Annotated in this window: 37 protein-coding genes and 3 pseudogenes; 14 read left to right on the forward strand and 26 right to left on the reverse strand. The window is 43.8% G+C overall.

Annotated elements, in window-relative coordinates; all coding sequences use genetic code 11:
• From QZ371_RS10850 to QZ371_RS10880, 7 genes and pseudogenes are all read right to left on the reverse strand, one after another.
• A partial coding sequence (locus tag QZ371_RS10850) for a CD1107 family mobile element protein (protein ID WP_295212991.1) occupies positions 1–404 on the reverse strand: 404 nt, incomplete at its 3' end.
• A gap of 1 nt (position 405) precedes the next feature.
• Positions 406–726, reverse strand: coding sequence for a hypothetical protein (locus QZ371_RS10855; RefSeq protein ID WP_295213001.1), 321 nt, complete (start codon positions 724–726; stop codon positions 406–408).
• Between the two features lie 18 nt (positions 727–744).
• Complete coding sequence (locus QZ371_RS10860) at positions 745–3,645, reverse strand: M23 family metallopeptidase (protein ID WP_295213005.1); 2,901 nt, start codon at positions 3,643–3,645, stop codon at positions 745–747.
• Positions 3,646–3,655: 10 nt separating this feature from the next.
• Positions 3,656–6,016, reverse strand: coding sequence for a VirB4-like conjugal transfer ATPase, CD1110 family (locus QZ371_RS10865; RefSeq protein WP_295213150.1), 2,361 nt, complete (start codon positions 6,014–6,016; stop codon positions 3,656–3,658).
• Positions 6,017–6,080: 64 nt separating this feature from the next.
• Entirely contained in the window at positions 6,081–6,494 is a 414-nt protein-coding gene (locus QZ371_RS10870) for a PrgI family protein (RefSeq protein ID WP_295213011.1), read from the reverse strand.
• Between the two features lie 49 nt (positions 6,495–6,543).
• The gene (locus tag QZ371_RS10875) at positions 6,544–7,509 is read right to left on the reverse strand and encodes a VirB6/TrbL-like conjugal transfer protein, CD1112 family (RefSeq protein ID WP_295213020.1); all 966 of its coding nucleotides are present in this window, start codon (positions 7,507–7,509) and stop codon (positions 6,544–6,546) included.
• Between the two features lie 87 nt (positions 7,510–7,596).
• Positions 7,597–7,689, reverse strand: a pseudogene (locus QZ371_RS10880) (hypothetical protein); the annotation flags it as partial.
• 91 nt (positions 7,690–7,780) lie between these two features.
• Here QZ371_RS10880 and QZ371_RS10885 point away from each other — a divergent pair.
• From QZ371_RS10885 to QZ371_RS10895, 3 genes are all read left to right on the forward strand, one after another.
• Positions 7,781–8,011, forward strand: a complete 231-nt coding sequence (locus QZ371_RS10885) for a DUF6809 family protein (protein ID WP_295213031.1) — start codon at positions 7,781–7,783, stop codon at positions 8,009–8,011.
• 184 nt (positions 8,012–8,195) lie between these two features.
• Complete coding sequence (locus QZ371_RS10890) at positions 8,196–8,381, forward strand: hypothetical protein (protein WP_295213036.1); 186 nt, start codon at positions 8,196–8,198, stop codon at positions 8,379–8,381.
• 59 nt (positions 8,382–8,440) lie between these two features.
• Positions 8,441–9,307: a hypothetical protein gene (locus tag QZ371_RS10895; protein ID WP_295213039.1), complete on the forward strand. Its 867-nt coding sequence runs from the start codon at positions 8,441–8,443 to the stop codon at positions 9,305–9,307.
• 222 nt (positions 9,308–9,529) lie between these two features.
• Here QZ371_RS10895 and QZ371_RS10900 read toward each other — a convergent pair whose 3' ends face one another.
• Positions 9,530–10,270, reverse strand: coding sequence for an AraC family transcriptional regulator (locus QZ371_RS10900; RefSeq protein ID WP_295213043.1), 741 nt, complete (start codon positions 10,268–10,270; stop codon positions 9,530–9,532).
• A gap of 113 nt (positions 10,271–10,383) precedes the next feature.
• Here QZ371_RS10900 and QZ371_RS10905 point away from each other — a divergent pair, with 113 nt between their 5' ends.
• Entirely contained in the window at positions 10,384–11,652 is a 1,269-nt protein-coding gene (locus QZ371_RS10905; protein WP_295213046.1) for an MATE family efflux transporter, read from the forward strand.
• Positions 11,653–11,839: 187 nt separating this feature from the next.
• Here the strand turns inward: QZ371_RS10905 and QZ371_RS10910 are convergent, their stop codons facing one another.
• The 3 genes and pseudogenes from QZ371_RS10910 to QZ371_RS11615 form a co-directional block, all read right to left on the reverse strand.
• On the reverse strand, positions 11,840–12,433 hold the full coding sequence (locus QZ371_RS10910; RefSeq protein WP_295213053.1) for a recombinase family protein: 594 nt from the start codon (positions 12,431–12,433) through the stop codon (positions 11,840–11,842).
• Between the two features lie 15 nt (positions 12,434–12,448).
• A pseudogene (locus QZ371_RS10915) lies at positions 12,449–14,053 on the reverse strand (relaxase/mobilization nuclease domain-containing protein); the annotation flags it as partial.
• Entirely contained in the window at positions 13,948–14,619 is a 672-nt protein-coding gene (locus QZ371_RS11615; RefSeq protein ID WP_366558737.1) for a hypothetical protein, read from the reverse strand. The pseudogene QZ371_RS10915 and the gene QZ371_RS11615, both read right to left, overlap by 106 nt.
• A gap of 17 nt (positions 14,620–14,636) precedes the next feature.
• Here QZ371_RS11615 and QZ371_RS10920 point away from each other — a divergent pair, with 17 nt between their 5' ends.
• From QZ371_RS10920 to QZ371_RS10940, 5 genes are all read left to right on the forward strand, one after another.
• On the forward strand, positions 14,637–14,996 hold the full coding sequence (locus tag QZ371_RS10920) for a hypothetical protein (protein WP_295213077.1): 360 nt from the start codon (positions 14,637–14,639) through the stop codon (positions 14,994–14,996).
• A 68-nt stretch (positions 14,997–15,064) separates the two neighbouring features.
• The gene (locus QZ371_RS10925) at positions 15,065–15,418 is read left to right on the forward strand and encodes a hypothetical protein (protein ID WP_173564290.1); all 354 of its coding nucleotides are present in this window, start codon (positions 15,065–15,067) and stop codon (positions 15,416–15,418) included.
• Between the two features lie 199 nt (positions 15,419–15,617).
• Complete coding sequence (locus tag QZ371_RS10930; RefSeq protein ID WP_295213079.1) at positions 15,618–15,971, forward strand: hypothetical protein; 354 nt, start codon at positions 15,618–15,620, stop codon at positions 15,969–15,971.
• A 160-nt stretch (positions 15,972–16,131) separates the two neighbouring features.
• Positions 16,132–16,335, forward strand: coding sequence for a hypothetical protein (locus QZ371_RS10935; RefSeq protein ID WP_295213081.1), 204 nt, complete (start codon positions 16,132–16,134; stop codon positions 16,333–16,335).
• Positions 16,336–16,421: 86 nt separating this feature from the next.
• Positions 16,422–18,047 (forward strand): recombinase family protein, encoded by a 1,626-nt coding sequence (locus tag QZ371_RS10940; RefSeq protein ID WP_295213085.1) that lies wholly within the window; start codon positions 16,422–16,424, stop codon positions 18,045–18,047.
• Positions 18,048–18,098: 51 nt separating this feature from the next.
• On the opposite strand, the pseudogene QZ371_RS11620 reads toward QZ371_RS10940, so the two are convergent.
• From QZ371_RS11620 to QZ371_RS10985, 9 genes and pseudogenes are all read right to left on the reverse strand, one after another.
• Positions 18,099–18,221 (reverse strand): annotated as a pseudogene (locus QZ371_RS11620) (Maff2 family mobile element protein); the annotation flags it as partial.
• A 202-nt stretch (positions 18,222–18,423) separates the two neighbouring features.
• Positions 18,424–20,337, reverse strand: coding sequence for a VirD4-like conjugal transfer protein, CD1115 family (locus tag QZ371_RS10950; protein WP_295213089.1), 1,914 nt, complete (start codon positions 20,335–20,337; stop codon positions 18,424–18,426).
• Positions 20,334–20,819 (reverse strand): PcfB family protein, encoded by a 486-nt coding sequence (locus QZ371_RS10955; protein ID WP_295213097.1) that lies wholly within the window; start codon positions 20,817–20,819, stop codon positions 20,334–20,336. The genes QZ371_RS10950 and QZ371_RS10955 overlap by 4 nt, the downstream gene beginning before the upstream one ends.
• A gap of 4 nt (positions 20,820–20,823) precedes the next feature.
• On the reverse strand, positions 20,824–21,102 hold the full coding sequence (locus QZ371_RS10960) for a hypothetical protein (RefSeq protein WP_295213104.1): 279 nt from the start codon (positions 21,100–21,102) through the stop codon (positions 20,824–20,826).
• A gap of 66 nt (positions 21,103–21,168) precedes the next feature.
• On the reverse strand, positions 21,169–22,188 hold the full coding sequence (locus QZ371_RS10965) for a replication initiator protein A (protein ID WP_295213111.1): 1,020 nt from the start codon (positions 22,186–22,188) through the stop codon (positions 21,169–21,171).
• Positions 22,188–22,427 (reverse strand): hypothetical protein, encoded by a 240-nt coding sequence (locus QZ371_RS10970; RefSeq protein ID WP_295213116.1) that lies wholly within the window; start codon positions 22,425–22,427, stop codon positions 22,188–22,190. Before QZ371_RS10970 ends, QZ371_RS10965 begins: the two co-directional genes overlap by 1 nt.
• A 759-nt stretch (positions 22,428–23,186) precedes the next feature.
• On the reverse strand, positions 23,187–24,242 hold the full coding sequence (locus QZ371_RS10975) for a cadherin-like beta sandwich domain-containing protein (protein WP_295213121.1): 1,056 nt from the start codon (positions 24,240–24,242) through the stop codon (positions 23,187–23,189).
• A 22-nt stretch (positions 24,243–24,264) separates the two neighbouring features.
• Positions 24,265–28,425, reverse strand: a complete 4,161-nt coding sequence (locus tag QZ371_RS10980) for a C1 family peptidase (protein WP_295213133.1) — start codon at positions 28,423–28,425, stop codon at positions 24,265–24,267.
• Between the two features lie 59 nt (positions 28,426–28,484).
• Entirely contained in the window at positions 28,485–29,645 is a 1,161-nt protein-coding gene (locus QZ371_RS10985) for a nucleotidyltransferase family protein (protein WP_295213134.1), read from the reverse strand.
• A 339-nt stretch (positions 29,646–29,984) separates the two neighbouring features.
• Here QZ371_RS10985 and QZ371_RS10990 point away from each other — a divergent pair, with 339 nt between their 5' ends.
• On the forward strand, positions 29,985–31,181 hold the full coding sequence (locus QZ371_RS10990) for an acetate kinase (protein WP_295213135.1): 1,197 nt from the start codon (positions 29,985–29,987) through the stop codon (positions 31,179–31,181).
• Positions 31,182–31,399: 218 nt separating this feature from the next.
• On the opposite strand, the gene QZ371_RS10995 is transcribed toward QZ371_RS10990, so the two are convergent.
• The 5 genes from QZ371_RS10995 to QZ371_RS11015 all read right to left on the reverse strand — a co-directional run bounded on the left by QZ371_RS10995 (position 31,400) and on the right by QZ371_RS11015 (position 37,624).
• Positions 31,400–32,803, reverse strand: coding sequence for a sugar transferase (locus QZ371_RS10995; protein ID WP_295213137.1), 1,404 nt, complete (start codon positions 32,801–32,803; stop codon positions 31,400–31,402).
• A gap of 231 nt (positions 32,804–33,034) precedes the next feature.
• Positions 33,035–33,778, reverse strand: a complete 744-nt coding sequence (locus QZ371_RS11000) for a CpsB/CapC family capsule biosynthesis tyrosine phosphatase (RefSeq protein ID WP_295213138.1) — start codon at positions 33,776–33,778, stop codon at positions 33,035–33,037.
• 57 nt (positions 33,779–33,835) lie between these two features.
• Positions 33,836–35,275, reverse strand: a complete 1,440-nt coding sequence (locus tag QZ371_RS11005; RefSeq protein ID WP_295213139.1) for a polysaccharide biosynthesis tyrosine autokinase — start codon at positions 35,273–35,275, stop codon at positions 33,836–33,838.
• Positions 35,276–35,292: 17 nt separating this feature from the next.
• Positions 35,293–36,756, reverse strand: a complete 1,464-nt coding sequence (locus tag QZ371_RS11010) for a polysaccharide biosynthesis tyrosine autokinase (RefSeq protein WP_295213140.1) — start codon at positions 36,754–36,756, stop codon at positions 35,293–35,295.
• A 16-nt stretch (positions 36,757–36,772) separates the two neighbouring features.
• A complete protein-coding gene (locus tag QZ371_RS11015; RefSeq protein ID WP_295213142.1) occupies positions 36,773–37,624 on the reverse strand; it encodes a hypothetical protein in 852 nt (283 codons plus the stop codon).
• A 383-nt stretch (positions 37,625–38,007) separates the two neighbouring features.
• Here QZ371_RS11015 and QZ371_RS11020 point away from each other — a divergent pair, with 383 nt between their 5' ends.
• On the forward strand, positions 38,008–39,366 hold the full coding sequence (locus QZ371_RS11020; RefSeq protein WP_295213144.1) for an MATE family efflux transporter: 1,359 nt from the start codon (positions 38,008–38,010) through the stop codon (positions 39,364–39,366).
• 59 nt (positions 39,367–39,425) lie between these two features.
• Positions 39,426–40,133 carry a histidine phosphatase family protein gene (locus QZ371_RS11025; RefSeq protein ID WP_295213145.1) on the forward strand — a complete coding sequence of 236 codons (708 nt, stop codon included), beginning with the start codon at positions 39,426–39,428 and terminating at the stop codon, positions 40,131–40,133.
• A 162-nt stretch (positions 40,134–40,295) separates the two neighbouring features.
• Here QZ371_RS11025 and QZ371_RS11030 read toward each other — a convergent pair whose 3' ends face one another.
• Positions 40,296–40,784 carry a hypothetical protein gene (locus QZ371_RS11030; protein WP_295213146.1) on the reverse strand — a complete coding sequence of 163 codons (489 nt, stop codon included), beginning with the start codon at positions 40,782–40,784 and terminating at the stop codon, positions 40,296–40,298.
• A gap of 438 nt (positions 40,785–41,222) precedes the next feature.
• Here QZ371_RS11030 and QZ371_RS11035 point away from each other — a divergent pair, with 438 nt between their 5' ends.
• Together QZ371_RS11035 and QZ371_RS11040 are read left to right on the forward strand one after the other, a co-directional pair.
• Complete coding sequence (locus QZ371_RS11035; protein ID WP_295213147.1) at positions 41,223–41,567, forward strand: helix-turn-helix transcriptional regulator; 345 nt, start codon at positions 41,223–41,225, stop codon at positions 41,565–41,567.
• Positions 41,567–41,977, forward strand: a complete 411-nt coding sequence (locus tag QZ371_RS11040; RefSeq protein WP_295213148.1) for an ImmA/IrrE family metallo-endopeptidase — start codon at positions 41,567–41,569, stop codon at positions 41,975–41,977. The genes QZ371_RS11035 and QZ371_RS11040 overlap by 1 nt, the downstream gene beginning before the upstream one ends.
• Positions 41,978–42,205 lie beyond the last annotated feature (228 nt).

The following is a 42,205-nucleotide window of genomic DNA, read 5'->3' on the forward strand; positions in this document are numbered from 1 at the left end:
TTGTTAAGGAAGTACACATTATCAATGTTGTCACTATCCGAATAGTTGATCAATACATAGAAAACATTGCCGTCCTTAGTGGTCACGCTTATAAACTGCATTTCGTCAGAATTGTAGATGATTTTCTGATTGTTAATAAGCGTAGCGTTGCCGTCTGTGTCATAATAGTCATCATTGTAATAATCAGTCATAGAATCATTAGAGCTATCATTGGTATCTTTATCAAAAAAAGACAGTATATCTTTTCTTGTGTTATTGTCTGCACCTGAATCGCTCTGTGATGAAGCACTTGTCATTGCACCCTCAGTAGAAGCTTGACTGCTTTCCTCCGCAGAAGCTGTGATAGCTCCAGCGAATGCAACTATTGTTGCTGTGGTAATTGTGATAAGAATATTCTTAAACATTTTAATCCTCCTTGTTTTCGCTTGCATTCAACTTTGTATCCACCGGAGATGAAGTTGTGGTGTTTGAAGAAAGAAGCTCGTTTAAATCGTCTTTTGACAAACCGCTGCTTTTAAGTTTGCTATATAGTTCAAAGCTCTCCACCGCTTCGCTGAGTGATATATCGCTGCTTTTACAAGCAATCAAAATACTTTCAGCTTCAAGACTTTCGATTTCCTTTACATAGCGTTGCTTCAACTGCATATCATTCTTGATACGCTCATCAATTTCGGCAACCTTTGCCCTGAGCTTTTCGATTTTCTTAATGGTTGTATTTTTTGCCATAACTAAAACTCCTTTTATTTATTCCAGAACTAATCGTGGATCAATGTAGTCCCACCCAAATCCGTCCGTGTCGATTTCAATTCTTAGGTGGATATAATAGCAGCCGACAGAATCATTACTGATTTTCTCGCATTTATGTTCCGGCAACGATAATCCAATATAATCCCCTTTTTTGATCGTGTCGCCTTCTTTAAGCGAATTCTTTGCACTAATGTTATAGTAATAGATCTTTGTATCACGTTTTTTCCCTTTACCATCGCCGTCATACCAATAGTTATAACTATTTTTCCGTATAACAACTAGGTCGTTATCACGATCAATTTCATCAATTGTGCCAGACATTCCTGCATAAACAGATGTATTCTGATTACAAATAATATCAATTCCTTGATGAGATTCATTCTCATCGTACAAGCTGCAATGCTTTGTGTTCCATTCTTGTATGTCATATCCATAACCATTCAGAATATTGCCATTATCAATACTGTCTTGAATGCTGCCGCTGATCGGATTAGCAAACGTCTGATGATTACCTCGTGTTGTTTTACTGTCTTCCGCAGTACCAAGGAACATTTCATACATTTGGTAACGTTCTGAACCATAGTCCATTCTCGTCAAAGTGTTTTTGATCGCTTTATCGAATGTATTTTTACGTTTCACGTTATAATAAAGTCGACAATCTGTTTTCCAATAGTATCTTTCGTAATAACCATACATACAAACATCATTCAAGGTGTAGTTCCAAACGTGCGTATCTGTTGGTGAGATCATAAACCAAGCGTCTTCAGAGCCCCAGCCCCAGAAAGAACGATCATATCGTTCTGAACCTTGCATAAAATAGAATTTGTTTGCTGGACGGTCATATAAATAGAAAGGTTTGCGTGTGCCTGAATAGTATCGGTTATCCATTATGTAGAACCCGGTTACTTTGTATTTGTTTTTTGGGTCTAAAACTCGGTAATCGCTATCTATACATATGTATCCCTCATCATCACGATATTTGCCGAGCTCGCTCGTATATGCAATAGGTTTGAAACGATACCTATAAGGTTGATCGGTGTACATATATGCGTCCTTTTCACATCTATAATATGTACCGCTATCGGCACTTCCGCCGCCCCAGTAATTGTATGGTGATAATTCTTCCCAACGAGAAGTATTGTCATACCAGTACTCGAATTTGTATTCGGCGTCAAATAATGCCTTTATTACTTTCTCAACGTCGCTGTCATATTCCCAATATTCAGCTCTCGTTTCCTTGTCTTTATTGCTTTGAAAATCAAAGTAATAAGCACATAGGAAGCTCCAGAGCTTGAATGTATCAAAATCATAGACAGGATCATAGTCGAATTTCGTACTGTTGCCCCATATCCATTGATCAGGTTCGTCATCCATATCTTTTGTTACTACGTTAAAACTGTTTAATCCCTTTTTCCACTTATCCTTATCACTTACCATAAGCAGCTTTTGGTTAAATTCATAGGCGATCTTGGTATAATACTCCTCAGCTTGCGATAAGTACTTATCTTGGGCTGTATATGTTCCCATTACCCAGCCGCTGTTGCCGAATATTGCTTCCAACGTGCCATTGAATACTGTCATTAGAAAAAGCATAGCAATACTTATGGTGAGAACAGAAGAACCCAACGTTGAGAATGCCACAAGAGAAGCTTTGCTCTTTTTCAGCTTTTTAAGCTTCTCCTTTGATTTTTTCTCTTTCTTACTTAGTTTGTTGGACTTTTTCTGATATTTCTTTTTGGCGTTTTGAGAACTTGCAGAACTTATTTTCTTCTCCAGTCTATCCGATTTTTGCTGAAGCTTATGATCTTTCCGCTCAAATTTGCGTATCTGCTGATTTTTCTTTTCCAGCCGATTTTTAACTGAATAGTGTTCCTTTATCTTGTCCGTACCAGTTTTAGCAAGCTCATAGCCCTTATCAGCTCCCCTAAGCATATCGTTATGCTCATCGGCAATTAAAAGTTTCTGCTGTGCAGAAGCCTTCAATCTGTGAACGCCATAACCTGACATCTTAAAGAGAACCGGTTTTGGCTTTGCTATCTTAAATTCTCTTTGAGCAGATTTTTTATCAAGATTAAAAGTATTTGACTTATCTTTCAGATCAGTCTTATCAAGTGTAAATGACTTCTTTTCTTGTTTGAACTTAGCCTTTCTTGCCTTATACAAAGCTTTGCGAATGTTACTCTTGCTAGAATTTTTATAGCTTGTCTTTACGTCCTTGAACTTGTTTTTCTTAAATTTCAGTTTACTCTGAATAGCCTTACGTTCTTCTTTGTATGCGAATTTTTGAAAGTACTTGCTTTCGGCTTTTTTCAGCTTAAACTTTGTTTTGAGCAACTTGGCATTTTTACGCTGCTTGAAGTGATTTTTTAACTCTTTCGAGCCGTCAAAGATAAGCTTGCTAGAAAATATAGCAGCTTTATTCATATCGTCCTGAGCCTGTTGCTCATACATACCGCCAAGCTTTGAAGTAGCTCTATGTAAAGCCGTCTTTGACGAAGCAATCGTTGCTGTTTCTGCCGCAAGTCCAACATCAAGGGCTGTCCTGCCAGCGTCGTGCACAATGAAATTCGTTGCTTTGACAGTCGTATGAAAAACTTTCCCCTTTTTTGTTTTTGGTATAAAACTGTCTATTTGCTTTGTAATCGACGGAATATCACCGTGAACACGATTTCTCGCAGAATAGTCCAAGGAATGTAGAAGTCCTGCTTTTTTCACTTCATTACTTCTGCTTCCTCTTATGATATTTGCCTTTGTGGTAAACTTGCCTGAGTTACTTTTTGTTCTGACGAAATCAATTTGAAACTCACGCTTATTTTTTATACGCAGCTTGTCGATCTTTTTTTCAAATCGAGTTTTGGATTGCTCCATATGATTTTGATTATTACGAAGCCCTGCCATAAATCATCACCTAATCTGTAAGTGTTTCTTGCGGTTTAGTTGTCATTAGCCTATACATTTCCGTGTCTTTCGGAAAGCTGTCTGTGAAAGGCAATATCACGCTGCCAAAACGGAGAAGTCCTTCGCCCTGCCCAGAGTTTTCTACATACTTCAACTGCTCCGAAGAAATGTGCAGTTTTTCTCCGAGAATTTCTCTATCTCCTGCTGCCTGATTTAACATATAGATGAATTCAGAGTTTTCAAAAATGTTCTCGATTTTCGAGGACATCAGCAAATCCTTGACGTTCTGAGTAATACCGGTCGGAATACCGCCCCATTTACGGAATCGCTTCCAGATCTCAGCCGAATATGTTGCCGTTTGTTCGTCTTTCAAGAGTAGATGAAATTCGTCTATGTAGTATCGTGTGATTTTCTTCCTTTCACGGTTGGCAGATACTCTGTTCCAGACCGTTTCCTGCAAAATAAGCATTCCAAGCTTTTTAAGTTGATTGCCTAAGTCCTTAATGTCAAAGCAGATAATTCTATTGTTCATATCAATATTGGTTCTGTGATTGAAAAGGCTTTGAGAACCATTTACGAACATTTCAAGCGAATTAACTAGGCGCAGAGCAATCTCACCTTTGGTTTTTAATGCGTTGTATAGATCGCTCATAGTCGGCATAGTTTCTTCCGTCGGGTTATTGTTAAGGAAAGGCTTGTAGACCTCATTTACACATATATCAATAATGGAACGTTCCTCCGCCGTAATTCCATATCTGCCGCCAACAATGATTTCGCAAAGTGACGTAAGGAATTCCGACTTCATAGCGATCGGATTTTCCTCGTAGTCGATATTCAGCGGTATATCCATAGGATTGATATAGCTTGTGGAATTGACTGAGATCTTGATGAGCTGTCCGTCCAATGCGCTTACCAGCGGATAATACTCGCCCTCTGGGTCACAGATGATTATATCGTCTGTTGTGGTTAGAAAACAGTCGAGTATCTCACGTTTGGTAGAAAAGCTCTTACCAGAACCCGGTGTGCCTAAAATCAGTCCGTTTGGATTAGTGAGGTCTGATCTATTAGCTCTTATCATACCGCCGGATAGGGTATTAACTCCATAGTATGTGGCAGCTCCCATTTTAAATAGCTCTTTTGTTGTAAAAGGAACAAAAATGCCGATACCGGACGTGTGCATTTCACGCTCCACAGGAATTTTGTTATAACAAAGCGGCAAGGTAGACACAAGAGTCTGTTCTTGTCTGTGGTCATAAGTGAAAATCGTACAGTTATTCTTACTGACAATTCTCTTTAATGCTTCCTGCTGCAACTTAAGTTCTTTCTTGGTTTTCGCATAATTTCTAATAGAAATTGAAATATGGAAAAGCTTTTCGTCCTTACTATTCAAATCATCAAGAAGCTTATCTATATCCTCAATGTACATCTTGATCGCCGGCGGCAATATGTCGGGATCATATCCTGCCTGCGATGCTTTTTTCTGCTCGTCAATCTTCATCTGATTGACATTCGTCAGCTTTCTCTTGACGAACTTTAACGCTTCGGCTTGCTCAAGCGGCTGAATGTGAATGTTAACGCAAAACAGATACTGCAATTCGAGAAAATCCCTTAAAATCTCGTCTGACAGTTCTCCGGCGAGAATGTTCATTCCCCACACCTGTCCATAGGCTTTGCCAATTTCAAACTGAGATTTTGAAAAATAGAAGGACGGCGGAGCAATAAAGTCCTTTGTATCCATTCCTGCCTTGAGCATAGCGTTCCAGTCGAAAACAAATGGTTCATCACGGAATGGGTTCAGGCTGTAATAGAGCGTTTCCAGTCTTGCCTTGCCTTTAAGCACGTCCGCTTCCACGGAGAAACTTTTGAAAAACTTGATCACATCGTTCTTGATAGATTCAAGTTTTGACTTTGCAATTTTGTATGACTTTGCTTCCACTCCAAAGGTAATAAACTTTCTTGCGGATTGACCAATACTACCTCCGAGAAGTTTTGATGTAAGCATTTCGGAGTATTCACGTCGTATTTCATTGAAATCATCATCTTGTTCCGGTATTTGTACAGCTTCAATAATCTTATCTTTTGATCTGTTTTGGTTCTCAAAGGTGAGCTGAAATTTAATAGAGTTATCAAAAGAGTTAAGCAGCGTGCAGTATTTGCCGAAGATATTATCCTGTTCTTCAAAGTCCGCAAGAGCGTAGTTGGTGTCAAAAAACTGCACCGTCATAGAATAAAAATTCTCACTCACTTGACAAACGCCGTCCCGATACATACGCATATACGGTATCGTGTTTTGAACAGTATTTCCGTCACCGCTGTACTTCCTTATTTCAGCCATACGGCGTGAGATGATCTTTTTATCTTCCTTAGTCATCGTCTGTGCCGGCTTTTTCAAAATGACATTTGCCTGCGTTTTCAGATCTGTTGTGTTCTGATTTTCATTTGCTTGAGTTTGCTCTTTGAACAGCCCCACTTGCATTACCTCCCTCTGCTTGAATTAGCTTTTTCCTTAGTCTTGTATATTCAATCTGATTTTCAATACACCGGTATATGTTAGTTGTTCGGTAGTATCGCTTCCGTGGCTTTTTCAGGAACTCAACCATAAATTTAATTTTTTCCTCGAAGAAAACGCCGTTCTTTTTATACACGCCGCAGATAATCGCAGGGGCAGCACACGCACCCATTGCGAATATTCCACCTGTCATACCAAGCGAATTTTTTGTGAGAAAGAACAGGGGAAAGCCCACCAATAAGCCGATACCAAAACAAACCACTTGCCGTTTCGTAAGGTTAAACATAAATTTTTCTTTTATATCGTTAAGATCTTTTGGAATTTTCACATAATGTGCCATAAAGCATAAAGCTCCTTTCTTCCTAACTTTGTATCCATTGGATACAAAGTTAGGAAGCATTGAAAATTGATTTTGATATGTTACCGCTGCCGATTACTGTATAGATCAATGCAGCCGTATATCCGGCAAGCATTAGCATTGACATTATGACACCATCTTCCGCCTTAGATACGCTGGCAATTACGACATTGAATATGGATTTAAAAATTCCAAGTGCAATGATAATAAAAATGCCCTGAAATGATAGTGCTATCATATTCTTGATCCAGTTCTTGCCAATTGAGTTCCAGCTCTCGTTCATCATCGTCGCCATTGGTATAGGTGATACGCCAAGATACATAAATATCTGTATCATTCGTGAAGCCATAATCAATATAATTGCAACAGTCAAGGCAAATATAGCGACCATAATAATAAAACTCAAAAGCAACATTATCAGCAATTCACCATTGTCATATGCTCCGCCTCGCAGAGTTTTTGAGAAGCTCTCTGCGTAATTAGTTGAGCTGAGAGAAGTTTGTCCTAAAATCGTTTCAATTCCGTTTGCGCAGGCATTAGACCCAAAGCCAAGTAGGGCAGAAGCGATGTAATATGAATTGGATACAAGCACTATGCCACATACCGCTTTAATAATCCATTTAATGAATATACTATCATCGAAATCTTTGAAATTATTACCCCGTATCACCATTTGTATTAGCTCGTTAAGTAGTATTACAGTCAATATAAATCCGGCGATCGGAACTATGACATTGTTGCACAATGTTTCGATTGTGCGCCAAAGCCCTGATACTGGCATATTGCCTGCACCGGCAGCCGTGCCAGTAAATTTTGCAGGGTGCTTCGTTAAAAATGCAGCCATAAGCCCGTCTGTGTCGGTAGCAGATGCGTATGTAGTTGTCAACACACTTTGGACATTCTCAAAGCAGCCTTCAATACCATTGCAGAGAATATTCTGTATCGTATCGTTAAACCATTCTCCAATGCCGTCAATAAAATCACTTACCATTCCCATTTTGCAACTTCACTCCCTTCTTCGGATAATAGTGATTAAGCCTGTGTTGAGATTCACAGGCTTAATCGTATTATCAAATTCAAATGATTAAACTGCACCAGTCATCATATTCTGAAGTACAGGAACAAGAACGATTGCAAGGAGAATAAGTCCAAGACCAGCCATAAGCTGCTTCATACCCTGCGACTTACGACAGTAGGCATAGAGAAGTTTTCAGACAAACATTGTAAGACAGGTACAGCAAGCTAAAATTACCGAAAGGATGCTTACAATGATTGATGAGATTTATAACAGCAGAATTGGTGCTATCAAGACCTGTCACTCCTCTGATGAGTGGGAAAAGACTGCTATCGAATTCGAGAAGTCGCTGACCGAAGAACAGCAGGACATCTTCCGCAAGCTCTGTGACCTACAAAGCGAGACTGCCGCCGATGAGATGCGGGCTGCGTACAAGGCAGGATTCAAGGACGGCGTGGCGTTGATGAAGGAAGTTCAGAAATAAGAATTTTACAGTATTATCGGGATTTTTAGCAAGAAAAGTGTTTCGGTTTTATGGCTGAAACGCTTTTTGCTATTCCTTAAAAGAATATCTAACATTATCGTGAGATAGATTGACTTTTTCGACTTTCTGTGCTATAATTTTTATAACCCATAATTGTATCTGAGGATACAGAAAGGAATGAAATATGGTGGCAGTAACTGTCATTGATGAGTTGATGGCTATCGCAGCTACTCAGAATATCGAATCTGAGGATATGGCGATTGCAATGGCGGCTTATACGCTCGGTTTTTGTAGTTATAAGGGCTTTGTCAACGAGGAAAGCAGAAAAGTGTTTTATCAGTATGGCGGAGATAAATCTTCTTTAGACTAAATCCTATATATCAGACTAATCAGAATAAAAAACATTGATTTTGAAATAAGGTGTTCGCTATGAAAAAAGCAATCATTATTACATCAATGGTTATATTTATAGTAGCAAGTGTAATAATCTTTACTAACTATCATCAGAGAAATTTACTTATGGCACAAATGAATAAAGATCTACAAAGCTATTATTATATTTGCTGTCCGAACGGAAACGAGCTTGACATCAAGCAAGTAGATAGTGATGAATACAAATACTCTATATCTTGTTTCCCATATAGCATAACGGATTCGACAAAGAAAGAAAATTATAAATTAAAGGTTAATCTTAATCAAAAATTCACGTTTGAAAAGATCGGTCTTTTAACAGGCGCAAGCGGAGCAAATTCAACTACAGATTTTCCTAATTGCCTTATTACTGAAAATGATTCATCACGAATTCAACGGTTTTATCTATATTCATCGGAAAACGGCAACTATGAGTCAGCAACAATACAAGATGAAGGAAAAATATATGTATCATTCAAAAATGCTATAAGCTCATCAAATATATCATCTGTAATCGATGAATATAGTGCCTATGGAACTGTGACATGGCTTTGGGTTGATACTTATAATGAGTCTGACACGATAACAGCAACCATTCAGAATCCCCAAGGAAATGAAAGAGGAGTATTTGGCATTCCATTGTATTATGGTGGAGAGAAAATTGCAGCGCCATTAGATAAATTTGTAGAAATAATCAATGATAAACACCCTTGCTTAGAAAACGAATTTGATGTTATACGAAATGGAATCAAAACCGAAAAAGACGAGATCACACAATCTGATGTTAAAATCATTGGCGTTGTTTTATTACCAAAAAGCGATTCGGCTTATAGTACCGTAATAGATAAGATTTCAGAAAAAGAGAATGTTTATGTAGCTAACTAACCTTGAATGTTAAAATGTTTTTACAACTATTTCGTGATTTTGCAGAAAATGGCGTTATACTCCATAAAGCCTTAGTCTACTGGCACACTCAAAAACCGTTCCGCATAAGTCAAAACAACGATTTTGGTATATACCTTAAAAGCTGACAGCTCTTATGACATATATTATGAGAAACACAAAAGCCATTCTCCAGCATTTACTTGGAGAATGGCTTTTCTATTATTATCTATTCTTCGTATAATATTTCTCACGGTACACCTTTGGTGTCATGCCCGTAATCTCCTTGAACACGGCAATAAACACGCTTTGCGTGGAGAAACCCAGCGAGGTAGAGATCACAAGATAGGACAGGTTGGAATATCGGAGTAGATTTTGTGCTGTATCTACCCGTGCTTCTTTTACAAAACGTTTCAGCGGAATGCCGGTTTCCTGTCGGAACAGCCTTGACAGATAGGCAGGATTCAGCTCTGCCGCCTTTGCAAGTGCCTTGACTGACAGATCAGCACCCAGGTTCTCATAGATATAGTCGATACACTTGCGGATATGAAGCGAGATCACCGCTTCCTTGCGTATCTCCTGCATTCGCTCGGTGAAGTCAAGGCACATATCTTCATAGAGCCTGCATACACCGTCTATCGTCCTGCAAGTATCGGCTTTGAGGACATAGAGATCAGATAGTGTATAGGCTTCCGTCTGCCCCATGCCCATATCCATACAAGTGGAAGCGATTGCCGATGCACATAAAACAAAGTGATACACCGCGTTTTTCAGTTTGTTTTTAGACATGAGCCTGTCATCAGCGATTAAAGCAAGCTCACCCTCACTGAGCTGCAATTTCACAGCATCCATATCCCCATTGCATATTGAAGTAAACTCGACTGGCTTCACGGAATGTTCCGAACGCTTGAAATTATCCATTTTCTGCCGAAAAAGCTCTGCATTCAGCTCATTTCTGATTTTCATACGCACCTCCTGCCTTTCTTCTGCATATTATATCACTTTTCAGCTATAAATTCAAGTTTCCAGATATAAAATACAACTGAGATATGCTATATTTAATGGCAGAGGTGATGTGAATGGATCATACGAATGACCTGACAAACGGCAAAGTATCGGGAAAACTGCTTGGTTTCTTCTTTCCGATGCTCTTGACCAATCTTCTTCAGCAGATATACTCGGTAGCTGATACGGCTATCGTCGGGCGAGGATTAGGCGACAATGCCCTCGGTGCAGTCGGCAACCTCTCGTCCTTATCACTGCTGATAATAGGCTTCTCAATGGGTGTAACAGGCGGATTTGCCGTTATCATCGCTCAGAACTTCGGTTCGGGCGATATGACTGCCGTCCGCAAGTCTGTTGCATTATCTGTGAAGCTGTCAGCGATACTGACAGTGATCCTGACGGCGGCAGGCTGTTTGCTACTGAAACCGATATTGCTTTTGATGCGGACAGACCAGATCATACTGGAAGACAGCCTGATCTACGGATATATCATCTTCGGCGGACTGGCAGCAACGATAGCGTATAATCTGCTTTCGGGTGTTCTCCGTTCGGTCGGTGACAGTAAAACGCCGTTTCTTGCAATTATAATCTCCTCGGCGGTCAATATTGCTTTGGACTATATCCTGATATTTCTCTTTCACACAGGTGTTGAGGGAGTAGCAGCGGCAACTGTAATATCACAAGCTATATCGGCGTTTATCTGCTATCTGAAAATGAAACAGATACCTCAGCTTGAAATCCGTAAAGATGATTTTGAATCGGATACGGCAATGTCCCTGTTGCTGCTGAAAAATGGCATTCCGATGGCGTGTATGAACTCGATCACTGCGGTAGGCTGTATGGTCGTTCAGGGATATGTCAATGATTGCGGTGTAGCTTATACATCGGCATATTCAGTGTGCAGCAAGTACCTGAACCTGTTTATGCTCCCGTCCCTCACGGCAGGCTTTGCGGTATCTTCCTTTGTCAGCCAGAATTTCGGTGCAGGCAAGACCGAGCGTATCAGACAGGGTGTTCGTGTTTGTATCAATATTGCATTGGTTTCCTATCTGTGCTTAGGCTCTGCTATGATACTGCTTTCTAAACAGCTTGCTGACTTCATGCTTGATGAGAGTGAAACGATCGCTCTTTCCGCAGAATACCTGAGAATATGTGGCACAGGGCTGATATTGCTGAATCTGCTGTTCATTTACCGCAATGCAACGCAGGGTATGGGGTATCCGTTGATTCCGATGCTGTCGGGAATTGCTGAAATGGCACTGCGCATTCCTGCGATCATCTTCCTGCTTCCACATATTGGCTTTCGGGCAACTGCTTACGCTGAGATCATTGCGTGGATCTGAGCATTGACTTTGAATGTCGGGGCATATATGATTAATTTTAGGAAAGCAAATCAAAGTCAAACATAATATGATTGTTACAGCACCTTCTCGGAGCGTTATTGAAAGGGTGCTGTTTTCATTGGTTAGTTTTACGCTCCGCAAGCTCGGACGGCTATGAGATGCATTCCCGTTCCGCTGACGGTTATCATCAAGCAGAAGTCGGTTCGGTGATATGATGGGTAATCTCATACTCACGCACACGGCGGTAAAAGGTATTAGCCGACATATCCATTCTCCGCATAAAATCTCGCCCTGTGATCTGCTTAGCTCTCCATTCCCCATAGAGCTGCTCAAACCTCGTCCAGTCGGTGGGGATAGGCTTTCTGCCCGTGTACTTGCCCTGAGCCTTAGCGATCTCGATGCCCTCACGCTGTCGCTGTTTGAGCTGCTCACGCTCCAACTGAGAGAGTGCGGCAAACACGGTCAACATGAATTTGCCCGTAGGCGTGTCGGTGTCAATCTTCTCCTTATGGCTGATGAGCGTTACCCCTTTGTCGGTAAGGGTGTCGATAATGTTCAGCAAGTCCTTTGTGGAGCGTCCGAGACGGCTGATACTCTCGATGTAGAGCGTATCGCCCTCCCTCACATAGTCAAGCATTGCCCTGAGCTGAGGGCGGTCGGTATTCGCTCCTGACAGCTTCTCAGAGAAGATGCGGTCAACCTGATAGTCGCACATGATCTCCTGCTGACGGGCGGTTTCTTGGTGTTCGGTGGAAACACGGATATAACCTATTTTGCTCATATAATCTTCCTTTCGTTATTCGAGATAGTCTTTCTTTTTCTGCTGAGAGCGTTTTCTCTCCTGATACTGCCTGTTACGCTCTTGCTGACGCTGATCGTCAAGATACTTTCGTACCTGACGAGAGTACTGCGATGCCGCCGCCTTTCTTCTGAGAAAAACATTATGCTCAGGCACCAGAGCATTGTATTTCTCTTTCAGCTTGGCAGACATCGCCTGTAGGTCGCTCAGTTTAGGTGGCTTGCCCTTGATGTAATAAGGCTTGATATGCTCGGCAATATATTTGTCGGCTTCTTCAAATGCGTCGATAGCGGCAGCATTCTTCTTGCGGAAACTCTTTTGTGTAAATGCAGAACGCTCCTGATACTCCTTGTATGTAGCATAGTTCTGAGAATGCTGTTTCATCATATTGATGAGCTTATCAATGCCCCTAATCTTCTTGTCAAGCTCGGCAAGCTCGTCCGTGTGGTCATCAGGGTGCTTGAAATTCCAGAAGAAGCCCTTGAGATCATCAAGCGATGTGATTCCGCCAGCTTCAAGGTCAGCGATCATCTTGTCGCAATCACGCATACCCCTGATCTCTGCCCATACATCTTCTTTCTTTTCAGGTGCTTTACTTTCCGTAGGTGTTGGCTGTGGTGTCGGGGTAGGCAGTTCAGGTTTCGGCTCGGTGGGCTTTGCAGAAGATGCGTTAAGCATATCAAGTTGTGCCTGCCGTCTTGCTCGTCGGGCTGCAAAGAACTTCTCAACCTGTTCCGCCGCAGCTTTTCTCTTTGCGGTTTCACTTGTTTCCGTGATAGTTTCAGGCTCGGCAGATTGTTTCGGCTTTATCGGTGTGGTGACTGTCTGTGTCGGCTTCGGCTCAGGCTTGGGAACAACAACAGGCTTCGGCGGTTCGATAAGCATATCGGGAGTGACATTCGCCGCTGACAGCTTTTCTTGTATCTCTGCTATCTGCTCGGTGATACGTTCGGGGGTGAAGTCTGCGCCCAGAGTGTCGGCTCTTGTAAACTTCTGTTGACCGTCACCTGATAGTCTGAATTTCAACTTGACCTTATTGCTCGGCTTATACACATATTCAATACCGCACTCACTGCACTTTTCAAGAAAGTCCTTGAAGTCATGGCTGTAAAGCATGACCTCTGCAATACGGACACGGAGCTTTTCTTTCCACGACTTGCCCTCTTTCTGCATATCCCTCTCAAAGTGAGATACCCCATGTCCCTTTTCAGGCTCGGAGATAACAGATATGCCGTGTTCGGTGCATATCTCGTCCGATAATTGCCTGAGTTCTGCCCACGCACGTTCAGTCTTTTTACCCTGATTATGCTCGGTGGTGAAGCTGAGTCCGTTATACAGATTGGTGTTGTTAAAAATGATATGGCAATGCAGGTGGTCTTTATCGTTGTGGACAGCGATAACATATTGATAATCGCCTTTCAGATAACGGTCGCACAACTCCTCTCCGATCTGCATAGCCTGTTCGGGCGTGACTTCACCGGGGGCAAAGCTCTGAATCATGTGGTAGGCAAGGATTTCGGTTCGTCCTGTGCCTTGCTGTCGGACGGCTCGGAAGTCCTCGCTTGCTCCTGCGCTGTCGGCTCGGCAAGCATAAGAGCTGACATATAAACCGTTGATGGTCTTATCTCCGTTTGTGATGTAAGCGATCGCTGCGCTGACTGTTGCCCTGATCGTATGGATAGAAGTGTATGCCAAATTTCATTAACCCCTCTCTTTATCTCGGTAATATCCTCGGCATAGATGTGACCTGTGCTGTAAAGTCGGACAAGTATCTGATTGATGTTCGCTCCAATGCGTTTCATCAGACGATTGCATTCGGCAATTTCGGAACGGTCGGGAGTGAGATCAACCCTCGCACGAACACAATCTCGGATATACTCCGTCTTGTTCTTGTACCCGTATTGCTCACACTTTGCTAAGATGTCCTGCATTTCCGATTCCGTAAAGCGAACATTCAGCGTGTAAGACTTCTTCTCCCTCTTGCGTTTCAGGTACTTGCGTTCATCGTCGGAAAGCTCGTCCTCGGACTTGTGTGCAAGGGTATCGTCAAGCTCAGCGCTGACCTCTTTGTCCAAAGCGTTGTTGATTGCCCCCTCGTAGGTCATACCTTCGGTTTCAAATAACTTCTGCTTGCGTGGTCTGCCACGCCTTTTCTTTTCGGTTTCCATATTGGAGTCTCCTTTGTATGTATTTCGGCGTAAGCCGTTTATTTTTTGACCGCTGTGCGGTCATTTCGGGGCTTGGGGTGTCCCCAACAAGCATTTGGTGTTTTCGTCCGTGTGCGGCGCAAAATACAATGCTTGCTATTTTTGTTGCGCTGTTGCGCAGTTTTCTGCCTGCTGTATCTCTGTATCTCGCAGGCTTTCGCTGTTCCGTCAGCGAATTTGGAGCTATGCGACTTATCATCTCCGCCGCATTGGTCGGCGGTCATACTCGCTCACGCTCCTGCGTGATGCTCTCAATCATCATCGGTGTCAATATTCTAAACTGGTACGGCGCAGTTATTGCGCAGTCTGGGCGGCAGTTTGGTGAAAGTGGTGGTTGACTGATTCAATAAAAATGATGTATAATAAGTTCAGCAGTAACCCTCAAATTGAATACGGAGGCTGTAGTATGAGAAAATATGCTTTTCTAAAAAATCCTATGAAGTGCAATGAGAGTGATTATATTTACAAAATAATGATTTATCAAACAAAAAACGAAGGGGTTTTCCTATTTCAATATTGCAGTATAGATGCAATTCAATGTTCGTTTGACCAGTATTATAATGATTTGGAAGATGTATATGATGATTGGAATGATGAAATAGATGAAAGAGGTTGGATAGACATTAATGATCCGTTGCCGTTTTGTCAGCACGATGCTTTAATTCCGATTAGAGTAAAAGGGCGTGACATTGGAAAACCTGAATGGGGAAAGTTAGAAACACTTGTCGATGGAGAATGGGTGGAGTATAATCCTAAATAAATGAATGATACTTGCAAGCTGTGTGAGCGTTCTCCGCTCCGCAGCTTTTTCTTTTCCCCGTAACAATGTGTCGAACTGGATAATGCAAGTGAAACAGAAAGTTTGAGCGCAATATCAATAGACACAGAACTGCGTTTCGCGCTATAATATTAACATAGGGTATTATCCCTAAATCCTATAAAAATGTGAGGTGATGTGAATGCGTGGTAATCTGAAAGACAACCAGGCGAAGCTCGACAGCTACGAGAAGTCTATCAAGGCAGCTCTCGAACGTAAACGCAAGGTCATCATGGAGAGCAAGCAGATCGCTTACGATATGCTCTCTGAGCTTTACGGCTTAGAGGGACAAGCGCTTGTCGATACTGCAACCATAGAGCATACGCTGATTGGCAAGCTGACCGCAAGCGGTATGACCTATGACCAGATCGCTGAGCTTGCTGACGATAGCTCTGCCGATACCAACGGCGATGAGGACGATGATTCCGACAGCGACGATAATGCCGACTATCAGACTACGTTCTTCGATAACAAGCACACTCCGTATTCGGATTAACATATATCCGACAACAAGACGATAGCTGTGAGAGGGACGGCAGCAATGCCGTTCCGCACGGCTGTATTCACAAACAACAACCATGAGGGTGATAGATAAAAAGCGATGCCCTCAGACCTATAAGCGTAGATATAGAGAAGCTAAAGGAGATAAATTCGCTATGAACGAAACAACAACTGCCGCCGTTGCGGTAACAGATAACGTGTCCGAGTACCATATCGGGCATACGATTTACAGAGTTAAGACCGTCTTTAACCCCTCTTTTCGGGAGAGCCTGAGCGACATTCTCGCAAGGCTGATAACAGAGGATTGTGAAAAACTCCTCGGTGAAACCGGACAAGAACCCGTACAGCAGGCTGTTTGATTTTGGAATATCGGCGCATTGAAAAAAGAAACGGGGTGCGCTATAATGATAATAGCTTGCTGTATCTGTCGGAAAGTGAGGTTAATATGACAGACAAGATAACAGCTTTATACTGCCGTCTGAGCCAGGACGATATGCTCGACGGTGAGAGCAACAGTATCACAAATCAGAAGGCTATCCTCCAGAAGTATGCCGATGACAACGTCTTTCGCAACACGGTATTCTATGTGGACGATGGTGTGAGTGGAACTACCTTTGAGCGTGAAGGCTTCAAAGCGATGATGACGGACATTGAGGACGGCAAGGTCGCTACGGTAATCACTAAAGATTTGAGCCGTTTAGGTCGTGATTACCTGAAAACGGGTGAGCTGATCGAAATGGTGTTCCCCGACTACGGTGTGCGTTACATTGCGGTCAACGATAATGTCGATACGGCGAAATCCGAGAACGAACTGCTTGCGTTCAAAAATATCTTCAATGACTGGTATGCCCGTGACTGCTCAAAGAAAATTCGTGCGGTGTTCAGGGCAAAGGGACAGTCGGGCAAGCATCTTTGTCCGCCCGTGTACGGCTACAAGAAGTCCGATACCGACAAGAACCTGTGGGTAGTTGATGAGCCTGCCGCCGAGGTGGTACGCAAGATTTTCAAGCTCTGCATTGATGGCTACGGTCCGGTGCAGATCGCCCGTATCTTAACAGAACAGGGTATACCGACTCCGACTGCCTACGCATTATCGCAAGGTCGTGACAACGGACGGCATAACGCAAAAACCTACCGCTGGGGTGCAAATACAATCACCCATATCCTTGAACGCCTTGAATACTGCGGTCATACGGTCAACTTCCGTACGAAAATGAAGTCCTACAAGGTTCACAAAATTGTGTATAATCCGCAGGACGAATGGCAGGTCTTTGAAAATACGCAAGAGCCTATCATCACGCAGGAGACATTCGACTTGGTTCAGGAACTTCGCAAGCATAAGCGCAGACCGCAGAAGATGCAAACGGTTAATCCGTTCGCAGGAATGGTTTACTGTGCCGACTGCGGAGAGAAGATGTATCTGAGCCGCCGCAAGAATGAGCGTCCAGAGCAGGAGCATATGCGTTGTTCCACCTACGCAAAGGAACAGGATAAATGCACCGTCCACTATATTCGTACTTGCGTACTCAACGAAATTGTCCTCGGTGAGCTGAACAAGCTCCTGACGATGGTGCGTGAGAACGAGGATGAGTTCATTCAGACGGCTATGAGCAATTCCGTTCAGCGTAAATCATCGGAGCTTACTAAGGCGAAAAAGACCTTAAAGCAGGCTGAAAAGAGAATCGCTGAACTGGACAAGCTCTTTACAAGGCTCTATGAGGATAATGTTCTCGGCAGGCTGTCAGACGAGCGTTTCACGATGATGTCCGCAGGATATGAGGAAGAACAGACAAAGCTGAAATCAACTGTTGCGGAGCTTACCACATTTGTTGAAACGGCTGAACAGAAGTCCTCCGATGTAACGGCGTTCCTCAATGTCATCAAGCAGTATGAGCATATCACGGTGCTTACTCCGAAGATCATGCACGAACTGATTGACAGGATAGTAGTCCATGAAGCAGACAAGTCCAGCGGAAAGCGAGTCCAGGATATTGTTATTCACTATCGCTTTGATGTGGCGGTATCGACTATATCCGTTGAAACAGGCAAATATGGTAAAAAGGTCGCATAACCGACGGTGTTATGCGACTACACTAAGGGAGAAAAAACTTCTATATCACTACTGTGCTTTTGCACCCGGATTGTCGTTGCCGTAACCTTCGAGGAGGTTTACAACGCCCCACACACCGACACCTGCACCGATCAGGCAGATTACTGACTTGAGGACCGTACAAGCGGTGCTGATGAATGAAGAAGTATCAACTTCACCAGTTGCAGCGAACGCATTAACGCTGAACAGGCAGCTCATAACAGCCATAGTCATCATTGTAAGAATAGCCTTTTTCGTGATCTTGCAGCCCTTTGAGAGCTTTGTGTTTTTGTTTGAGTTTTTCATTAATTTTCCTCCTATGTATGTTTCATATTGTTTTTTACCGTCCGTTATAGATCTAAATAGAATACTGTGTAATATCTGTTTTGGCATTGATTTTTGCCCTGTTTTCTGCACATCTTTTGATGTATTTTTCAATAGAAAACTCCATTGCAGGGTTATCGTCCAATAGATATTTGTAATTTTTATGGCGTGTTATATCATACTTTTCCGAGAAAAACGGACGCACTCCACGAACCTGTAAGATACACTTACCACCATCCATTATGGATATCTCATCTTTTGATAACAACTCCTTTCCAAGTTTCTGATAGTTCAACCCATATGACTGTGACTGTCCTCTGCTTTCGGACGTATTAAAGGCGTCAATAGTTTCCTTGCCCAGACTTTCCGATAATTCGGAAACTGTGGTCTTTTCCTTGCCGCCTAAGAACAGAGTAGTGTCACAGTTGCCCTCAATGGTATCAGCATTATCTTTGTAGACTGATTTTAATTGTGATTTTGCCTGCAAAATAATACTTGCTGATATCTCACGAGATCGAATGGTAGCTATCAGTTTTTCAAACTGAGGTATGTCGCCGATGTTTGCGAACTCATCTAACAAACATCTGACGTGATATTTTAGCTTGCCTCCCGGATTATTATCCGCTTTAGTACAAAGCAAGTTAAAAAGCTGTGAGTACATAATAGCAACGATAAAGTTAAACGTTGCGTCGGTGTCCGAAATGATGACAAATAAGGCAGAAAGTTCATCACCGAGCTTATCAAGACCCAATTCATCATAGCGTGTTATTTCAAGCATTTCGTCAATCGAAAATGGAGCAAGCCTTGTAGAACAAGAGATCAGTATAGACTTAGCCGTCTTTCCGGCAGCCAATTTATACGACTTGTATTGCTTAATCGCAAATGACCCTATTCTACGTTGTTCCGGTGTGAATTCATCATTGCCGAGATCTTCATAGACTTGCGGAACGTCTTCCGCTTCTGAGAACGTATTGTTGATTTTCATTTCTACGAATTTGAAAAGCTCATCTATTGAGTTTTCAAATGTTTCATCGTCCTCACGGCATTCAGAAGCATTGACCATATCAATAAGCGTTTCAAAGTTTTGTTCATCTTCTGGGAAAACGCAGAAAATCATTGCAATATACGCTGTGTACAGCAGTCGTTCAGCCTTTTCCCAAAAATCATCACCGCCAGAAGGCTTATTTCCGTTTGTGTTCTTGATTAAAACGTCAACAAATTTTAAAATATCCTTTTCACGATTATTTTCGCTAATATATGCAAAAGGGTTATAGTGCATTGATTTTGCGAAATCAATCGTATTAAAAACCTTTATGTGATATGGTTCATAAATGGTCTTGCCATTCTTGTCTTTACCTATGGGTCTGCCACGTTCTAGCATTTTGCCACAATCAATCAAAACAGTACCTTTTGGGTCAGTTACGATATATGAACTGTGCATTTGCATAAGATTTGGCTTGACGAAAAAGCGTGTTTTACCTGAGCCTGAGCCGCCGATAACAAGAATATTCTTATTTCTCGCATACTTCGGGTGAGAGGGCTTTCCCATAGTTAATCCCTCTGTTTGTGTTAAAATGACATTGTTATCTGGATTTGAATGATCCATATATGGTTCAATGTCTTTTTCCGTTCCCCAAGCTGCTGAGCCGTATTCCACGCCTTGCCGAAATTTCTTTCTGTTTTTGGATTTGACATACATCAAGAATTTCACCGCAACACCAAATATAGCTCCGAAAAGCAAATCATAAGGATTTAAACTCGGAAGCATTTTGGCAAATACAACACCAAGGTTATTCAGAAATGGCAACATCTTTTCCGAGAAATTACTGCCTTCAGCGGTACGATAAGCACAGGCGATCATATCGCCAGCGTATCCGAATATGAGAAAAGGCAAATTTGTAAGGATAAGCTTTTTTAATTTCTTGAAGTTTACCGTTATTTCAATCATAAGCTATTCTCCATATTTCTTTCACGGACTTTGTCAGCTCGTTCTCGTGGTTGTTTGCTTATCTCAATGGCTCGTTTCTGGAGCTTTTGGCGATCAAAAGAAGCTTTATGCTGGTCAATCTGATTAGTCTTTTTATCCACATACTCATTGAAAGCACGGTTGAAATTATCAGCTTTCTGCGACTGAAAAAAGACGTGATATGTAGGTGGTTCAGTTGATTTATCTCGTTTTAGAGCAAAATCAACATCGTATTTTTTCGCAACATTGAGAAAATCTCGTATGTTATTATCAGTAATTTCAATACTTTCAAGCTTTCCCGATGACTTATTTTCAAGCTGCTTGTATGTGAGCCTGCCTTTCTTCTCGGCTGCGCCGCTTAAAAAATCATTCATAGCCTGTTTTAGCACTTCATCGGTCATTTTACTCGTCTGTATCGTTACATCTATCGTCTTTAACAGACTTTTTTGCAAATCATCAGCCATCTCTTTATTCCTCCGGAACTGTTACCGGTACGTTAAAGACAGGCTGTACGCCGCTTGCAAGCCATTTTTTCAGCTGTTCAAACACTTTATGACATTTATCTTCGGTGTCATAGATTCCAATCTGTATCAGCACATCTTCCTCATTCTCAACCTTGTCTGTTGCCGGCAAGCCAACAATGGCATAGACCTCGCTATCTCCATACGTTCCTTCTGCGATAGAAATTTTCAGCAGATTGTTGTAGTTCACGATTTCCTCCGTCTGTGTGATAATTGTCATTGTCATAATAATTCCTCCTAAAAATATTTGACTTTGTATCCTGTGGATATAAAGTTATAACCATTACATTAATCATAAAGACACGGTTGATCTGACGTCGTTAGAATAATATCCACTTATCGTGCTTGGGGCGTTGTATAGACAGGTCAGTAGATAGTTTCTCCTTTGACTAATTTTGACAGTATTGTTATTAACGCAGTCAAGGACGTACTGTATATGTCCTTCGTCTAGTTTTGCAAACCTCAGCCTTACGAGCTCGCTATCAATGTATTCGCCATTAATCTTGATCGCCGGCTGCGTTGTCAGCTCCGCCCAAGCGATTAGTTCAACTAGCTCATCAATTTCATCGGGACTGTAAAAGTTCAAGCCTGTTTTTGTATTGATGATTTCCAATAAGTAATCGGCATTGACACGCTGACGAACATCTTCTAGTTTGTTGAGATATCCAATCTTATCAATCCTATCCTCCATATTCTTTGCGCTGTTGGACGTCGGCTTTTGTCGATTGTTGTCCTGAATGATAGATAGGTTGGATATCTCAGTATGATTCTCTTGGTTTGGTTCATTAGATAGGACGTCGGTTTTTCCGTCCTCTAGGCGTCGGTTTTTCCGCTCCCTAGAAAGCGGTTTTTCCGCCCTCTTGACGTCGGTTTTAATTTCATAATCGCTTTCTGATTTATTGGGCTGCTCAGAAGTCAAAATATCGTTTGCAGGATTTCCTGCAACTTCATCGTCAATAACTCTCAGGAAGTGACGAACATAGATTTTTGCTGGCTTGCCCTGACCTTGTGATACTCTCTTGATCAGCCCAATACCTTTTTCATCATCAAGTTCCGCCAGTATTTTACTAGCCTTATCTTTCTTGCAGCCTAGCATAGTGCATATATCCTCACGCTTAAAGTAGACAAAGACTTTGCCGTCTTTGTCTGTCCAGCCGTTCTTAGAGGACAGCCCTGCCTTATCGAGCAGCAGACCATAGAGGACTTTAGCTTCACAGGACATATTCTTGAATTTTTCATCAGTAAAAAGCAGCTGAGGAATCGAATAAAACGCAAATTGCTTTGGTTCGTTGCCGTAGAAAAAATCAAACATTATTGTTCTTCTCCTTCCTCTTTCAGCTCTTGCATACGTTCAAGCATATGGCGCATTTCATACAGCTCTTTTTCATCAATCTTCTCGATCAACTGGGCGGTTTCTTTAATGGCTTTAATATGTTCAGCGTTGGTAAAAATCATCGAGAAGAGCATTTTACTTTCCACAGAAAACGCTTCATATTTCTCATTCATAATTTGCTGCGGCAGATAATAATATGGGATTGATCTTGCTGACATAAAATTTCCTCCTAAAAAAAATAAGACGTTTTTCCCTGACAGAAAAACGTCTGAATTATATATTAAATTCAATAAAAAAAGACGTTCCTCAAATTGAAGAACGTCTTACTTTGTATAGTTAATTAAATTAGCCTGCCTGCACGTTTTATTTTTTGTTTCCCTAAGACTGATAAAAGTGATATTGATAGCTGATGTAATCGGCCTTGTGGTCGATATATGCAATAAAAAGAAAAAGAAATAACCGCCCAAAAGCCAAAAGGAAGGTTATTTCTTTCACAGAAAAACTTAAATGGAGGTAAACCGCTTACAGCAGTGTGCCTCTTTTGTTGCCTATATTATAACATATGCAAAAAGCATTGTCAAGTAAAATATGTTTCAATAATGTAATTGAGCACAACCAGCCGCACTCTGTATGATTTAATACTGTGTGCGGTTTATTGTTTTCATAAATATTGTTGTAACATAAAATCCCAACTATGTAGAGAGCTCAATGCAATAGTAGTGCCTTTAGCGACTTTATCCTCGGGCTACAACGTAGAGCGTTCGCAGTACAAAGTATGAAAAAAAAAGCAGCCCCTATTGGAGCCACTCTCATAACTGAACTATCAGTATGTATATATTATAGTCTTGTTAGGGTAAAAATTATAGCGGTTTGTGTGTGAATTTTGTAAAAAAAATGTGTATTATCGAATGCCTTGTGAAACTTTTTTCACACGCTAAACAGGGGAACGATGCGCCGCTCCCCTGTTTTTTTATTCGCTATTTCTTTTTGCTTCTGCCGTTTTCTTTCTTGTTCTTGCCCTCGCCTTTGATCTTTCCTCTTATCCATATCACGATAACGAAAAGGGCTATCACAAGAACTATCAGCACAATAGCAAGCGCTGCATTGAGCACGCCTTTGTACTTGTCAAGAGCGTCGTTCTCTCTTGTGAGGGTCGATGATGAGCTGTCCTTTTTCGTGGTGACCTTGCCCTCATCTGTCTGAACAGTCTCCCCTGCCTGCGCCCTGATTATCGTGATGGTGTAGGTGGTCTTGTTGCCGTCAACGTCTGTGACGGTGATAGTGCGGACGTTTTCACCTACTTGACACTCGCTTGTGCCTGTGTACCAAATGTAATCGGACGGGCTTGCGGTCGTGCCCTCGATCTCGACATTGTCAACTGAATTGTCAACATTTACCGTGTAGTTGTAAACATTGTATGCAAATGCAGGCGAAAGCTGTCCGTGATCGACTGTCAGCGCAGTAAGAACGCCCTTTGTGGGAACGCCGTTTTCGGCTGTGGTGGTCTCAGTCGCTTTCGTTGTCGTGGTGGTAGTTGTGGTCTCCGTTTCGGTCTCAGTTTCGCTGACAACATCGCCGCCAACTGTCACCATTCCGTATGCCGTTGGAGAGCCGATAAGCCGGGAATCGGGAGAGTATATCTGACAGCCCTGCAAATTGAAATTCGCCGTGCCTGTCGAAAGTCCTTTGAAAGTGAATGTAAAAGTCACTTCCTGTGACGTGCTGTCGGGGAAGCCGTTTATTGTCAGCATTCCTCCGCCCCCCGAAGCGTTGTCAGAGGACACGAACTGCACAAGCGAATCGTCATAGGCAAGATTTGCCTGCACGCTGCCAATATCGGAATCTGCGGAAAATGTTATGGACAGCTGAAATTCCTGCCCGGTCATAACCGCATTTTTCGGCAGATAGAAAAATGCCTCACCCGTTGCAAAAACGTTCATTGCGCCGAATCCTACAGCCAGCGCAAGGCAAATGAGCATTGCAAAAAACGTTCTGGATATCCCAGCTTTTCTTTGTCTTCTTTCTGCCGTCATAATTATCACCTTTCCTTAGGGGTCATTGAGTGTAGACCCAGTATTTATCAGACCACGCCCCGTTGTAAGTCTTTCCCCCTGTGACCGTGTAGCTTCTTACACGGACGTAATATTTTTTGTATCTTGCAAGTCCCGACACCGTCTTTTTATCGGTGCGGTTGTTTGTCACCTTGACGCTTTTTGCGCCCTTGAAATCGGCACGCTGAGAATATGATATCTCATAGCCTGTGGCAGAGCCTTTTTGCGCCCAGTCAACAAAGAACCCGGCCTTTGTGCCGTAAATCCGCTGTATCACCTGCTTTGCGGGATAGATAGCAAAGCTTTTCGTGATAACGCCGCCGTAAATTCCCTTGCCTGTGATGATGACCTTTGCCGTGCCGACCTTTGTGTTTGCGGAATATTTCACGGTGTAGTCTGTGCCGTTTTTAAGGGTCTTTGCGCCGTATTTTACAGTAATGTTCTGCGTGATAGCCTTGCCTGTAAAGGTCTTTGAACCAATGCCGCTGACCTTGGCGTTTGCGAAATTAGTCTTTGCGGTCACAACGCTTTTAGCGTCCGACCAGCCGCCGTAATAGGTCTTTCCGCCCTTGACTGTATAAGAGCGAACTCTTACATAATATGTCTTTGAAGCACCCAACCCGAGGACTGTCATAGTGTCGGTCTTGTTGGTGGAGAGCTTGTTTGTAGTGGCATTCGTGAAATCAGATTTTGCGCTGTACTGTACTTCATAACCCGTGGCAGAACCTTTCTTCACAAAGTCTACAAAGAAGCCCTTGTATCTTGTTTCAAGCGCCTGTATCTGCTGTTTTGCTGGGTTGATAACAAAGGTCGCAGTCTGCTTGCCCTTGTAATTGCCGTAAAATTCTACCGATATCTTTCCGGTGCCCACATTGACGTTTGAGGAATACAGCACCATATAATCAATATACGGCTCAAGGGTCTTAGTGCCGTCCTTTACAAGCACATCTGGGGATATGGCCTTGCCCGTGAACGACATCGGCGTTGGGTAATAAAGCTTGAACTTTGAGGCGTCCTTCGGCTGGATAGTAAAGCTTTTCGCTGTCGAGCCGCTGTATTCGCCCTTGCCAACGAAGGTCATTTTTGCTTGTCCTGCGTTCTGATTGTTCAAATAATAAACAGCGTAATCCTCGCCCTGTTTGAGCTCTTTTCCCTCATAGGTCAGCTTGACGTTTGGCTGCTGGATAGCCTTTCCCGTGTATGTGAAAGTGCTCTTGAAGCCCGTGATCTCGCAGTCTGCAATAAGCTTGCTGTCGGAATACTCTGCCGTAATGGTCATATCCTCTGTGACGTTTTTATAGTCCTTATCCCAGCCCGTAAAGCGCAAGCCCTTTATGGAAGGCGCTTTCGGCGCTTTTGCGGACTTGCCGTATTCAGCAGTCTGCTGACTGAGCACATTGCCGTCCTTATCCACAAAAGTTACATTATATTGGTAAGCTCTCCAAGCGGCATAAAGGGTCTTTGCGCCGTCGGAATAAGAAACGCTCTCGATCTTATCCCCCGAAAGTGCGGCGTTATCGTACCAGCCTGCAAAGTCTGCGCCCTCTTTTGTTGGCTCACAAAGCGCAACGCTTTCGCCCTCGCTTAGATATTCGGGATTGTCAGCGCTGTTTGTTCCTCCATTCAGAACATAGTCGATAGTTACAGATTTCGCTTTAACAAGCTTTGCATTTACCGTGCTGTCCTTGGTGAAAACTGTGTCCGCACCGACTGCAACGCCGTCTTTATACCATTTTAAAGCGTAGCCCTCCTGCACATCGACAGTCGGATATTTCACCTTGCCGTCCTTATCTGTGCAGGCGTAATGCTTGCCGTCGGGGGCTTCAAATGTTATCTTGTGTGAAGCCTGCTCATCAGCACGAGTGAGCCGTGCTTTGCCGCCGACCATTGTCCAATTTCCGCTGTCCGCCTGCTTTTCGCCAACAGTATTCAGCGAATAGGCTGCGGAGCTTGTAACATTTGACAAAGCCGTTTTCTTAACATTGCTGTCAGTAAAGTTGCCGTTATACCAGCAGTCAACATACTGCTGCCCGTAATAAGCGTCATTATCAATGCTGCCAACAATGGCTTTTGCCTTTGAACTGCTTGATTTTGTGAGATCAGAAGCGCACTCGGTCAAGGTCAGCGAACCTGCCTTGCCAACGATACCCCCTGCGGAGCTTGTGCCCTTGACAGTTCCGCTGAATGTGCAGCGCTGGATAGATACTGCATCAAATCCGCCAACGATACCACCTGCGTATTTGCCGCTGACAGTTATTTTCTCTGCGCTGAGATCTCTTATCTGCGCCCTATCCGCTGCATATCCGAACAGACCTGCATAAGAATTATTTTGGATAACAGCATTTTTCAGAACGTGTCCGTTGCCGTCAAAATATCCGCAGAAAGGATCAAAATCCGTTCCCACTGCCGATATTTTTGCGCCGCCGAAGTCGATATCGCTTTCAAGGATGACACGCTTCCCTGCGAAGCTTTCGCCGCCTGACACACGCTTTGCGAAGCTTTTCCAGTCCGCCGCCGTTTTTATAACAAGGCTCTGCTCCTTGATCTCTTTTGCCTTTGCCTTGATAAGAAGCTCGGCGTTGATGATATCGTTCTTTGAGGCGTTTTCGTCCGCAATGACTTTCTTGCCCTTTTGGACTTCACGCTCGTAACCGCTCTTGTTCTCATATTTTGCCACAAGGGCTTCAAGCTCGCTCTTGTCGGCGTTGTCGATATCGTCAGTATAGGCAAATATCATCGGCTGACCTGTGTAAGCGTCCTCGTCGGTTATGTCCGTCCAGCTGTCGCCGTCGTTGGAAATATACGCCTGCCCAGGCTTCAAAAGCCCATCGGTGTAGCCATAAACTGTCACATATCCTGCGCCGCCATCGTTGCTGAAAGTCACCACAACAGAATATCTTTCGCCCTTGTCAAGCTCAACATCGGGGATATCAACGGTATAGAACCCGTCGCTCTGCACCTTTCCGCTGACCTCACATTCAAGTAAGCCAACAGGGGTGCTGTCGGAGACGGAAGTGTAGACCTGCACGGTATAATCCGCCTTGCCCGTGTTGCCGAGATACATAAAGCCGACCTTGTCAAGAAGCTCGTCATTTTCGGCGGTGAAAACGTCTGCGCCGCTCATTTTCTTCTCGTTGAAAACATAGAACATCGAATTGCTGGGATTTGCAGGATAATTGTAGCTGTTATCGCAGCTTTCCGTCAGGTCGAAAGCCACCCAGTCGGTCATTTCAGCCTCTTCATAGGATATCCAGTAATATCCGTCCGTGCCGCTTGAAACTCCCCAAGAGCCTTTCACCAGCCAAGCGCCGTTTTTCTTTGGCCGATAGCCTGCGAGGAAGTTGGTTTTGCTGTAATTATCGTCCCAGCCCACAACGCTTACAGCGTGGTTGATACTGCTGTTTTTCGTGGTCTCGGGGTCGTAATAGCTCTTGTCATCGGCGGTCATATATGCGCCGTCCGCATAATAGCTCACCATTACGCCGCCGCATTCTTTTATCCTGTTTTTTATGGCAGTCTTTCCGCCTGTGATCGTCGAAGCGTAGTTGAGCTGATATTCGCAAACGCCCTTTTTCTCCTCAGATACGATAGTGGCGTCCGTGCCGTCTGATACGAAAGGCTCGTATTCCTCATAGCACAGCCCCCTATGGGCAGCCATTGCAAGTGACGAATCCATCCAGTTTCCGCCGCAATCCCATATAGAATCGTCAAATCCGCCGTTTGCATATGTAGAAAGTGCAAGGCTTGCCACGGAAAACTGCACGTTCTGATTTTCAAGTCCCTTTGTGATAAGATTGCTCTCAGCGCAGGAAAGCGCCGCAAATGCCCAGCAAGTGCCTGTTTGGAACTGATTTTTGACAGTCGTCAGCGTGTTTTTTGACCTTGGGTCGTACTTTGCAGGCAGCGAAGCCGCCGCTTTCTGCGCATACGCCGAAACACCGCCGCCAACGTCTGTATCCGTATCATCGCTATCCGAACTATCCGATTTTTCCAGACCTTCCATTTCATAGCCGTAGCCGTTATCTGTGAAAATTATCCTGCCCGTCTTGAATTTCTGGCTGTCATTATCCGCAATATCAGTCATATCGGCAAAGACTGCGCAAGGAAACTGCGCCGATAATACCGCCGCCGTCAAAATGGCAGCGCATTTAAATATCACCCTCATAAAATTCTCCCTTCTGCCCTATATCATTTTTAGTTGTCTTTTGTTCTGTCTGTATTTTTTTATGTTATAGCTATCTTTCTTGTGTACTCATTTGAAACGCACCTGCCGTAAGCCGCAGTCTCACGCAGCTTGACGGCGTTTTTCTCTAGGAACGCCACCCTCTTTGCATATTCCGAAGCGCTCTCAAGCTTTTTCAGCGAGGTGTCATATTCGAGCGTTCTGTTATCAGCCTCGGCGAGTATCCTTGTGCCAGTGTGGTTGAACGCCAAAATGCGTCCGTATGGCACTTCCATAATGTCCGAACGCCTTATGCCCAAAACAAGGTGGAGCACCATTCGCCTTACCCTCGCCATTGTGATATTTTTCGACTTGAGCCGCTGCTCAAAGGTCACAAAGTCCTCGGGGCAGGAATTTACCACCGACATAAACCTGTTTGCAAGGTGCTCATCGCAATCGGGCAGGTCAAGAAAATCCTCCTTTGAAGCGGTACAAAGCTTAAAAAGTATCTCTCTGCCAGCGCTTTTCGTCAACGATGGCGTTAGACCCTCAAAGCCTCTCGGCACATACTGCGACCAGCTTGCGCCCTCTGCGATAAGCTCTCTTATGTGTGAAGCGGAAGCAAAAGTTCCCGTGACTTTCGGTGAATCGTGCTCAACGCCCTCACGCTTTATGGCATATGGCTGTATCCACGGCGCAATGCGCTTTACAGCCTTTATATACTCCACTGCCAACACGTTGTTCGGCGTTGAAAATACCTCTGCCATTCTGCCGCAAAGGCTCACGGAAGCTTCATACATCGCTTGCGGATAAGTCTTGCCCTCTGCCACAAGTTCCCTCACCTGTTGTGAATTTTCCAGCATTGCGGATATCTCCGCCGCCTGCTCGAGAGTGTGCCTATCGCCGCTTTCGCTGCCGAAAGACAGCATATCAACAACGCCTTCGCCAAGTCCTGCCATAAGCCTTACCGCCGAACGTGCGAAAATCTCGCTGTTTGAGCAGGAAAAGGGGCAAGGCAGCTCAATAACAAGGTCTGCGCCGTTTTGAACAGCTATCTGCGCCCTGTCATATTTTGAAAAAACTGCCGCCGTGCCACGCTGAACGCAATCGCCGCTCATTATGACGACAACGCCCTCTGCGCCTGCTTTTCTTGTTGCCTGAAGCTGAAATTTGTGTCCGTTATGGAACGGATTGTACTCTGCTACTACACCTGCGATCCTCATTTTTAAAATCCCCCGAATTTTATTTTTATCAAAGTCTTTTCGCCCCTATATCATTAGTTGCAAAAAGCCTCGTTTGGTTACAACTTTAAATGTAAAACAGCTTAATAGCTATTGGCTTTATCCATATATGAATATTATGCACCCACCAGCCTGTTTTATGGTTATGACAGTTATAACAGTCGGTGTAAAATTGCGATAAAAAATTGTGCAATATGTATATTTATGAAAAAAGCCCTTGAAATTTATCATTAACATTGATATACTATAAGTATATGATATTATGGGCATAAAGTCAAGCCCGTTATCTGACACATTATAACGAGAGGAGATTTTTTACCAATGAAAATCTTAGTAGTAAACGCAGGTTCTTCCTCGCTGAAGTATCAGCTTCTCGATATGACTGACGAGTCAGTTATCGCAAAGGGAAACTGCGACCGTATCGGTGTTGACGGCCACGTCAGCGCAAAGACAGGCGACGGCAGACATATTGAAGAAGATTGCAGCTTCCCAACTCATACTGAGGCTTTTGAGAAGCTTGTTGAAGTTCTTACCAGCGGTGAGACAAAGGTCATCGACTCAATGTCTGAAATTTCCGCAGTCGGCCACAGAATAGTACAGGGCGCAGAAGTTTTCAAGGAGACTTGCCTTGCGACTGACGAAGTTATCGACAAGATCGACGATCTCGCTGAGCTCGCACCTGTTCACAACCACCCACACGCACTTGCTCTGAGAGCCTGCAAGGCTGTTATCCCAGAGGGCACGCCACAGGTAGTTGTATTCGATACAGCTTTCCATTCCACAATGCCAAGAAAGGCTTACCTCTATGGTCTGCCATATGAGTGCTATACTGATCTTCACGTTAGAAAGTACGGCTTCCACGGAACATCACACAGATATGTTTCCGGCGAGCTTGCAAAGATTATGGGCAAGCCTATCGAAGAGCTCAAGATAGTTTCCTGCCACCTTGGCAACGGCTCTTCAATCACAGCTATCAACGGCGGCAAGTCAGTTGATACATCAATGGGCTTCACTCCTCTTGACGGACTTGTAATGGGCACACGCTGCGGCTCTGTTGACCCTTCAGCAGTTGACTTCGTTGAGAAGAAAATGGGCTTCACACCAGATCAGATGACAGAGTATATGAACAAGAAATCGGGATTCCTCGGCCTTTCGGGTATCGGCTCTGATAACAGAGATATCCAGGCTGCCGCAAGTGAGGGCAACGAGAGAGCGCTTATCGTAAGCGAGATCTTCGCATATCAGATCAAGAAGTTCATCGGTTCTTATGCCGCAGTTATGAACGGCCTTGACGCAGTTATCTTCACAGGCGGTATCGGCGAGAACGCACCGGAAGTAAGAGCTGCAGCTTGTTCAAACCTCGATATCCTCGGTATCCATATCGACGCAGAAAAGAACCTCTGCCGTGGTATCTGTCAGGAAATTTCAGCTGACGACGCAAAGACAAAGGTTTACGTTATCCCAACAAACGAAGAGCTTCTTATCGCAAGAGATACATTGGCTCTTATCTCAAAGTAATTATCAGATAATATTACATAAAAAGGGCGGAAAAACTCCGTCCTTTTTTTATTGCCAAAAACCAAGCGAACGAAGTTCGCAACAGAGAAATTCATCGCCGCTAGGCGATACCTTCATTCCTCATTCCTCACTTCTCATTCCTCACTAAACAAAAATCGCCACAGAGCTTTGACCCTGCGGCGAAAATATCAAAAGTATAAAAACATAACAAGCAGAAATTACTCCGCTCCCTTTTTTCTGAGAACATTGAGCACCGTCATAAACAAAAGCTTGATGTCAAGCTTAACAGACCAGTTCTCTATGTAATCCGTGTCAAGCTTTACGACCTCCTCAAAATCTGTGATGTCCGATCTGCCCATCGCCTGCCACATTCCTGTGATACCCGGCTTGAAGCTCAGCCTGTTCTTGTGGTGAAGCTCATACTGCTCAAACTCGTCAATAGTTGGCGGCCTTGTGCCAACAAGTGACATATCTCCCTTGAACACGTTCCAAAACTGCGGAAGTTCGTCAATGCTCGTCTTTCTGATGAACTTGCCGACCTTTGTTATTCTCGGGTCGTCGTCCATTTTGAACATAAGTCCGTCCATTTTGTTCTGCGCCATAAGCTCAGCCTTGCGCTTGTCAGCGTCTTGATACATCGAACGGAACTTGTATATCTTGAACTTTCGGCCGTTCCTGCCCACTCTTATCTGACTGTATACCGCCGGACCTTTCGATTCAAGCTTGATGGCCGGCACAACGAATATGCTTATTATTCCCGTGAGGATAAGTCCCACCAGCGAACCTAAAATGTCTATCGCACGCTTTTCAACAAGCTGTCTGTGCGTTATCATATTGTTGCTTGTGGTGAGCACGTTGAAGCCCGAAAACTTTTCCACCCTTACGTTCGGCATATCAAAGCTCAGATTATTGAGCACAACTCTTACGGTAACGCCCATTGACTGGAAGTTTTTTACAAGCTTTTGCAGCTCGGGATTGTGATATCCTGCGTGGATAAGCACCTCGTCCACAACGTCCGTCCTTGCGATCTCCATAAAATTGTCAACATTTGCGTCGATCTTTCGTCCGTCGATCTCAGTACCGATCATATCCTTGTCGATAACAGCGATATGAGTGCAAACGCAGTCCCAAACTGTGTTCTTATCGGCATTTGCGAAAACCTCGCTGAGCCTGTCGGAAGTCGTGACCACCATAAGTCTGCTCATTTCAGAGCTTCGCTTATAGTTTTTCACGATAACGTGCTTGGCAAAAATTCGCTCACCGTATGTGAGTACACCGCAGACTATTGCAAAGATGATAAGAAATCCTCTCGAATAATTTGCGCCGATCCGCAAGAACAGCAGACAGCAGGACAGTATGAATATCGTGCAAAGTACAGATTTTCCCGTCGCAAGCAGCTCGTGGAAATAGCCACGCTGGAAAAAGTTTCTAAAGTTCTTCGTGAACGCATTGGAACAGAACGAAGCCAGCACCGCAAGCGTCAAAAGCACGCCGTACTTGTCTGGGGTAGCCATTACCCCACCGAATCTTATTACTGCACTGATGAGATATGCCACGATAAGGCATAAAACGTCAGCGATATACAAAGTTGTGAAATACTTGGATTCACGCTTTATATACAAATTCTTTCACTCCTTGATGATAAGCCCCTTTATCTCTAATATTATACACTTTTTTCAACAAAAGGTCAATAGTTTACACGAACTTTGAATAAAAATCAACAAATTTATTAATGCGGTACAATTTTCATCAAAGTCTTTGGTGATTATTACAATAAGTTCAGATATGAAACAAAAGTGTATCCTAAGTATACAAAAAGACCCGCATTTACGCAGGTCTTTCAAAATTATGTCTTAGTCGTCAATGAAGATATCTTCGTTTCTTAATATCTTTCTCGGGTTGTCACAGAAAAGCTTTACGGCATAATCTGTGCCAAATTTGTCCTCAACATCGTTGAAGGCATATTCCAAAAACGGTGTTCTGTGAAGTGCGCCGTGGGCGTCGCTGCCGATGAATGAATACAGTCCGTCCGCCAGCATATCCATACAAATTCTGTACACCATTCTGCCGAACTTTCCTCTTATGCTGTCCTTATTGCCCTGCATAAGATAGCCCTTGTCTGCCCATTTGTAGAGTATCGCAGGTCTCTGCGCCACGAAATCGTATCTTTCGGGGTGTGCGATAACAGGCGTATAGCCGCAGTCGGCAACATCTTCGAGGATATAATTCACTATCCTTGGGTCTGCGCCGAAATTGAACTCGATAAGCATATATCTTGAACCGGCCAGCGGCACAAGTCTGCGGTTTTTCAAGTCCTCGGCTGTGTTGTCGTTGCCGTAAACTTCCATTCCAAGATACACATTAAGAGGTATGCCCTCTGACTTTACCGCCGCCTTGAATGTCTCAAAACGCTCGTAAAGCTCCTCGCCTGCATAATTCTCAAACATTCCCGGAATAGAATGAGGGGTGCATATGACATCAGATACCCCGCTTTCAACGGATAATGCCGCCATTTCCAATGAATTTTCCAGCGAATAAGAACCGTCGTCCACCTCGTTAAGCATATGGCAATGAATATCCACCATATTCGTCATCATTTTACACCACTCCTTCTGTCAATTTGTTTTTGCTGTGTCTTGTGTTTAAGTCTTAAATTATACTGAGGCTTTTTTATTATAATTGTGATAGCTTCCGTAATTGCCGTAACCGTAGCCGTCGTGCATTTTGAGCTTTGCGTCAGAGCCGTTGAGCACGAAGCCGATAAGCTCGGACTTGGACTGCTCGATACTTTCGATAGCGTAGATAACGTTGTTCATATTGCCGTAATTCTGTCTTACAACGAAGATAGCTGAGTCTGCATATTCAGAAAGCAGGATAGAGTCGCCCATTACGTCTGTCGGCGGCGAGTCGATAATAACATAATCTGCAATAGCTTTTGCCTTTTTGATGATATCCGCCATTGCCTGGGAGCTGATAGCTTCCGAAGGATTGCCGATAGGCTTGTTGCAGGAAACGAAGAACACGTTGGTCTTTGGATACTGGATAATTGCGTCCTCGAGCCTTGCATCACCCCTTAGCACGTCGTCAAGGCCTGCCTTTCTTGCCTTTGCGCCTGAACGTGCGATAATGGACGGATTTCTCAGGTCGCCGTCGATAACGATGACCTTTTTATTGTTCTGTGAAAGGGAGATAGCTGTGTTGATAGTAACAGTCGTCTTGCCCTCGCCAGGGAACGTTGAAGTGATAAGCAGCGATGAGCAGCCGTTCTTTCGGAAAAATCTCTCCGTTCTCGTTCTTACGAACTGGAAAGCTTCCTTGAAGTCGTCGGAAACGCTTCTGTTTCTGACAGTAACGTATGTATCTTTCTGTGACTTCTTGACCTCGACCTGTGGTATCGCACCGATACACTCGCAGTTTACATACTTCTGGAGGGTCTCGGAATCGGACACGAGGTTGAGATTAAGGCTGAGGATAAAGGCGATACCAAGGCCGATAACAAGTCCGCCAAGTCCGCCGAAGATGAAATACTTTTTCATCGTGCCGGCGTTTACAGGCTTGTCGATCTTGTCAACATCGTCAAGGAGCGATACCTTTACGTCGCCGTATATTTTCTGTGAAACCTTTGGAAATTCGCTGATAACTTCATCTATCACCGAACGGACTTTTTCCTTGCTGTCCGCTGTTACTGTAACTGTAACAAGGTTCGTGTTGTTAAGAGCTTCCGCCGTGATAACTGCGCTGCGATACTCTTTTCCAAGGGTCTCCACTATCCTGTCCTTGAGGGTGGAGCTTGTGATTATATACGTCTCAGCTATCGGGAGCTGATCGTCGAGTGACGAATAGAAGCCGTAATAATTGTCGCCGCTTCTTGCGGAAGCAACTGTGAATGAAGCGTTCGCCGAATACTGCGGTGTATAGAAAAGCTTGCCAAGCACAAAGCCTGCCGCAAAGCCCACCACCGTCAGCAAAATGACCAGCCAGCTTATTTTCTTGAGGGCGATCATCATATTGGTAAACATCTGACTGAGTTCTATCTCGTCATCTGCTGTCTCTGCTTCTGAGGTATATCCGTTTACATTAACTGCATTTGCCAATTTGTGCTCCCCCTTCCCTATTCGCCTTTATTCGATGACGTTCTGTCATACTTATCGTAGCCGTACTTGCCGTAGCCGTATCCGTAACCATAGCCTGATCCCTTATGATAGCCCGATTTGCTGTAACTGCCGCTGCTCTTTGCGTTCTCTGTATCTGCATTATAAACGCAGCCGAGGAGATTACAGCTGTTTGAGCTGAGCATATCAATGATACCGTTGATCTGATCTGCCTTTGCAGTATCCTGCTTAACGACCAGAACTGCGTTCTCAACAAGGCCTGCAAGTATTTCGGCGTCGGCTGAAACTGAGCTTGCGGAAGAGTCAATGATAACGAAATCGAACTGACCCTTAGCATAATCGAGGAACGTTTTGATATTTGACGAAGAGATTATTGCGGAAGCGCTTGAAACGCTCTTCTTTTGGAGCATAAGCCAAAGTGGGAGCTTGCCTTTCTTTCTGAGGGTCTCCACCAGCGACTTTTTGCCTCTGAGAAAATCTGTGAAATCAGGCTCTTTCTCATTTGCGCCGAAAAGTCTGAACATTTCAGGCTTTCTGAGGTCCATATCCACCAGCAGCACCTTATGATCGTGCATTGCAAGCGAGAGCGCAAGGTTTGCGGCGATAGAAGTTTTACCTTCCTGCGGCGCAACGCTGGTAACGAAAAGGCACATACACTCGCCGTGCTTTTTCATACGCTCGATCTTATTGCCGGCCTTCTTGATATTCTCTATATAATAGAAGCCTGCGTGCTTGTCTGTGATAAGAAGCTCGCCCTTTTCCTTGTCCTTTGCGTTTTTGCCCTTGACGGAAACGTCCGGAACAGAGGACAGAAGGCTTACGCCAAGCTTGTCTCTGATCTCCTCAGACTTTCTGATAGTATCTCTCTGAGCGGAAACAAATCCAACGCCAAGGCAAGCGACAGCGAAACCGGCGATGAACATAAGCAGATCCATTTTAAAGAAGTTTACAGCGCCGCTGTCCACCTCTGCCATTCTCGGCTCTTCAAGAAGAGTGAGAACTGCGTTCTCGTTTATGTAATCTGAAACGCTCAGACAGTTTTCCTGTATAGCGCAAGCCACCTTGAAAGCGTTTGCAGGTGTCGATGCTGTAACGGTAACGATGATGACGTTTGTGTCCTTTGCATAATCGCCTGTTTCATCTTGAAGTATCTCCGCTGTGATATCAGCAGGAAGCTCTCCGTCATAGCCCATATTTGTAACGATAGTGTTTTTCAGCGTGCTGCTTTCGATAAGCTCCTTGAACACGTTAACGAGCTTGTTCTGGAAAGTAACATTTGAAGCCGAAGCCGAATCGCTGGAAGTTACAACATAAGAAAGCTTTGTCTCATAAGTCGGCTTATGGAACGCTTTAAGAAGTATATGACCGCTAAGCATTACCACAAGTGCCGCAAGTATTATGAATACTATATTTTTCATCACGTCATTAAAGACGCTGCGCAAATCAATAACCTTTTCTTCCACTTTTATTCTCCCGTTTTTACTCCACTACAACTATTAATCTTGAAATGACCGACAGATCATCGGGGTTTGTATACGAATATGAAACGTAATAACAGCCCTCTTCCTTCATATTCACCTCGGAATCGTCGATATCTACCATATCCTTATACTTGTCTGCACTGCTCTGCGCCGAGCTGTTTGCACGGTTCTTGATAGATTCGATATACTCTTTCCACTTTGGCTTTTTATCGCCCTTTTTGAGGTAAACGATATAATCTGTAAGGTTTATAACAGGTGCGCTGCTGTTCTGATAAGCCGATTCGATGAACAACGGCAGATCAAGAGTTGCATTATCCCCTGCTGAGTTATAAACGGAGACCGTTGCGGTGTATTTTCCGCCCTGACCCAAAACGATATCGTCGTCGGTCAGCTTTACGAAAGCGGAGATATCCCCGTCAAAAACATCTTCCGCCTTGATGATATCGGCAAGGTTGATGTTTGAATCGCTGGAATAGAATGTGGTGCTCTTCGTGAGAGAAAATCTCGGAGAATGATAATCAGTATAGCTTACCTTTCTCTCTTTTTTTGTCACATTGTATGACTTGTCGTTGGCGGCGTAGGTTATCGTCCTGTAACCGTCCTTGTCAAAGTCGGAAATGTTCTCGACGATGAGCGAGTCTGAAACGTTGCCGTCTTTGTCGTCCTGCGCTGATACCCCCTTGAGCAGAGCGCTGTCCCCGTCCTTGACGCTGACTTCGATGGTGTCTGACTCAAATGTGATAACAGGTCCTTTTTCGTCCTGTGCTGCATTCTGTACGGCAGCGACTACTGCAAGCAATATTATCGCCACGGCCAATATACAGCAGATACCTTTGTTCACTTTTAACACAGCAAATACTCCTTAACAAATAATTTTTTGTCCCATATAATTATAATTCACAAGTATATTTATTATAACACATATATTTACAGATTTCAATGGTAATCTCACATTTATTACGAAAATCGACAAAGAAAAATTTATGCAACTTAACCAACCGATACCACGCTACATACATTTTATTACAAATAACGTTTTTGATGTCCTGTTTGCGCAGTTTTCGGCGAATTTCAAAAAGCTGTATCATCGTCCTATATATTATAATAGTATACTCTAAATCTGTTTGTACAGGTTTAACAAAATATTCATACAAGGTTTAGTGAAAAATGCTATAATAAAAAAGTTGAAATATAAAAATGTAAAATTATAAATTAATAAGGTGGAAAATAAAAATGGGTGAAGTTAAAGAAAACAAAATGGGCACCCAGCCCATAGGCAGGCTGCTTTTTACAATGTCCCTGCCGATAATGATATCAATGCTTGTGCAGGCGCTTTACAACATTGTTGACAGCATTTTCGTTGCGAAAATAAGCGAGGACGCTTTGACGGCGGTGTCACTTGCCTTCCCGATACAAAATCTTATGATAGCTCTTGGCGCAGGAACAGGTGTTGGAATAAACGCCCTGCTTTCAAAATCTTTGGGCGAAAAGAACTTCAAGCAGGCCAACAGCGCCGCAAACAACGGCATTTTCCTTTGCCTTGTGAACTTTGCCATATTCGTCATATTCGGACTGTTCTTCACAAATCTGTTCTATCATTCGCAGACGGACAGCGCTATCATAATCAAATACGGCGACCAATATCTTACGGTCATCAGTTTGCTCAGTATCGGGCTTTTCTGTCAGATGACAATGGAAAAGCTTTTACAGGCAACAGGCAAGACAATTTACTCGATGTACACACAAGGTATCGGTGCGGTGATAAACATTATCCTTGACCCTTGCTTTATTTTCGGACTTGGCTTCTTCCCCAAGTGGGGCGTGACAGGTGCGGCAGTCGCCACTTGTATCGGACAGTTCACAGCCGCAGGCTTCGGACTTTTCTTCAATATGAAGTTCAACAAAGAGATCACCATAAGCCCGAGAGCATACAGACCAAAGCTCAGCATTATAAAGAAAATTTACGCCGTTGGTCTGCCGTCGATCATAATGCAGTCTATCTCGTCGGTTATGACCTATGGTATGAACCGTATTCTTATCGGCTTTTCAAACACGGCGGCGGCTGTTTTCGGCGTATATTTCAAGCTCCAGAGCTTTGTATTTATGCCTATTTTCGGTCTTAACAACGGTCTTATCCCTATCATCGCATACAACTACGGCGCACGCAAGAAAAAGCGTATCACGGGGGCTATCAAATACGCAATGATATACTCCGTTTCAATTATGATCGTGGGTACTATTATAATGCAGCTTTTCCCTGAGGCGCTGCTAAAGCTTTTCAACGCCAGCGACGATCTGCTTGCTATCGGCGTTGTTGCGCTGAGGATAATCAGCACACACTTCTTCTTTGCAGGCTTTGATATCATCATAATTTCATCGCTGCAAGCCCTTGGAAAGGGTATTTCTTCAATGTTCATCTCTTTCACACGACAGCTTATCGTTCTGCTGCCTGTGGCGTATCTGCTTTCATTGACAGGCAACCTTGACGCTATTTGGTGGGCGTTCCCTATCGCTGAGATAGCTTCCATAATCCTTTCGCTGTTCTTCCTCCGCCACGCATATAAAAAAGAGATCGCACCAATGGCGGACTGATCGACAGTTTATCCAAACAAGTTTTTATGATAGAATATCACATTTTTAGGAGGTAATTTATGAGACTTATTTTCATTCGTCACGGCGACCCCGACTATGTAAATGACACTCTCACGGAAAAAGGCAAGCGTGAAGCGGCTTTGCTTGCGCAGAGAGTTAAAAACTGGGACGTTTCAAAGTTTTATGTTTCACCTCTCGGCAGGGCTCAGCTCACCGCCGAATATTCCCTCAAAGCTCGCGACGACAGCGCCGAAACGCTGCCCTGGCTGAGAGAGTTCAACGGCCTTATCCCAACAGAGGACGGCGGCCACACTATCCCTTGGGATATGTACCCAACCGACTGGGCAGATCAGGAGATCTACTACGACCGCAACCGCTGGTTCAAATCAGATTTTATGCAGAAAGGCAACGTCGAGGAGCAGCTGAAATGGGTGCAAAACAGCCTTGACGAGCTGCTGGCGGAGCACGGATACATACACGAAAACGGAATGTTCACCATCAAAAAGCACAGCGATGAGACCCTTGTGTTCTTCTGCCATTTCGGCGTTTCGATGGTTATGATCGGCCATTTGCTGGGCATTTCGACGATGAATATGTGGCACGGCTTCAATATGCAGCCAACTTCCGTGACGGTGCTTGGCTGCGAGGAGCGGCAGGGCGATGTAGGCTTTTTCCGCTGCCACGTTATGGGCTGCACAAAGCACCTTTCTATGGGCGGCGAGCCTATTTCAAATGCGGGTTATTTCACGGACGTTTTTCAGAAATAAGGGCGTTTGAGGTTTTCACAACTGTGTTTAATGATCGCAGCGAATTTTGACGAAACGGGCGAACGATGTCCGCCCCTACACTTTAATCACGCCAAACATATATATTTCGACGAGCAGGCGGACAGATTTTTTCTGTCCGTTTTTTTGTACCATTTTGCAATATCACAATTGTGCGGAAAATCTGCTGCGCAGTTCGGCGGCGGTTATGGGCAGGCCGAACTCTCGGACGGTCTCGCTCCACTCGGGAGGACGCTTTCGGTGGCTGTCAAAATAGCGGCTTTGCGCTATCTCAAGATACAGCGACGGCAGGCTGTTGGCGATATCCTCGGCTTCACGGAGGCGGAGCTGTATCTCGGCGAGCTCGACCCACAACTGAGGCAAGGTCTTGCCACGGTGGCAAAAGGGCGTTTCACGGTCATCGGGCAGCCGCGCGATAAGCTTTGTCATATGTGCGATCTGCCCTTTAAGGCGCTCTTCCATATGCCGACATTTGCGATACTGGGTGAGCTTTCGCAGCTTTGCGGTATTGTTTCCCTTGGGCGGCTGGGCGAAATTATAGCGGCTTGGTTCGGGCTGGGCGGCAATGATATTACTTATATCTTCCATTATTGTTTTGGATTCTGCAAGGTTTGTTAGCATAAAATTTGTCAAATTTCTCTCTCCTTTTCAAAATTTTAAAATTGTACAGACTTTTGGACTAATGGTGTGTTATAATATAAATAGGACAAAATTAATACAGAATTATGTATCTGAGGATAACAAAATTCTGTTTTATCCGAAAGTACGCCGCTGAGATCAGCATTTGTATCAGGTTGCTTGCAAAATAAAGATAAGGCGGCAAAGCTTTATTTACAAGCATTTGAGCGTTTTTAACCTAAACAAAAATAATTTCAGCGTTTGCGCTTTCGGCTATTGACAATTACAGAAATATGTATTATACTTATATCAGTCCCGATAACATAATACAGAGTTCTGTACTCATCTTGATTACAAGTATAATACAGAACATTGTCATTGTCAAGCGATTTTGTTCTAATTTATACAGATTTCTGTATATTTGTAAATACTCACAAATGGAGGCAGATTATTATGCCAGAAATGTACAAAAGGATCGAAAAATTATGCAAGGACAACGGAATGTCCGTTTCAAAGATGTGCAGGGAGCTTTCGATCACGAGGAGCTGTCTTTCAGAGCTGAGCACAGGCAGGACTGAGCGGCTTTCGACGGTGAATGCGGCAAAGATCGCCGACTTTTTTGGCGTGAGCGTGCAATATCTCACCGACGGAACGGAGAAAAACCTTGACGATGAGCTGAAATTTGCGCTTTTCAACGGCTCAGAGGGTGTGACGGACGAAATGTTTGAGGAGGTTCGTCAATTTGCCGAAATGGTCAAGCTGAGGGAGGAAGCAAAGCGCAGGAACGGGGGTCAATAATGAAAAATTTGCAGGAATTGTACAAAATTTGCAGCAAAGAGAACATCAGCGTGGACTTTATAAGCTGCCCTGCCTGCGGTTCGGTATCGCTTTTCGGCGCAAACGGCTGCCACATCGGCATTGACAGCGATATGCCGCCGAGGCAGCTCAAAGAGCGAATGGCGCACGAGATCGGGCATTGCGTGAAGGGTGCGTTTTACAATCGCTACGCTTCCCTTGATCTGATCTCGAGGCACGAATATCGTGCGGACAAGTGGGCGATCGAGGAGCTTATCCCCAAAGACGAACTTGCGGCGCAGATCGCAAAAAATCTCGACAGCATTTATTTGCTCGCCCAGCATTTTGACGTCAGCGAGGATTTTATGGTGAAGGCGTGCAGGTATTACGGATTTTATCACGACGCTGGTTGACACAAAGTTCACAGAATATTTACATATTAATGCAAACAGGCGGAACACCTACCCAAAGTGTTCCGCCTGTTTTTCGACATTTTGCAGTAATTAAATGAGATTATATTGATTATTATGTTATATTATAGTATTAAATGGTGCAATTGACATCAAAATTCGACAAAGTTTCACTTAATGTATGTTGAGCGTAAAATTCTCCCACAAAACCTGTAAAAAGCTATAAATTTA

The sequence above is a fragment of the Ruminococcus sp. genome, from assembly GCF_019423705.1.
GTDB lineage: Bacteria > Bacillota > Clostridia > Oscillospirales > Ruminococcaceae > Hominimerdicola.

What these genes read in the sequence shown, in the direction of transcription:
- QZ371_RS10895 (WP_295213039.1), top strand. Translation starts at nt 8,441, where the DNA reads ATGAAAAAAGCAATCATTATTACATCAATGGTTATATTTATAGTAGCA.
- QZ371_RS10885 (WP_295213031.1), top strand. Translation starts at nt 7,781, where the DNA reads ATGATTGATGAGATTTATAACAGCAGAATTGGTGCTATCAAGACCTGT.
- QZ371_RS10910 (WP_295213053.1), bottom strand. Translation starts at nt 12,433, where the DNA reads ATGAGCAAAATAGGTTATATCCGTGTTTCCACCGAACACCAAGAAACC.
- QZ371_RS10875 (WP_295213020.1), bottom strand. Translation starts at nt 7,509, where the DNA reads ATGGGAATGGTAAGTGATTTTATTGACGGCATTGGAGAATGGTTTAAC.
- QZ371_RS10985 (WP_295213134.1), bottom strand. Translation starts at nt 29,645, where the DNA reads ATGAGGATCGCAGGTGTAGTAGCAGAGTACAATCCGTTCCATAACGGA.
- QZ371_RS10955 (WP_295213097.1), bottom strand. Translation starts at nt 20,819, where the DNA reads ATGGCTGATGATTTGCAAAAAAGTCTGTTAAAGACGATAGATGTAACG.
- QZ371_RS10900 (WP_295213043.1), bottom strand. Translation starts at nt 10,270, where the DNA reads ATGAAAATCAGAAATGAGCTGAATGCAGAGCTTTTTCGGCAGAAAATG.
- QZ371_RS10920 (WP_295213077.1), top strand. Translation starts at nt 14,637, where the DNA reads ATGTATTTCGGCGTAAGCCGTTTATTTTTTGACCGCTGTGCGGTCATT.
- QZ371_RS10905 (WP_295213046.1), top strand. Translation starts at nt 10,384, where the DNA reads ATGGATCATACGAATGACCTGACAAACGGCAAAGTATCGGGAAAACTG.
- QZ371_RS11020 (WP_295213144.1), top strand. Translation starts at nt 38,008, where the DNA reads ATGGGTGAAGTTAAAGAAAACAAAATGGGCACCCAGCCCATAGGCAGG.
- QZ371_RS10970 (WP_295213116.1), bottom strand. Translation starts at nt 22,427, where the DNA reads ATGTCAGCAAGATCAATCCCATATTATTATCTGCCGCAGCAAATTATG.
- QZ371_RS10930 (WP_295213079.1), top strand. Translation starts at nt 15,618, where the DNA reads ATGCGTGGTAATCTGAAAGACAACCAGGCGAAGCTCGACAGCTACGAG.
- QZ371_RS11035 (WP_295213147.1), top strand. Translation starts at nt 41,223, where the DNA reads ATGCCAGAAATGTACAAAAGGATCGAAAAATTATGCAAGGACAACGGA.
- QZ371_RS10975 (WP_295213121.1), bottom strand. Translation starts at nt 24,242, where the DNA reads ATGACGGCAGAAAGAAGACAAAGAAAAGCTGGGATATCCAGAACGTTT.
- QZ371_RS10950 (WP_295213089.1), bottom strand. Translation starts at nt 20,337, where the DNA reads ATGATTGAAATAACGGTAAACTTCAAGAAATTAAAAAAGCTTATCCTT.
- QZ371_RS10860 (WP_295213005.1), bottom strand. Translation starts at nt 3,645, where the DNA reads ATGGCAGGGCTTCGTAATAATCAAAATCATATGGAGCAATCCAAAACT.
- QZ371_RS10870 (WP_295213011.1), bottom strand. Translation starts at nt 6,494, where the DNA reads ATGGCACATTATGTGAAAATTCCAAAAGATCTTAACGATATAAAAGAA.
- QZ371_RS11040 (WP_295213148.1), top strand. Translation starts at nt 41,567, where the DNA reads ATGAAAAATTTGCAGGAATTGTACAAAATTTGCAGCAAAGAGAACATC.
- QZ371_RS10965 (WP_295213111.1), bottom strand. Translation starts at nt 22,188, where the DNA reads ATGTTTGATTTTTTCTACGGCAACGAACCAAAGCAATTTGCGTTTTAT.
- QZ371_RS10935 (WP_295213081.1), top strand. Translation starts at nt 16,132, where the DNA reads ATGAACGAAACAACAACTGCCGCCGTTGCGGTAACAGATAACGTGTCC.
- QZ371_RS10890 (WP_295213036.1), top strand. Translation starts at nt 8,196, where the DNA reads ATGGTGGCAGTAACTGTCATTGATGAGTTGATGGCTATCGCAGCTACT.
- QZ371_RS10865 (WP_295213150.1), bottom strand. Translation starts at nt 6,016, where the DNA reads ATGACTAAGGAAGATAAAAAGATCATCTCACGCCGTATGGCTGAAATA.
- QZ371_RS10960 (WP_295213104.1), bottom strand. Translation starts at nt 21,102, where the DNA reads ATGACAATGACAATTATCACACAGACGGAGGAAATCGTGAACTACAAC.
- QZ371_RS10925 (WP_173564290.1), top strand. Translation starts at nt 15,065, where the DNA reads ATGAGAAAATATGCTTTTCTAAAAAATCCTATGAAGTGCAATGAGAGT.
- QZ371_RS10990 (WP_295213135.1), top strand. Translation starts at nt 29,985, where the DNA reads ATGAAAATCTTAGTAGTAAACGCAGGTTCTTCCTCGCTGAAGTATCAG.
- QZ371_RS11000 (WP_295213138.1), bottom strand. Translation starts at nt 33,778, where the DNA reads ATGATGACGAATATGGTGGATATTCATTGCCATATGCTTAACGAGGTG.
- QZ371_RS10940 (WP_295213085.1), top strand. Translation starts at nt 16,422, where the DNA reads ATGACAGACAAGATAACAGCTTTATACTGCCGTCTGAGCCAGGACGAT.
- QZ371_RS11025 (WP_295213145.1), top strand. Translation starts at nt 39,426, where the DNA reads ATGAGACTTATTTTCATTCGTCACGGCGACCCCGACTATGTAAATGAC.
- QZ371_RS11615 (WP_366558737.1), bottom strand. Translation starts at nt 14,619, where the DNA reads ATGGAAACCGAAAAGAAAAGGCGTGGCAGACCACGCAAGCAGAAGTTA.
- QZ371_RS10855 (WP_295213001.1), bottom strand. Translation starts at nt 726, where the DNA reads ATGGCAAAAAATACAACCATTAAGAAAATCGAAAAGCTCAGGGCAAAG.
- QZ371_RS10980 (WP_295213133.1), bottom strand. Translation starts at nt 28,425, where the DNA reads ATGAGGGTGATATTTAAATGCGCTGCCATTTTGACGGCGGCGGTATTA.